The 57,671-nt window shown below is 46.5% G+C and carries 46 protein-coding genes (2 of these 46 only partly in view); 25 read left to right on the forward strand and 21 right to left on the reverse strand.

What is annotated here, in order from left to right:
• From AB6805_RS24570 to AB6805_RS24590, 5 genes are all read right to left on the reverse strand, one after another.
• Nucleotides 1-717, reverse strand: the 5' portion of a protein-coding gene (locus tag AB6805_RS24570; RefSeq protein ID WP_370912103.1) for a hypothetical protein. Its footprint begins 459 nt before the window's first position; the window shows 717 of its 1,176 coding nt (coding positions 1-717); its start codon is at nucleotides 715-717; its stop codon lies off the left edge, out of view.
• Nucleotides 718-848: 131 nt separating this feature from the next.
• Complete coding sequence (locus AB6805_RS24575) at nucleotides 849-2,558, reverse strand: GMC oxidoreductase (RefSeq protein ID WP_370912104.1); 1,710 nt, start codon at nucleotides 2,556-2,558, stop codon at nucleotides 849-851.
• An 11-nt stretch (nucleotides 2,559-2,569) separates the two neighbouring features.
• Complete coding sequence (locus AB6805_RS24580) at nucleotides 2,570-3,121, reverse strand: gluconate 2-dehydrogenase subunit 3 family protein (protein WP_370912105.1); 552 nt, start codon at nucleotides 3,119-3,121, stop codon at nucleotides 2,570-2,572.
• Nucleotides 3,122-3,277: 156 nt separating this feature from the next.
• The gene (locus tag AB6805_RS24585; protein ID WP_370912106.1) at nucleotides 3,278-3,745 is read right to left on the reverse strand and encodes a hypothetical protein; all 468 of its coding nucleotides are present in this window, start codon (nucleotides 3,743-3,745) and stop codon (nucleotides 3,278-3,280) included.
• A 19-nt stretch (nucleotides 3,746-3,764) separates the two neighbouring features.
• On the reverse strand, nucleotides 3,765-4,292 hold the full coding sequence (locus AB6805_RS24590) for a DinB family protein (protein WP_370912107.1): 528 nt from the start codon (nucleotides 4,290-4,292) through the stop codon (nucleotides 3,765-3,767).
• 88 nt (nucleotides 4,293-4,380) lie between these two features.
• Here AB6805_RS24590 and AB6805_RS24595 point away from each other — a divergent pair, with 88 nt between their 5' ends.
• From AB6805_RS24595 to AB6805_RS24605, 3 genes are all read left to right on the forward strand, one after another.
• Nucleotides 4,381-5,718: a putative oxidoreductase C-terminal domain-containing protein gene (locus AB6805_RS24595; protein ID WP_370912108.1), complete on the forward strand. Its 1,338-nt coding sequence runs from the start codon at nucleotides 4,381-4,383 to the stop codon at nucleotides 5,716-5,718.
• Nucleotides 5,719-5,830: 112 nt separating this feature from the next.
• The gene (locus AB6805_RS24600; protein ID WP_370912109.1) at nucleotides 5,831-7,018 is read left to right on the forward strand and encodes a M20 family metallopeptidase; all 1,188 of its coding nucleotides are present in this window, start codon (nucleotides 5,831-5,833) and stop codon (nucleotides 7,016-7,018) included.
• Nucleotides 7,019-7,441: 423 nt separating this feature from the next.
• Nucleotides 7,442-8,545: a glycosyltransferase family 2 protein gene (locus AB6805_RS24605; RefSeq protein WP_370912110.1), complete on the forward strand. Its 1,104-nt coding sequence runs from the start codon at nucleotides 7,442-7,444 to the stop codon at nucleotides 8,543-8,545.
• Nucleotides 8,546-8,562: 17 nt separating this feature from the next.
• On the opposite strand, the gene AB6805_RS24610 is transcribed toward AB6805_RS24605, so the two are convergent.
• Nucleotides 8,563-8,922: a DUF1801 domain-containing protein gene (locus tag AB6805_RS24610; RefSeq protein WP_370912111.1), complete on the reverse strand. Its 360-nt coding sequence runs from the start codon at nucleotides 8,920-8,922 to the stop codon at nucleotides 8,563-8,565.
• A 91-nt stretch (nucleotides 8,923-9,013) separates the two neighbouring features.
• On the opposite strand from AB6805_RS24610, the gene AB6805_RS24615 reads away from it, so the two are divergent.
• From AB6805_RS24615 to AB6805_RS24625, 3 genes are all read left to right on the forward strand, one after another.
• Entirely contained in the window at nucleotides 9,014-9,769 is a 756-nt protein-coding gene (locus tag AB6805_RS24615; protein ID WP_370912112.1) for a type 1 glutamine amidotransferase domain-containing protein, read from the forward strand.
• Nucleotides 9,770-9,838: 69 nt separating this feature from the next.
• Nucleotides 9,839-10,846: an LLM class flavin-dependent oxidoreductase gene (locus tag AB6805_RS24620; RefSeq protein WP_370912113.1), complete on the forward strand. Its 1,008-nt coding sequence runs from the start codon at nucleotides 9,839-9,841 to the stop codon at nucleotides 10,844-10,846.
• Between the two features lie 164 nt (nucleotides 10,847-11,010).
• Nucleotides 11,011-12,081, forward strand: a complete 1,071-nt coding sequence (locus AB6805_RS24625) for a 3-oxoacyl-ACP synthase III family protein (protein ID WP_370912114.1) — start codon at nucleotides 11,011-11,013, stop codon at nucleotides 12,079-12,081.
• Here AB6805_RS24625 and AB6805_RS24630 read toward each other — a convergent pair whose 3' ends face one another.
• The gene (locus tag AB6805_RS24630) at nucleotides 12,082-14,028 is read right to left on the reverse strand and encodes a PKD domain-containing protein (RefSeq protein WP_370912115.1); all 1,947 of its coding nucleotides are present in this window, start codon (nucleotides 14,026-14,028) and stop codon (nucleotides 12,082-12,084) included. It abuts the gene before it with no gap.
• A 159-nt stretch (nucleotides 14,029-14,187) separates the two neighbouring features.
• Between AB6805_RS24630 and rluF the strand changes: the two genes are divergently transcribed.
• Nucleotides 14,188-14,928 (forward strand): 23S rRNA pseudouridine(2604) synthase RluF, encoded by a 741-nt coding sequence (rluF, locus tag AB6805_RS24635; RefSeq protein ID WP_370912116.1) that lies wholly within the window; start codon nucleotides 14,188-14,190, stop codon nucleotides 14,926-14,928.
• Between the two features lie 43 nt (nucleotides 14,929-14,971).
• Here rluF and AB6805_RS24640 read toward each other — a convergent pair whose 3' ends face one another.
• Complete coding sequence (locus tag AB6805_RS24640; protein WP_370912117.1) at nucleotides 14,972-17,293, reverse strand: gliding motility-associated C-terminal domain-containing protein; 2,322 nt, start codon at nucleotides 17,291-17,293, stop codon at nucleotides 14,972-14,974.
• A 315-nt stretch (nucleotides 17,294-17,608) separates the two neighbouring features.
• Here AB6805_RS24640 and AB6805_RS24645 point away from each other — a divergent pair, with 315 nt between their 5' ends.
• From AB6805_RS24645 to AB6805_RS24670, 6 genes are all read left to right on the forward strand, one after another.
• Nucleotides 17,609-18,712: a DUF6688 family protein gene (locus tag AB6805_RS24645; protein WP_370912118.1), complete on the forward strand. Its 1,104-nt coding sequence runs from the start codon at nucleotides 17,609-17,611 to the stop codon at nucleotides 18,710-18,712.
• 17 nt (nucleotides 18,713-18,729) lie between these two features.
• Entirely contained in the window at nucleotides 18,730-19,779 is a 1,050-nt protein-coding gene (locus tag AB6805_RS24650) for a hypothetical protein (protein WP_370912119.1), read from the forward strand.
• 110 nt (nucleotides 19,780-19,889) lie between these two features.
• Entirely contained in the window at nucleotides 19,890-20,897 is a 1,008-nt protein-coding gene (locus AB6805_RS24655) for an NAD(P)-dependent alcohol dehydrogenase (RefSeq protein WP_370912120.1), read from the forward strand.
• A 1-nt stretch (nucleotide 20,898) separates the two neighbouring features.
• The gene (locus tag AB6805_RS24660; RefSeq protein WP_370912121.1) at nucleotides 20,899-21,537 is read left to right on the forward strand and encodes a class I SAM-dependent methyltransferase; all 639 of its coding nucleotides are present in this window, start codon (nucleotides 20,899-20,901) and stop codon (nucleotides 21,535-21,537) included.
• A 22-nt stretch (nucleotides 21,538-21,559) separates the two neighbouring features.
• On the forward strand, nucleotides 21,560-21,997 hold the full coding sequence (locus AB6805_RS24665) for a hypothetical protein (protein WP_370912122.1): 438 nt from the start codon (nucleotides 21,560-21,562) through the stop codon (nucleotides 21,995-21,997).
• Between the two features lie 62 nt (nucleotides 21,998-22,059).
• The gene (locus tag AB6805_RS24670) at nucleotides 22,060-22,587 is read left to right on the forward strand and encodes a hypothetical protein (RefSeq protein ID WP_370912123.1); all 528 of its coding nucleotides are present in this window, start codon (nucleotides 22,060-22,062) and stop codon (nucleotides 22,585-22,587) included.
• A 56-nt stretch (nucleotides 22,588-22,643) separates the two neighbouring features.
• Here the strand turns inward: AB6805_RS24670 and AB6805_RS24675 are convergent, their stop codons facing one another.
• Complete coding sequence (locus tag AB6805_RS24675; protein WP_370912124.1) at nucleotides 22,644-23,042, reverse strand: winged helix-turn-helix transcriptional regulator; 399 nt, start codon at nucleotides 23,040-23,042, stop codon at nucleotides 22,644-22,646.
• Nucleotides 23,043-23,129: 87 nt separating this feature from the next.
• Between AB6805_RS24675 and AB6805_RS24680 the strand changes: the two genes are divergently transcribed.
• The 8 genes from AB6805_RS24680 to AB6805_RS24715 all read left to right on the forward strand — a co-directional run bounded on the left by AB6805_RS24680 (nucleotide 23,130) and on the right by AB6805_RS24715 (nucleotide 35,475).
• The gene (locus AB6805_RS24680) at nucleotides 23,130-24,017 is read left to right on the forward strand and encodes an NAD(P)H-binding protein (RefSeq protein ID WP_370912125.1); all 888 of its coding nucleotides are present in this window, start codon (nucleotides 23,130-23,132) and stop codon (nucleotides 24,015-24,017) included.
• 227 nt (nucleotides 24,018-24,244) lie between these two features.
• The gene (locus tag AB6805_RS24685; protein ID WP_370912126.1) at nucleotides 24,245-27,373 is read left to right on the forward strand and encodes a SusC/RagA family TonB-linked outer membrane protein; all 3,129 of its coding nucleotides are present in this window, start codon (nucleotides 24,245-24,247) and stop codon (nucleotides 27,371-27,373) included.
• Nucleotides 27,374-27,403: 30 nt separating this feature from the next.
• Nucleotides 27,404-29,146 (forward strand): RagB/SusD family nutrient uptake outer membrane protein, encoded by a 1,743-nt coding sequence (locus AB6805_RS24690; RefSeq protein ID WP_370912127.1) that lies wholly within the window; start codon nucleotides 27,404-27,406, stop codon nucleotides 29,144-29,146.
• Between the two features lie 7 nt (nucleotides 29,147-29,153).
• Nucleotides 29,154-31,364, forward strand: a complete 2,211-nt coding sequence (locus AB6805_RS24695; protein WP_370912128.1) for a hypothetical protein — start codon at nucleotides 29,154-29,156, stop codon at nucleotides 31,362-31,364.
• A 26-nt stretch (nucleotides 31,365-31,390) separates the two neighbouring features.
• A complete protein-coding gene (locus tag AB6805_RS24700; protein WP_370912129.1) occupies nucleotides 31,391-32,281 on the forward strand; it encodes an aldo/keto reductase in 891 nt (296 codons plus the stop codon).
• 1 nt (nucleotide 32,282) lies between these two features.
• A complete protein-coding gene (locus AB6805_RS24705; RefSeq protein ID WP_370912130.1) occupies nucleotides 32,283-33,455 on the forward strand; it encodes an enolase C-terminal domain-like protein in 1,173 nt (390 codons plus the stop codon).
• A gap of 16 nt (nucleotides 33,456-33,471) precedes the next feature.
• Nucleotides 33,472-35,031 carry a sodium/solute symporter gene (locus AB6805_RS24710; RefSeq protein ID WP_370912131.1) on the forward strand — a complete coding sequence of 520 codons (1,560 nt, stop codon included), beginning with the start codon at nucleotides 33,472-33,474 and terminating at the stop codon, nucleotides 35,029-35,031.
• A gap of 6 nt (nucleotides 35,032-35,037) precedes the next feature.
• A complete protein-coding gene (locus AB6805_RS24715; RefSeq protein ID WP_370912132.1) occupies nucleotides 35,038-35,475 on the forward strand; it encodes an L-rhamnose mutarotase in 438 nt (145 codons plus the stop codon).
• Here AB6805_RS24715 and AB6805_RS24720 read toward each other — a convergent pair whose 3' ends face one another.
• Nucleotides 35,476-36,369 carry an AraC family transcriptional regulator gene (locus tag AB6805_RS24720; RefSeq protein ID WP_370912133.1) on the reverse strand — a complete coding sequence of 298 codons (894 nt, stop codon included), beginning with the start codon at nucleotides 36,367-36,369 and terminating at the stop codon, nucleotides 35,476-35,478.
• Between the two features lie 153 nt (nucleotides 36,370-36,522).
• Between AB6805_RS24720 and AB6805_RS24725 the strand changes: the two genes are divergently transcribed.
• The 3 genes from AB6805_RS24725 to AB6805_RS24735 all read left to right on the forward strand — a co-directional run bounded on the left by AB6805_RS24725 (nucleotide 36,523) and on the right by AB6805_RS24735 (nucleotide 40,649).
• Entirely contained in the window at nucleotides 36,523-38,835 is a 2,313-nt protein-coding gene (locus AB6805_RS24725; RefSeq protein WP_370912134.1) for a hypothetical protein, read from the forward strand.
• 76 nt (nucleotides 38,836-38,911) lie between these two features.
• The gene (locus AB6805_RS24730) at nucleotides 38,912-39,763 is read left to right on the forward strand and encodes a hypothetical protein (RefSeq protein WP_370912135.1); all 852 of its coding nucleotides are present in this window, start codon (nucleotides 38,912-38,914) and stop codon (nucleotides 39,761-39,763) included.
• 61 nt (nucleotides 39,764-39,824) lie between these two features.
• Complete coding sequence (locus AB6805_RS24735) at nucleotides 39,825-40,649, forward strand: DUF899 domain-containing protein (protein WP_370912136.1); 825 nt, start codon at nucleotides 39,825-39,827, stop codon at nucleotides 40,647-40,649.
• Nucleotides 40,650-40,658: 9 nt separating this feature from the next.
• On the opposite strand, the gene AB6805_RS24740 is transcribed toward AB6805_RS24735, so the two are convergent.
• From AB6805_RS24740 to AB6805_RS24770, 7 genes are all read right to left on the reverse strand, one after another.
• A complete protein-coding gene (locus tag AB6805_RS24740) occupies nucleotides 40,659-41,660 on the reverse strand; it encodes a carboxymuconolactone decarboxylase family protein (RefSeq protein WP_370912137.1) in 1,002 nt (333 codons plus the stop codon).
• A gap of 490 nt (nucleotides 41,661-42,150) precedes the next feature.
• Complete coding sequence (locus tag AB6805_RS24745; protein WP_370912138.1) at nucleotides 42,151-43,506, reverse strand: glycoside hydrolase family 27 protein; 1,356 nt, start codon at nucleotides 43,504-43,506, stop codon at nucleotides 42,151-42,153.
• A gap of 170 nt (nucleotides 43,507-43,676) precedes the next feature.
• Entirely contained in the window at nucleotides 43,677-44,636 is a 960-nt protein-coding gene (locus tag AB6805_RS24750) for a Dyp-type peroxidase (protein ID WP_370912139.1), read from the reverse strand.
• Nucleotides 44,637-44,812: 176 nt separating this feature from the next.
• Nucleotides 44,813-46,366 (reverse strand): RagB/SusD family nutrient uptake outer membrane protein, encoded by a 1,554-nt coding sequence (locus AB6805_RS24755; protein WP_370912140.1) that lies wholly within the window; start codon nucleotides 46,364-46,366, stop codon nucleotides 44,813-44,815.
• Nucleotides 46,367-46,389: 23 nt separating this feature from the next.
• Complete coding sequence (locus tag AB6805_RS24760) at nucleotides 46,390-49,644, reverse strand: SusC/RagA family TonB-linked outer membrane protein (RefSeq protein WP_370912141.1); 3,255 nt, start codon at nucleotides 49,642-49,644, stop codon at nucleotides 46,390-46,392.
• A 192-nt stretch (nucleotides 49,645-49,836) separates the two neighbouring features.
• Complete coding sequence (locus AB6805_RS24765; RefSeq protein WP_370912142.1) at nucleotides 49,837-50,901, reverse strand: FecR family protein; 1,065 nt, start codon at nucleotides 50,899-50,901, stop codon at nucleotides 49,837-49,839.
• Nucleotides 50,902-50,980: 79 nt separating this feature from the next.
• Entirely contained in the window at nucleotides 50,981-51,541 is a 561-nt protein-coding gene (locus AB6805_RS24770; RefSeq protein WP_370912143.1) for an RNA polymerase sigma-70 factor, read from the reverse strand.
• Between the two features lie 270 nt (nucleotides 51,542-51,811).
• Between AB6805_RS24770 and AB6805_RS24775 the strand changes: the two genes are divergently transcribed.
• Nucleotides 51,812-54,190, forward strand: coding sequence for an ABC transporter permease (locus AB6805_RS24775; protein ID WP_370912144.1), 2,379 nt, complete (start codon nucleotides 51,812-51,814; stop codon nucleotides 54,188-54,190).
• A gap of 15 nt (nucleotides 54,191-54,205) precedes the next feature.
• Here AB6805_RS24775 and AB6805_RS24780 read toward each other — a convergent pair whose 3' ends face one another.
• From AB6805_RS24780 to AB6805_RS24795, 4 genes are all read right to left on the reverse strand, one after another.
• Entirely contained in the window at nucleotides 54,206-54,598 is a 393-nt protein-coding gene (locus tag AB6805_RS24780) for a nuclear transport factor 2 family protein (protein ID WP_370912145.1), read from the reverse strand.
• A 67-nt stretch (nucleotides 54,599-54,665) separates the two neighbouring features.
• Nucleotides 54,666-55,556, reverse strand: coding sequence for an MBL fold metallo-hydrolase (locus tag AB6805_RS24785; RefSeq protein ID WP_370912146.1), 891 nt, complete (start codon nucleotides 55,554-55,556; stop codon nucleotides 54,666-54,668).
• Nucleotides 55,557-55,641: 85 nt separating this feature from the next.
• Nucleotides 55,642-56,223, reverse strand: a complete 582-nt coding sequence (locus AB6805_RS24790) for a Crp/Fnr family transcriptional regulator (protein WP_370912147.1) — start codon at nucleotides 56,221-56,223, stop codon at nucleotides 55,642-55,644.
• Between the two features lie 193 nt (nucleotides 56,224-56,416).
• Nucleotides 56,417-57,671: the final stretch of an Ig-like domain-containing protein gene (locus AB6805_RS24795; RefSeq protein WP_370912148.1), read on the reverse strand. 3,356 nt of this gene lie beyond the right edge of the window; 1,255 of the gene's 4,611 nt are visible here — the last part of the coding sequence; its start codon lies off the right edge, out of view; the stop codon is at nucleotides 56,417-56,419.

Genomic DNA, 57,671 nt, shown 5'->3' on the forward strand with positions numbered 1-57,671 from the left:
AATAGATTGTGCGGTTCTTAATTTTATTGCTTTTCCCCAGCTGCTGGCAGTCCACGGGGCAGCGCCGGCAATTTCAAGCTTTGCGGTGGGGATGGGGGTGCCAATACCAACATTCCCGGAATAGTAATTAGTGCCGCCGAGCGAGTAGGTATTACCGGTGTAGGTGCTTCCATTGGTATTTACATAGCTGTCGATGGCAGTTTTGAACGTATGAGATACACTGCTGAGAGGCTCTGTATATGGGAGTGGACCGGAGGCAGTACCGTCATACACAGATACTTTATCATTATAACGGGAGCTATAGTTATAACTGGTGCTGCCCCGTAACCAAATGATAATAATCCTTGAAATATTTACCGAGGTTGCATCTTTCCAACCTGCTACAAATTTATTGTAGGGTACCGCAGGATTCGTATATTGACGGATATCTGCTTCAATAAAAGTGGAACCATTCCCCCAGTTATTGGTATGATACCTGAATGTGGCAATAATACTGCCTTTCCAGCTGTTTGTACCATCCTGGTGTACACTGGAGCGACCTATCTGAAGTTCTGAAGCTTCGTTATAGCCCCATGCGGAGTCTGTAAACACAACCGGGTAATATTTGTCTATATCGCCATTCACTACAAAGGTGCCGCGTACCTGGGCCCGGGAATGGAAGCTGCATAAGGTTAATAAACAGGCCAATAACAGGCCGGGTAACTGGATGAGTTTCATATGTATAGGTTTTAAAGAGAAAGCAAAAGTACAGGGTTTATATTATTATCAAAATAGCATTTTAATTTGATCCGATCATAAAAAAACCGGGTGCAATGTCGCACCCGGTTTTCAAAAAATATCAAACCAGTTTATATCTCTCCCTTCTTCAATTGCTGCACGGCATAATCCACTGCTCTCGCGGTCAGCGCCATATAGGTGAGCGACGGGTTTTGCGTGGAAGTGGAAGTCATGCATGCGCCATCGGTTACAAACACGTTGTTGCATGCGTGCATCTGGTTCCATTTGTTCAGCATGGATGTTTTAGGATCGTTGCCCATACGTACGCCGCCCATTTCGTGAATATCCAGTCCGGGCGCCTGTTTGGAGTCGCCGGTATGTATATTGGTAAAACCTGCTTTGGTAAACATTTCGGTCATCTGTTCAAAGAAATCCTTCAGCATTTTTTCATCATTATCGTCGTAGCCTACGTTGATATTGATTTGCGGGATGCCCCATTCATCTTTCTTTTGGGTGTCCAGCGTAACGGTGCTGATTTCTTTGGGGATGGTTTCGCCCATCATGTGGGAACCAACGTACCAGGGACCTGTTTCGCTGTTAAAGAGCTGGTCTTTCAGTGTTTTGCCAAAGCCGTTGGTATTGGTATGCGAGCCTCTGCCGGTGGAGAAGCCTGCTGCGTAGCCACGCAGGAAATCTGTTTCCTGTTTGTGTACATTACGGAAGCGGGGGAGGTACGCGCTGGTAGGGCTGCGGCCATCGGTGGTAGAGTCTTTGAATCCGTCGTATTGTCCGCTGATATGACCGCGGTAATTATGAAAGGCGAAGTATTTTCCCAGTACGCCGCTATCGTTGCCGAGGCCATTCGGGAAGCGGTGGGAGGTGGAGTTCAGCAGCACCGCGTTGGTATTTACGGCAGCGGCGTTTACGAAAATTACTTTTGCGTAATACTCCATCATTTCTTTGGTGTTGGTATCCACTACCCGTACGCCGGTGGCTTTTCCTTTTTGTTCGTCATAGATGATGGAATGCACTACAGAAAAGGGGCGGAGGGTAAGGTTGCCGGTTTTTTCTGCCCAGGGAATGGTGGAGGAGTTACTGCTGAAGTAGCCGCCAAACGGGCATCCGCGCTGGCAAAGGTCCCTTTTCTGGCATTGTCCCCTGCCCTGGTCCAGGTGAATCTGCTGTGGTTGCGTTAAATGGGCGCAACGGGCGTAGATCACGTGCCTGTCTTTATAATTATCTTTTACAAAGTCCTTAAAATAGTTCTCTACACAGGAAAGCTCCAGTGGTGGAAGGAATTCTCCATCGGGGAGGTTGGGCAGGCCATCTTTGTTTCCGGAGATGCCCACAAATTTTTCCACGTAGCTATACCAGGGGGCAATGTCTTTATAGCGGATAGGCCAATCGGTGGCGAAGCCGTCGCGGGCGGGGCCTTCAAAGTCGAAGTCGCTCCAGCGTTGTGTTTGCCGGGCCCACATCAGTGATTTACCGCCTACCTGGTATCCCCTGATCCAGTCGAACGGTTTGGGTTGACCATAAGGATGGTCGGTATCCTTCACAAAGAAGTGCATGGCATCTTCTTTATAGGCGTAGCAGCGGCTGATTACGGGGTTGGCAGTCTGAATGGCTTCCGGTACCTGGCCGCGGTGGGGAAATTCCCAGGGGAACTGGCTGGTAGTGGGATAGTCTTTTAAGTGTTTCACATCACGGCCTCTTTCCAGCACCAGTGTTTTTAGACCTTTTTCTGTGAATTCTTTTGCTGCCCATCCGCCGCTGATGCCGGAACCAATAACAATGGCATCGAACGTACGGTTTTGCAGGCTGGTATTATCTTTACTCATACAATTAATAGTTAGGCAAGCTTCCGGGTAATGGGTTTCAGCGGTACGCAACCGTGGTATCGTGCGGGTACCAGTTCGTAGATATCTACTTTGGTAAGAAAATATTTAGAGCTGGTATATGCCTCGATGGTAAGGCGTTTGGTAGCGCGGTAAAAAAAAGCGGCATCGTCCTTATCATCTTTAGCGGCCTCAAAGGCACTAAGGAGGGACTCGCGTTGTGCCGGCGTGCTTTCCAGGAACGTATGCCCATTTAATTTCCTGGAGGCCTGTTCAAATGCTTTCATGCCGCTGAGCCATTTTTGCTGGTCTTCTTTTTTATAGCAATCGTCCATCATAATGAGGGTAAAGAGATGGGCGGACAGTTCCTTGGCGCCTGGTGTGGTGGTGGCGGGAATGATTGTTTCCACGAGTTCGGCCAGCATTTTTTCCTGGTCGCCATCTACCGAAATGTTCTTTAATGTTAATGATGTTCTGCTGGTATGTTGTAAACAGGCAGGCAATATGGCCATACCGGCTGAAACATACAGCAGCTGCTTGAGCGCAGCTCTTCTTGTCACTGCCATTGATTGGAATTTATTGTAATAAAACGGGAATTGGTCTGCATTATTTTAAATCTTACACGCTGCAAAATCCTTATTTCCGGCAGTCCGGGCTGGAAATAAGGACTCAATATAAAGGAATCCGGGAGTTTTTACAAGGTTTTGTGGCAACCGGTACGGCTAGTTTCTTTTTTTTATGGCGTCGATGACGGCGCCCACGATCACAAAGGCAAAGCTGCTGAACGGAACGGTTACCAAAGCGGCCATCAGGTATTGCGCGTCTTTGGAGTTCCATGCTTTCGTATAGGAAAAGATATAGAAGACCAGTGGATGTACAATCATGTACAGGAGTACCATCAGGAGGATGATTTTTCCGCTGACGATGGCCTCGTTGGGAGGGGTGGACGACCGGATGAGTATCAAAGCGGGTATTAATATTAAAAGAAAGATGACCGCCAGTACCAGGATGGTGAGCAATTGAACGTGATGATCTGATACGCCGCCCGCGATACGGGCCACCATTTTTTCCACCGGGTAGCCGGGAAGCACTGCCAGCGCCGGCGCTATTACGGTGGCGACCAGCATCAGTGAGATGGCGGTAAACAGGGCCCCGATCACGAGGCCCTTTCTATTCGGATTTATCTTCATAAATACAGGTTACTGACTTTTATTTCACCCCTTTTTCAGGATTCCAGTTGCCACGCAATTTACGGATATAAATAATCTGGCCAATATGATAGGCGTTGTGTGTGTTGATATTGGCGATGGTAGCGTATTGTGATGCGAGTTTTTTTTCATCGGCCTGTTCAATAGCCGTTTCCCAGGCGGTGAGCACACTGTCGATCCGCTTCACGGAAGCTTCCCATTGCGCCGGTGTTGCAGGAGAAAAGGTTTCGTCGTTGTTACCGTTGAAAGCTGACTTTTCTTTCCCTTTGAATTTCTCCAGCAGTTCCAGGTCCCAGAAAATGAGATGGTTTACCAGTTGTGCAATGGAGTGGTTGCCGGAGCTGTCTTTCCAATTGGCCTGTTCGGAAGTAAGTCCTTCTACAGCCGTGTTGGCTGTTACAAACCATTGAGCGTGGGCCTTGTCGTGTGTAGTACGCAGCTGGTCCAGCAGGATGGATTTAATGGTAGCCGTTTGACTGTAGCTGAAAAATGAAATTAACAGGAACGGGAGTACGAAAATAATTCTCATAGCGGGTATATTTGGGTGTTAGATATTTGGTGATGTATCAAATATAATGACTTTGTAATGGAAATGCGGAAACGGAAAAAATAACCGGATGAAGCAAAATATTATCTTTATTTATCCATCTAAAATGCAAACGCCTATGCAGCTGATTGCACTTGATCCTGGTCATTTCCACGCTTCGCTGGTACATCAGCAGATGTACCCGGAAATAGATGACGTGATCCGGGTATATGCACCGGACGGGCCGGAAGTAAAACAATACCTGCAGCGGATAGCTGCCTTTAATGAGCAGGACAGCCCGGCAGTACGCTGGAGAACGGAGGTGTACACTGGTAACGACTATCTGCAGAAGATGCTCCTGTGTGATCGGGGGCATATTGTGGTGCTGGCAGGTAATAACCGTTTGAAGCCTGCTTATATCAGCCATGCCGTGTGTGCCGGTATGCATGTGCTGGCCGACAAACCTATGGCGATTGATGCGGAGGGTTTCGATTCCCTGCAATCATCATTTGTGATGGCTGCTGCGAACAAGGTGCAGTTGTATGATATCATGACAGAACGCCACGACATCCATAACCTGTTACAAAGGGAGCTGTTGCAGTTACCGGAACTGTTTGGAACACTGCAGAAAGGCAGCATCGGGGATCCTGCCGTGATCAGGAAGAGCGTACATCACTTTAAGAAGACGGTAGCAGGGAAAACACTGGTCCGGCCATCCTGGTATATGGATGTAAAGCAGCAGGGTGAAGGGATTACAGATGTGACCACGCACCTGGTAGACCTGGTGCAGTGGACCTGTTTTCCCGGACAGATACTGGATTATAAAAAAGATATTTATATAGATACCGCCATTACCTGGTCCACCGGGATGAGCCTGCCGCAGTACAGCGCCATTACAGGAGAGCAGCAGTTTACGCCTGCCCTGGAAAAGATTGCCGGCGCTGGTGGCCTGCTGGAGGTGTATGCCAATGGGGCCTTCGATTATACCATCTGTGGGGTGCATGCGCGTATTTCCGTTCAGTGGGACTATGAAGCACCTGCAGGTACCGGCGATACCCATTATTCGCTGCTGCGTGGCAGCAAGGCCGAGCTGATGATACTGCAGGACAAGGAACAACAGTACAAACCGGTGTTATATATCCATCCGTTATCAGCAGATACTGCGCAAATGAAAACGGCCTTCCGTACGCTGGAACGAAAGTATCCCGGCATCGGGTTAAAGGAAAGTGCGTATGGCTGGGAAGTGGTGATACCGGAGGAGCTGGTAAAAGGACATGAACGGTTATTTGCAAAAGTGATGCAGCAATTCCTGGTATACGTGAAATCCGGGCAGATGCCGGCCTGGGAAGTGCAGGGGATGCTGGCGAAATATTATACCACCACACAGGCGCTGTTGGTAGCCAGGCGTTTGCGCGCTTCGACCGGATAAAAAATTGTATACTTGAGGGTTATAAGGGGCGAGACGACGGGCGTATCCGAACCTGACTGATGATTTTGTAAAAACGTTCCTGGCGCAGGAGCGTAATAAAAACTACTGCTACATGCTTAAAGAAAGAATCCGGCAATTAGCCAGCGGACTGCTGGAGGAGGCAACGGCCAACCGTCGCCACCTGCATACGAATCCAGAACTTTCCTACCGGGAGTACCAGACGGCGCTTTTTATTGAGGAGAAGCTCCGGGCCCTGGATATTCCATTTGAAAGGATGGCTGATACCGGGATTGTTGCTTTACTGCAGGGAGGGGCAGGGCCATCAGACAAGGTGGTGGCCTTGCGGGCGGATATAGACGCCCTGCCTATCATTGAGCTGAATAATGTGCCTTACCGTTCGCAGAACGAGGGGGTGATGCACGCCTGCGGGCATGATGTGCATACTTCTTCCCTGTTGGGCGTGGCGGGTATCCTGAGCCGGATGAAGGACGAGTTTTCCGGTACGGTGAAGTTTATATTCCAGCCGGCGGAAGAGGTAATCCCCGGCGGGGCCAGTTTGATGATCAAGGCAGGGGTACTGGAAAATCCCCGGCCGCATCATATCCTGGGGCAGCATGTGATGCCGGAGCTGCCGGTGGGCAAGGTGGGCTTCCGTTCCGGGCGCTATATGGCCAGCAATGATGAAATTTCCATTACGGTGAAAGGGAAGGGCGGTCATGGTGCGATGCCGCACCTGGGTATTGACCCGGTGGTGATTGCGTGTCATATGGTGATAGCGCTGCAGCAGATTGTGAGCCGCCGTGCCAACCCGTTGCTGCCATCGGTATTATCTTTTGGTAAAATGCACGCCAACGGGGCCAGTAATGTGATCCCGGATGAAGTGAAGCTGGAGGGTACTTTCCGGTCGCTGGACGAAACCTGGCGTAGTGCGGCCCATGATAAGATTAAAAAGATGGCCATCTCCATAGCAGAAAGTATGGAAGGCTCCTGTGATATTAAAATAGAAAGAGGATATCCTGTGCTGATCAACGAAGATAAACTGACGGCTGCCAGCAAGGCATACGCCGTTGACTACCTGGGTGAAGCGCAGGTGGAGGACCTGGACATCTGGATGGCGGCAGAGGATTTTGCTTCCTATTCACAGGTGGCGGATGCCTGTTTTTACAGGTTGGGGGTACGCAATGAAAACAGGGGTATTGTATCCGGTTTGCATACTGCCACCTTTGATGCCGATGAAAAAGCGCTGGAAACCGGTGCTGGCCTGATGTCTTACCTCGCGCTGAAAACTTTGGGCAACTAATGGAAGCGTTGGGAACACCTTTATTATTTTGTTAACTGCCGGTTAACAACGGCTGATTTGTTGCATTCACGGGCAATAATTATGCGTTCACGAAATAAGGTAGGCAACTAACGGCCATGAATATATCTTTGCATTAGGTTTTTCATAGGATATGGTTAAAATATTAAAGGGGAGGTAGTCTTGCCACCCCTTTTTTTTATGCATACAGCGGAAGTTGTCTTTCTCAGGAGTAAAGTGACTAAGCTGATTGCGGGGATTTTATTTTTTTTGTTTGGGAGATAAATTTACTTCGTTTAGCCCTATACGTTATCAGCATAGTAACCTGCGTATTTATAATAATCCTTCAGCGTAAAATAATGGCTGCAAATATATATTTCATTTGCATTATGAAAGCAAATAAAATGTTATTTATCTTCGCGCCCTATGTTGGCATTTTCAAATTCGATTGATATTATCATTCCTTCTTTCCGGTTGGATGAACAGTATCTGCTACCCCTGATCCATTTGCCGAAACCTGGTGGCTGGAAATTCACCTATTATGTGGTGGTAGACAATCCGCAGGTGCAGCCGGGTAAGGAAATACTCCGTTTATCGGGGGAGGGGGCGATTCACCTGTTTATTAACCCGGAGAACCTGGGTGCTGCGGAAAGCCGGAATAAGGGTATCAATGCAGGCAGTGGCGAGTGGATGTTGTTCCTGGATGATGATATTGTAGCGGAGCAGGATTTACTTTTTCAATACGTGAAGGCGATTGAAGGCCATCGGGAGGCGATTGGATTTATTGGGTTAACAGATTTCCCGGCTCCCATGAATACTTTTACCAGGGCGTTGATGGCGGCAGGGTTAACGACTATTTTTACGATTGCCAACAGGAAGGAAGAATTTATGTGGGGCGTAACGGCAAATATGATGTATAACCGTGCCGCCATGCAGGAGTTACGGTTTTCGTCCGTTTTTCCGAAAAGCGGCGGTGGAGAAGATGTGGATCTGCCGGCGCAGATCTGTTTGCGGAATAATGCACGTTTTATTTGTATAAAAGAAGCAAGGGTAACACATCCCTGGTGGAACGACGGGCAGCCGCACTATAAACGCTTTGAGCGTTACGGCGTAGGCACGGCGTTGTTGTTGCCGCGGTTTAAAAAGTTTACCTGGTATGCGTTTCCTAATCCTGTAGAAGGAATGGTGCTGGCATTGCTTTGCGCGCCTTTATTTTTCCTGTTTCTCAGCTGGCAGAAATGGCTGATCTTTTTAGCGGCTATTCCGTTAATTGACATGGGTATTAATTATATAAGGGCTGCCGGTATGGGTTACCGGGAATTGAAAGTAGCCTATTACATGACCTTGCTGCGGTGCAGTACAGAGTGGGGCATGTTTAAAACCGTGATAGGGCAGGGGAAGCCCGATTATTTTATGAAGCGTATCAATGTTGATTTTACGCGCCCCCGTCATTTCCGTACCAACCGGTGGCGGATCACCAAGCTGGTCATCTATCTTATATTACTGTCGTTATTGATCTTTATAAAATAATTTGTTCCCATCAGCATTTACTTACGGGATTGTTCGTACCAACGAACCATTTTGCCGAGGATATCATTGATCACTTCCATCGGAAGATCTTCTGAGGGGTTGAGCGGGAGGATCTTCATGCGGGCGCGTTTATCCTGTTGCAGCTGGGGATGCGGGATATTTTTACCTTCCACAATGCCGAGATAGGGATGTTTATTTTCTTTCTGGATCCAGAGATAACAGCACATTTTACCATTGTAACAAAAGAAGGGCATGCGGTACTTCCAGGCTTCTGTAATATGGGGATTGTATTGCCGGATATAAGCGCGTAGCGCCAGCAGACAGCCTTTGGCCGGTTCCGGCTGTGATTCATACCAAATGTCGATATCGCGGATCATAATACCCTGAAAGTAGGCAATTGCTAACAGCAGAATGCTTTTTTTGTTATCTTTCTTTTCAAGTTACTGCCTGCACATTAAACATTTTTGAATGAAGAAGGTACTGGTGCCACTACCTGATTATGGTTTCGATCCTACGGAAGCGGCGATACCCTGGTTGCTGCTGACAGCAAAGGGATACGACGTGCAATTTGCCACGCCGGGTGGTTACAGCGGGATGGCGGATCTCCGGGTACTGAGGGGAGAACAGTTGGGTATATGGAAATGGTTGCTGCAGGCGCGTGAGGATGCGGTGATGGCCTATCACCGGATGTCGAACAGTGAATCTTTTTGTACGCCCTTAAAGTATACGCAAATCCGTGCGGAACATTATGACGCCCTTTTACTGCCTGGTGGGCATGACAAGAAAATGAAGGCGTATCTTGAATCTTCCCTGTTACAGGAGGTGGTAGCCCATTTTTTTACGACGCAGAAGCCGGTAGGGGCTATTTGTCATGGTGTAGTGCTGGCTGCACGAAGTAAAGATCCGCGAACAGGGTTATCCGTTTTACATTCCTATAAAACCACGGCCTTACTGGCCAGCCAGGAGCGCATGGCGTATCATCTTACCCGGTGGTGGTTAAAAGACTATTATCTCACCTATCCCGTTACCGTACAGGCGGAAGTGACAGCGGCGCTGGGTGATCCGGCGCAGTTCCTTTCCGGTCCCCTGCCTTTGACCCGGGATGATGCGCGACATCCGGAGCGGGGTTTTACAGTGCGGGACCGGAATTACCTGTCGGCCCGCTGGCCGGGCGATGCGTACCGTTTTTCGGCCGAATTTATCCATATGCTGGAGCATGCTTAACGGGGGGAAGTGCTTACCTAAAGTATATCGCCCCGTTTCCGTGGGCCGCAATGCTGTAAATTTGTACCCATGAATAAGCATGGATTAAGACGGCCGTTGTCGGTTTTGGACCTGGCACCGGTAACAGAAGGAAGTACGCCTGCAGATGCATTCCGGAATAGCCTGCGGCTGGCACAACACGTAGAAAAGTTGGGATATAAGCGTTTCTGGATGGCTGAGCACCACAATATGGTGAGTGTGGCCAGTTCGGCTACGGCTGTATTGCTGGGATATATAGCCGGCGGCACTCATACGATCCGGGTAGGTTCAGGTGGTATTATGCTGCCTAATCATGCGCCGCTGGTAGTGGCCGAGCAGTTTGGCACTCTGGCCTCCCTGTATCCCGACCGGATAGACCTGGGGCTTGGAAGGGCGCCGGGTACCGACCAGGTTACAGCGCGGGCATTGCGCCGCGACCGGCTTGGGGCTGGTCATGATTTCCCTGAGCAGGTACAGGAATTACAACAGTATTTATCGTTCGACAACCATACCAGTGCCGTGAGGGCGATACCTGGCGAGGGACTTGATATCCCGATCTGGATACTGGGTTCCAGCACCGACAGCGCTTACCTGGCTGCCGCAATGGGTTTGCCCTATGCGTTTGCCAGTCATTTTGCACCCGCACAGCTGCATGCAGCGTTAAAAATATACCGGCAGCAATTCAAGCCTTCTGAATTTTTATCGGCTCCTTATACAATGGCGTGTGTGAATGTGATAGCCGCGGATACCGATGCAGAAGCCAACCGGCTGGCTACTTCGTTTTACCAGTTGTTCCTGGGTATTATCCGTGGTAAGCTGCGGAGGCTTGGACCGCCAATAGACAGTATGGAAGGGGTGTGGACGGAATATGAGGCGGCGCATGCACAGCAAATGCTGAGTTGTTCTTTTATTGGCAGTGCTGCTACTGTGCAAACAGGCCTGCAGCGTTTTCTTGAAGAGACGCAGGTAGATGAGCTGATGGCTACCGCTCACATTTACGACCAGGACACACGGCTTCGGTCGTACGAATTGTTGAAGGGAATAGCTGATAATTTATAAGATAAGTAATGAACAAAAATAATAATGGCGCTGTTTTTGACAGCGCCATTTGTGTTTACAGGCTGGTGAGGGGCCGGAAGGGTGTATGCAGGGCAGCTTTTTATTGTATCTTTATGTAATGGGTTGTCAGGTGGCAACTTAAAAAACGATCTATGGTTCAAACAATGCGAACAGTTATAACCGGTACTGGTAGCTTTATTCCTGCCAACAAAAAACTAAATAACGATTTTTTGCAACAGGAATTTTACAGTGACCGGCAGGAGAGAATCCCTTCTGAGGCGGCAGACATTATCCGCAAATTTGAGGAGGTTACGGGGATTTCTGAACGCAGGTATGCAGATGTAGATATGAACGCCACGGAGATGGCGGTAGCAGCGGCAACAGCGGCTATTAAAGATGCGGGAGTGGACCCGGAAACGCTGGATCAGATTATCCTGGCGCATAATTTCGGAAACGTTTTAACAGGCACTATTCAGTCGGATGCGGTGCCATCACTGGCTTCCAGGGTGAAGCAGGCATTGGGCATCCGTAATCCTTCCTGTATACCTTACGATATTTTGTTTGGTTGTCCGGGCTGGATCCAGGGTTTAATCCAGGCGGATGCATTCTTTAAAGCGGGGCTGGCGAAGAGGTGCCTGGTGATAGGTACTGAAACCCTGAGCAGGGTGATTGACCGCTACGACCGTGACAGCATGATTTTCAGCGATGGTGCGGGAGCGGTGATTGTAGAGGCTTTCAAAGACACGGAAGATACCGCGGGGATTATCAGTGCGAGTGCACAGTCGTATGCGATGGACGAGCTCAATTATATTTACATGGGCAAGTCGTATGCACCGGAAGCGGATAACCGTGTCCGTTATATCAAGATGCTGGGTCGCAAAGTGTATGAGTTTGCGCTGAAGCATGTACCGGAAGCGATGAAGGCCTGTTTGGATGCGGGCGGTGTAAACATTACAGATGTAAAAAAGATCTTTATACACCAGGCTAATGAGAAGATGGATATTGCCATCATCAAAGCTTTCTACTTATTATACGGCATTAAAGACATACCGGTGGACATTATGCCTATGAATATCCACGAGTTGGGCAACAGTTCTGTGGCCACGGTTCCAACTTTATTTGATATGGTACGCAAGGGGCATATTGCCAACCAGGCGGTACATGCCGGCGAGGTGATCCTGTTTGCTTCTGTGGGAGCGGGCATGAACATCAATGCGATTTGTTACCGGGTGTAGTTATCGTATAAGCGTTACCGTGCCTTTTCTGCTGAAACGGCGGCCGGTGTAATCCACGCCCTGCACCATCCATATATAGGTGGCTGCGGGCGCGGGGCGCCCCTGCCAGTTGCCGTTCCATCCGCCCGGCAGATCGGCGCTGCGGAATATCTCCTGGCCCCAGCGGTTCCATATACAGAAGAAATCCAGTTTGGGTACGCCCGCGGCGATGACGCGGAAAATATCGTTGCGCCCGTCGTTGTTGGGCGTAAATGCGTTGGGTACATAAAATTCTGGTCCTTCATAAACTTTTACATTCACTTCATCCTGATCCGTGCATCCTTCCGGGGAGGTGAGGGTGAGGCGGTAGGTCTGATCTTTTTGCAGTATGGCAACGGGATTGGGTATATAGGGATCATTGAGGCCGGTGGTGGGCGACCAGGCGTAGCGGATACGCGGATTGAGCCATTCTGCCTGTAGTTGCAGGGGTTGGCCGCTGGCTACGATGGTATCTTTCCCCGCCTGTGCGAATACGGAAGTAACCCTGACAGGCACCTCCACTTCAGGAGAGACGCAACCATCGCTGCTGATGGCGTATAGCCGTAAGGGGTAGTAGCCGGTATCTGCAAAGCGGAAGTTGCCTTGTTGTTGTTGCAGGGTGTTACCATTGCCGAGATCCCAGTGCCACTGGCTGATAGGTGTAGCCGGCGTGAGGTTAACACCTTCAAGGCCGGTGGGAACACCGAGGCATACATCTTCGCCTCTGCCGCTTACCTGCGGGGTGTTGCTGACGAGAATAGATTTGGTAGCGCTGCTGCCGCAGCCCTGCGCCGAGTTAACCGAGAGCTGTATCTGACGGGTACCGGGCGTGGTGTAAGGAGCCGTTGGCTGCTGACCGGCGGAGGTAGTGCCATCGCCCCAGTTCCATTCCCATTTTTGGAGTGTTCCTACGGTAATGGTCGTACGATCTTCCATCTGCATTTTGGCATTGAGGCAAAGAGGATCGGGGCCGAAGTCCACTACCGGGTACGCACCTACGGTGAAGGGGGCTTTTAAGGTATCAGACTGGCAGCCGCTGTTATCTTCAATTACCAGTTTTACTTCATAGTGGCCGGCCGCAGGATAAACGTGAGCAGGTGGCAGGGGAGCGGTGGAAAGGGTTCCATCTCCCAAATCCCACCACCAACGGGTGACGGACCCGAAAGAGCTGGAATTATCCCTGAACTGGATGGGAGTGCCATCGCAGAAGATCTGTTGGGGATTGAAATTAAATTCCGGACGAAGGGCGGCGCAAAATTCCTGTTTATTGCTGCTGCCGCCGGTAGATCCGGCAAAGCCCCAGAACACGCTGGGATCTCCGCTGAAAATATCCTTTACAATGTCTTTGTCGAGTGTAAGGCGCAGCTCATTATCCACGCTTATTTCCATGTGTTGTGCCGTCGCGTCCCACCGGATGCGGAAAAGGTGCCAGTTACAATCTTCAATATTATCGCTGTTGGCGAGTACGGTTACCGGTGCGGTAAGGTTGCCGGCGGGATCGTTGTGGTCCGTAATACCGTTCATTTGTATGGCAATATGATCGTAAGGAGGGTCATTTTCATCCGTGTTCTGCCAGGTATCAATGATGATCCCAAGTGAGGGCGAAATGCCTTTAAAGCCAATGCCCTGGCCGGTAGCGCCGAGATTGGTGCCTTTGGTTTGCAGGATGAAGCCAATGCCATCTGCACCGGTTGCATCTTTACAACCCAGGTTTACATCAAATACATAATTAAACGACTGATTCAGGTTGATCTTATTTTTATTCCATACGGTGCCGCTGGTGGCTGGCTGGTCCGGTGTGAGCACATAGCAATTGCAGGTGCGCTGGGTAGCTGCGCCATTAAGTATATATGGCAGTGGCGTTTGGCCCGTGACCAGGAGACTTTTAAGAAGCAGGAAACCGTTGATCAGGCATAGTATTCTTTTCATGTCAGGAAGCCGGGCAGCGGGACAGATTGCCGGTAACAAGTTACATTCTTAGCGATTAACATCAAAGCAGAATTATTGGGCCGTATTGGATTTACCGCGGTCAAAAGTCAGTCGCCAGGGGTGTATAGTTTGCCCGGTTTTAAGTAATTTGCGCCTGATATGGATATAAGCGTTAACAAATACATCAGTGAAACGGGCTTTTGCAGTCGCCGCGAAGCTGATAAATATATTGAACAGGGGCGTGTGACGATCAACGACAACATCGCCTCCAAAGGCAATCGCGTTAAAGACGGTGACGTGGTAGAAGTAGACGGTGAACCGCTCAAAAAGAAGAAGGCCACTGTGTACATTGCCCTCAACAAGCCCAAAGGGATTACCTGTACCACTGACCTCAAGGATAAAACCAATATCATCGACTACGTGAACTTCCCCTCCCGCATATTCCCGATCGGGCGGCTGGATAAACGTTCTGAAGGACTGATATTCCTCACGAACGACGGCGATATCGTAAATAAAATCCTGAGAGCCGGCAACCAGCATGAGAAAGAATATATCGTTACCGTTGACAAACCCATAGACATTGAGTTCCTCAAAAATATGCGTAACGGCGTGCGCATCCTTGGTGTGATGACGCAGAAATGCTTTGTGCAACAGGAAGGCGCCAACCGGTTCCGGATTATTTTAACACAAGGGCTTAACCGGCAGATACGCCGCATGTGCGAAGCATTGGGATATGATGTAGTGGCGCTGAAGCGGACGCGAATTATGAATATGACGCTGAAAGACCTGGCACAGGGCAGCTGGCGGTATTTTACGAAGGAGGAAGTGAATAACCTGAATGCACTGGTAGCGAATAGTAAGAAGACCGCAGGGAATGACGCAGATGGGATGGATGAGTGATGCTATGGGCATGTTGCATAACACCGCACATCGTTACATGCATTTATCTTAATAACATTACGGTACCCTTCAGGATTTTCTCTTCCCTGTCTATATTCCTGTACCGTATAAAATAAACATATCCGCCAATTGGCTGTGGCGCACCTTTAAAGGTTCCGTCCCACCCCTGCTGGATGCCTGCCGCACAAAATAATTCTTTTCCCCAGCGGTTAAATATCCTGAATTCCAGCAACTCCTGACCGTTTGGTGTTACAAGGCGGAATACATCATTATTCCCGTCATTATTAGGTGAAAATGCATTAGGAACATACAAATCCGGGGAACAGATTTTAGCAATCACGACATCAGAAGTGGTACCGCACTCGTTGCTAATCTGTACTGTATACCGGCCGGGATATCGTATAGTATAGGATGCGTTTGTAGAGCCGTCCTGCCATAAATAGCGTTTGTATCCCAGCGCTGCGGTAATGGTAACCGGGCGGTAATTAAACAGGCAGACATTAGCTCCTAATGAGGTTACCGGCTTATCATTTATTTGCAGATGGGTGGTAACAATGCTGTCGCAACCACTTGCAGAAATAAGCCGGCTTGTATAATCACCCGTCTGCTCTGTTGTTTTTCCGTCGGGAAGTATAAATGACATGCCCTTACAGATGGTATCGTAACGCTCGACGTTAAACACGGGGTTCAGCAATAGCTTAGTAGTAATAACACTATCACATCCTTTATAGGTTTGCAGTGACGACGTGTAACTGCCGGGTGCAGTTACATGCCGGCCATCAGGTAGGAGATAGGATTTCCCTTCGCAAATACGGACATCTTTTGTGATATGATATACCGGGAAAAAAGTCACCCTGGAGTGAATAATACTGTCACAGCCCGTTACTGTTTTCAGGTTGCTCTGGTAAGTACCGTTTGTTTTCACAATGGTGCCATTGGGAAGGGTATAAGTGCTTCCTTCGCATAGCCGGATATCTTCCTCCTCTTCATAGGAATGACCGATGGTGACGGTCTGCTTTTTTTCATCCGTACTGCATCTGCGTGTAACCTTTACTGTTACTGTATAGTCCTTTGAGGTAGCATACGTATGTTTGGGCGCCAGTTCTGTAGAGGAAGTACCGTCTCCGAAATCCCACAAGATCCCCTTTACGTCCGATTCATTCACCAGCCGTAAAGTGGCAGGAGCGTCCATACAACTACCTGTTACAGTGAAATCTGCAGGGTAATAAAAGAAACTGTTTACAAAAGACGGAAATGACATGGCTGTTCTTCTTTGCCCGGAAGGATCCATGTCCATACCGTCTTGCTCATAATTACAACCTACCCCCCGTATTTCCGGTTGATGAATAAGCCCTACATAACGGTAGCCCTGGTCATAACCATTTTCATAAGCCATATAAATTTGTTTGTCCGGTCCCATTTGTAACCCACCCATAGAAAGATTGGGCGGCGCCTGTGCAATGTTAATACGACTGGCATTAACATCAGCCGCCGTCAAATCATATTGCGCCAAAATAGGCTGATTGGAAGCTGTAACATATAACAGCCGGCCACTAGCAGAGTATTCGACTCCAAATGGTGTTAGCCCATCCAGGATGCTGAACGGCCCGGTAAGGACTCCGGTGCTGTTGTTAAATCTGAACAGTTCACCTCTTCCGGGAATTCCCTGCACTTGTGGTCCGATAGTATGTGCAAGTATATCGCCCTGGGGAGAAAACTTGAGATAACCCACACCCTCCCAGCCGCCTTCCCGCACATAGTAGCCCAATGTATACCTCACAGGGGCGGATATTCCAGTCGCCGTCAGCAGGTATATCACGAAGTCAGAACTGTTTTTTTCATGGGTAATAATCCAATAATCTTTTCCATTGCAGTGCCGCGTAGCGGTCATTTTCTCTGTGCTGGCTTCTGTTGGAAGCAGCAGTGTATTTTTACTGGCGGGGATAATATCACCGTTGCCGTTATCCAGTGTCATGTCTACAATAGAATAACGGAATCCCTTAAACTCAGCTGTTGTAAAAAGATAATATTGTTTGGGATGTCCTGGAAAAGGTACCGCCACACCCGATTCAACGCTCGATGGATCGCCCTGCAACCCGGTACCATTTGGCATAATGGCATGATGCGCATTCCACACCACTGAGCCTTCTGTATAGAATAATAAATTTCCCGTAGCACCATCGCAAATAGTAGCGACGCCTTCCCTCGTATAAGTTTGTCCATCTGTTAAAACGCTGGCTGGAGAGGTGTTAAAGTTGATCCCGGCATTGTAGCCAAAATACCACCTGTTAATTTCTTTTTGGGCTTTTAACCCCAACGGCATGCAAAGGCAAACAAACAAACAGGCTGCTACTACTTTCTTCATAAAAGAGACCAACGATTAGAGACAGGGATATTGCTAATATGTTATTATACCGCACCAAGATAATGAGAAAATCCTGAATCTGGTTGTCTGGGTTGACAACTGCGCAGTTGTATGGCCAATTACAGGGGGTAAGCAGGGGGAAATCTCAACCCGGTAGCCGCTAAATATCCCGTTTGTACTTATCGTGTGGTACTAATACCCCTTCAAATGGCTACATCACAGTACTTTATTGTGATATAATTTTTATTTTTAGTGCTTGCCTATATATTTGTGTAGTATCACAAAAGATTGGACTAAAATAAAATGAAATAATACATGATCATTGTTTGTGCACTCCTCTTTTTTTTAGGACTAACCGGTATCACCATATTTACTTTGAAAAGGATTAAACCGGCCATTACTGTTCCGGAGGTTATCCTGGCGAACGTTTATGTCTTTTCCCTGATATCCCTGTTCATCGGCTTCCTGATTCACAGTAACGAATATTACACCGCCATAGACCCGGTTGATGATCAATGTTATATTCCGCTGGGCGGGAAGCACATCATCACTTTGACTTTTTACTTTATTGCCTTCAATATTTCTTTGTTGCTGTTATGGTTGAAGGGGCATAAATTGCCACCACTGGCCAAAGTGCTGTCGCTGGGTTTCCTGGTAACGGGTATCGTGATCAATTTGCTGATTTTATGGCAGGTATCGGAACATAATACGGCCAGCATCGATATTTATGACAAATCCGGACACATTTATCTTTTTGTATTTGCACCTGTAGTGGCGATATTGATTGCCGTCCTGCTTATACTCCAGGTAGTGAGAACGCACATGGTTACGGCCAATGAACGTATTTATTCCAATAAGTTCCTGAACAAATTGAATGTTTTCCTTGGGAAAAGAAGCAATTTAACGTTGTGGTCTATTATCCTGATACTTCCGTTACTGCTGGTTATTACAGCGGTGCTTACTTTGTTTGGCCAGGATCCCGATTCATTGATCAAAGCTTTCACAGAAACCACCACCTGGCGGTTTTCCCAGCAGATGCATCCGCCGGTGTTGGACCATAAGGGACATTATCTGTGTACAGTTGCCGTATCGGGAGATCCAAAAATCGTGAAGCCCCTCCGGTTGGGTAACAGGAATGGAAGAACGATTATCGTGAACCGGCAGTTGCTGATCGCAAATGCCTTCGAGGAAATGGTGCAGGATTTTTCTCCGGGGTTACACCGGGTGATACGGCATAACTATGATAAGTACGGATATAATTTATCCAGGAAAATCAATAACGAGCAAATGGCCAATTTAACTTACCGGCTAATGAAACCTTTGGAATGGATCTTTCTGATTTGTTTATATCTTTTATGTCAGCAACCAGAACAACGGATTAACAGGCAGTACAATGGTTCAGTATCGCCAGGAAATTAAAAACAAAAAACGGGAAGATGAAACCAACGGAGAAATACCTGAAGAATAAGAATATCATTATAGCGATCATCCTCTTTTTGATGAACTTAAGTTGTCAATCTCAGGACAGCGTAACGTACTGGAAAATAACTAAGATCTACCGGGAAGACAAAACTCCTTTTACAGGGATGACAGTTGAAGGTATGCAGGAAGTGCTTGATTATAATTTCCACTTCATCAGGAAAGGTGATAGCCTGTATTTTGAGCTGCCTTCTACATTTAAGATAGACATCCGGAGTTTTAAACATCTTTCGCAACTCCGCATCGCTGACAGGGAGTATTATGAAATGTATGATCATGCTTTCAGCAGCGATGTTTTCCAGATTAAATTCACGGATAATGCGACTACTTCCAACTCCAGAAACACCATTATGGAATTTACCTGGATATCGAAAGAAGAATTTGAAGAGGATATCAATAAGGAGATTACCCGGCAGAAAGAAGTGAGGGCGAAAATCAATGCACTAAAAAATCAGTTAAGCACAGACCCGCAAATTATATTGCATCCCGTTGAGAAATTGCCCGCGACAAGTCAGGTTATACAGGACGACAAAGGAAATCCTATCACTTTAGAGATCCCGCGCGGGATTGAACTCAAAGTATCCGGACATGTCAAAACCCAGCAGTTCGGGCTCATCAAAATCGGCACATTTACGACGAACGCTAAAATATATGACCTGGTCCATCCGCAAAAGAATTACGGATTAAAGCAACTCACTATCTGGCTCTCTACAGACCAGGCAGATTTTGACCTGGCGGGCTATAAGCTGGAAAGCCCCGACAGGGTTATCTTCAAAGAAGATGCAAACAGTGTAACCGGGTATGAGTTTGACTATGATCCTAAGGACGGGAAAGCTATCATCCGCTCTGTTTTTTGTCTTAAATATAAAAAAGTGGGCCAGACCCATGTTTTTATTTATGCGGATGTATACCGGTCGCAATTCAGCGGTAATTTTGACCATATGGCAGAGATGAATGAGATATTGAATTTTAATTACCAGCTTTCTGAGAATATCATCATTAAATAGCTTTATTCCCCCGAAAATCTTCCAAAAAATAGTCGTAACTTCTTTTCACGGACCCGGACCGCGAAGAGATACAGAGGGTCCAAAACCTATAAAAACTCATCGGGCTATTTATGAAAATCAAAGCATATGGAATTAAAGAGAAAGGTGGAAAACCGGAACCATTTTTTTATGAAAGAAAGGTTGGTGACAGTGAGGTAAGCGTCAAAATTATTTATTGTGCTATTGCAAGAGGGGATATCCAATTCATAAGTGATGATTGGGGCGATACTAAATTTCCACTTGTTCCCGGGCATGAAATTGTGGGAATTGTAGAAGCAATCGGGGCAAATGTAACTACATTGAAAGTTGGAGATCGCGTTGGAATTGGTTATCAGCAGGAAGCTTGTTTTGACTGTGAATATTGCAAATCTGGGAACGAACAATTTTGTGAGCGGCAAAAAGTAATTGGTGTGCATTGCTATGGTGGTTTGGCGGAGCATATTGTTGTTGATAACAGGTTCGCATTTAAGCTTCCGCCGGCACTTCATTCGGTGAATTCAGTTCCATTGCTGTCATCTGGTCTTGCTGTATATACAGGAATTACAAGAGCGCAGTTGCCTGCCAATTCCACTGTTGGTGTATTGGGTGCTGGTGGTCTTGGGTACCTGGCCATCCAGTTTTTAAATAAAATGGGACACCAGGTGTATGTATTTTCTCATTCTCCTGAGAAAAAAGAGATGATTAATCAGTTGGGAGCGGAGTTTATACTAAGCTCAAACGCCAATAATCTTACAACGACCGGGAAGAAATTTGATTTTATTATCTCGACACTAAATGTGCAATATGATCTGAATAATTTTTTGAAGATCCTTAAACCACAGGGGAAGTTTTGCGTGGTAGCCACGCCTTTGGAAAAGCAATCCGTTAACCTTGGCTTGCTATACGATTATGCTCAGCGAACTATTTTTGGAAATTATGTAGGTAGTTGCAAGGACATGACAGAGATGTTTGATTTCGCAATAAAGCATAACATTGAGAGCGCGGTGGACGTTATGCCGTTCTCTGAAATGAATGAAGCGATAGAAAAGGTAAGAGCAGGGAAAGGCAACATCCAGTTAGTATTGAAAAACGACGAATAAGATGAATTCACAGGAAAAAGTATTACACTGTTATGACCAGGTAGCCAGCGACTATGCGGCGCAGCGCTGGGATGAACTTTCCCACAAGCATTTTGACCGGTTGTTATTGAAGGAATTTGCAGCTGTTAACAAAGATAAAGGACCCGGCGCCGACTTTGGCTGTGGACCCGGGCAAACAACAAAATTTCTGTACGACAATGGCATGCAGGACATCACCGGCATTGACTTGTCGCCGGCGATGATTAGTACTGCCCGGGAGCTTTCTCCCCATATTAAATATGAAACAGGAGACTTATTGGATATCGCTTATCCGTCAGGATTTCTGGCAAGTGCCGTTGCATTTTATGCGATAGTACATTTTAATACTGACCAGGTCAGGAAGTGTTTCGAAGAAATAAACCGGGTATTAAGAACAGCAGGAGATTTTTTATTTTCCTTTCACGCGGGAGAGGAGATCGTTCATTTTGACAAAGCGCATGATAAAGAAATTGATGTTGATTTGTTCTTCTTTAAATCAGATGATATCATTGCATTACTTCATGAAACGGGTTTTAATATCATTGATGCCATAGAGAGGCGCCCGTATGATGAGGTGGAATATGCAAGCAGGCGGGCTTATATCTGGGCGCAGAAAAAATAATGTTTTAAATTAAAGTATCAAAATGTCCCTTATCTCCAGGTTATTGTATGTAGCTATCATTGTATTGCTTGGTTCCTATACCGGTCAGGCTCAAACGAAACAGTCATATCCCCGTTTTTTATATAACGGAAAGAATTATAACGAATTAATTACTAACCGCGTTCCTGAATATGGTATTGCTGCCAGAGATGGCTGCGTTGTAATGGGAGAAATCCAGTTAGAATTGCGTGATATAGATGCGGAGAAAATTGAAGGTTGGGTTAAGGATGCGGCAACAGGCGACACCCTGGTAGGCGCCAGCATTAAGATACAAAGGCGAAATAAGCACATGGAAACGCTCGCAACGGATTCACTGGGCCGGTTCCTGATGAGCAAGTCCCCTTCTGTCACGGAACTCCATGTTCTATATCTGGGTTTTCGTGAGCTCAACATCAGAGGATTGTCGGGGAAATTATTTTAATGTTTTGGCACAAATATCGGGGATTGCTATTTATGATTATGACAATAGAAATCTAACAAGGCATGAAAATCCGTTTTTTTATTATTTTCCTGACCGCAGCTAATTACCTTTCCGCAACAGCACAGCCTTCTTTAAAACAACAGCTGGATAAAGAGCTTGTTTTTGGAAAAGGATATACCATGAAGTTATATAAACTAAATACCGGTAATCTATGTGAGCAGGAGAAAGCTGTTGCGATTATGTATAATGGAATGTTAAGTAGTTGCTTCGACTATGTCCGAAATATATCGCCAGATACTGCACGAAAAATAATTAAGCTGATCAGAACACCCACCACTTATGGTGGTAGATATCCCTTTTGTTTTTATACTGACTATGCTCTTCTGATAACAAATGCTAAAAATGAGGTGTGCAGTTATGTGAGTGTGAGTTTTAATTGTAATCAGCTGATTCCTTATCCGGGGGTGAAGGAACAGGAAGTGCTGTCAAAAGGCGAATTACACCTGTTTGGATTTTCAAAGAAAGGATATACCAGCCTGGCCAGATTGCTGTTGCTGGAGAAGGAGGTCGGGTTGGTGTGGGAGCATTAAACTGAACTCCACAAGTCTGTTTTAAATGAATATCAAATCATTCCTCATCCATCTCCTCATTCTGGCGGAAAGTCCGCCATTTGTTTTGAAAATTGCCCCGACAGCTCCCCTCCCTGGCTAACAGCCCATTCCGCCATTGCATAGAGCACAGGCCTTAATGCCCTGCCCGACGCCGACAGTTCGTAGGTAACATAAGGCGGCACAACGGGTCTTGGCTCCCGCAAGATTAACCCGTCATTTTCCAGTTGTTTAAGGTGCTGTATCAGCACCTTTTCTGTAACCGCCGGTATTGATCTTTTTAGCTCGCTGTAGCGCTTTTTTCCCGACAGAAGACTGAACAGGATGATGGGCTTCCAATATCCGCCAATCTTTTCCATTACAAAGGTTACCGGGCAGGCGACAAACGCATTGCTCTTGTTTTCCTGGATGACCGATGTTTCTTTTATTGCTGTCATATTATTTGATACTTACCATTGGGTAAGTACTTGTATAAAGGTAAGTACAAGTTTAGTTTTGTACAAGAATTTTAAAACAAATAAAAAATGAAAGCAACAGTAACAGGTTCCCTTGGAAATATCAGTCGTGTTCTCATAGAAAGATTGGTGGCAAGTGGTCACGAAATAAAAGTAATAAGCTCCGATTCCGGGAAGGCAAAGGAAATAGAAAAGCTGGGCGCCGTACCATTGACCGGCTCTTTAACAGATGCGGAATTTGTTTCCCGGTCGTTCGAAGACGCCGATGCGGTATATACCATGGTGCCCCCTGATTTTTCCGTCCCGGACTATTATGATTTTGCAGATCAAATACACCAGAACTATGTCCGGGCTATTGAACAGCACAATATCCGGTATGCGGTCAACCTGAGCAGCATTGGTGTTGCGGTGGCGGGCATTGCTCCGCTATCGAGATACTACAACCTGGAACAACGGCTTAATGGCGTTACCGGATTAAATGTTGTTCATTTACGCCCCGCCATGTTCTATACCAATTTTTATGGTGGTTTAGGGCCTGCAAAACACCAGGGCATTATCGGGCACAATGTGGGCGGAACGGTTGATCTGCTCATGACACATCCGGCAGATATTGCAGATGCAGCCTTCAGTTTCTTAAACTCGCTTTCTTTTTCCGGTCAGCAGATCGAATATGTTATCAGCGATATAAGAAATGGCAACGGCATAGCTGAAATGTTAGGCAGCGCGATTGACAAGCCGTTAAATTGGGTGGAGTTTCCCGATGATGCCTTGTTGGCGGGGCTGCTTCAGAACGGGTTTTCACAGGATGCTGCTGAAAATCTTATCGTGAACGCGGGAAAAGCCATCAGGGAAGGATTGTTCGACGAATTTAAGAAAGATCAGTACGGAGTATCAGGAAGCCGGAAATTTCCCGGTTTTGCTAAAGAGTTTGCAATGGCGTATCAGTTTCCCGGTTAAAGTTTACAAGTGGAAAGGTCTATCAAGACCTTTCCGCTTTACCGGCCAGTTGAGTTTTGTTTATTGACATAACAAGTAATTGCCCTCCTGCAAAAATAACATTTGTAATGGTCAAATTAAGCGTTGTACATGGTAAGGGATAGTAAGATCTTTAGGTAGACTAGAGATGTCATCAACCGAACAATGAATTGCTATTCCACAAATTTGTCACCTGTACAATTTTTTTTATGAACCAAACCAAGTCGTTACTATGGGCGATTGCGTTGCTGTGCCTGATACTGCAATCCACGCATATTTATTCCCAAAGCAAGATTAGCGTTAAAGGCGTTGTCACTGACTCTACGGGCACGCCGCTCCCCGGCGCAACTATCAGCCAGGAAGGGAACCTGAGGAACGGAACGGTGTCCGGTCCGGAGGGCCGCTTTGAAATAAACACAGCTCCCGGTAGCCGTCTGAAAGTTACGATGACGGGATTTCGTACTGCCTTTGCAGTTGCCGGCACTTCCCAGTTGAACATCACACTACAGCCCGTTGCCACGGAACTGACAGATGTAGTGGTGGTAGGGTATGGTACACAGAAACGTGCTAAAATGACTTCTGCTGTTTCCTCCATAAGCGCGAAGGATATACAGCTCATTCCTGCAACCAATCTATCAAATGTATTGGCAGGACGTATGTCGGGTACCTTTATCAGTTCACCCACGGGTACGCCTGGTATTGGCTCTAATGTTAAAGTGAGGGCCCGCTCTTCCTTTAGCAACAGTGCCGTTGAACCCTTATATGTAATTGATGGTATAGTGCGGGATAAAACCAGTTTCGACGCGCTGGATCCCAATGAAGTGGCGGATATCACCATTTTGAAAGATGCTTCCTCGGCAGCTATTTACGGTTCCCGCTCTTCTAACGGCGCTATCCTGGTAACAACAAAAACAGGAAAGAGTGGTACGGCAGTTATAAATTTCAACGCCACCTATAACACGCAACGTGTAGGTAAACTGCCGGAATATATGCCGGTTAAAGACGGATTGAATTTAAGCAAAGCGGTTAACGGCGGTTTAAGTGATGAAGAAATTAACTGGGTGCTTCAAAATAACCCTAACGGCGATAACTATTACAAAGCCGCTTATACCAATCCTTCCAGCCAACGTTATGCATTAAGTGTTTCAGGCGGTAACGAAAAGCTGAGAGCCTACATAGGAGGTTCTTATATTAACGAAGATGGATTCCTGCCACAGGTATCCTACAAGAAATACAATCTCCGTGGAAACGTGCAGGCCAACCTCGTAAAAAATCTTACACTCGGTTTAAATCTGGGAACAAGTTATGGTACCCGCAACCGTTTCAACTTTACCTATGATTATGGTTCCGATGACCTGAATAATCTTTGGGGCAAGCTGCTGTACTGGGACGTATTTGCAACGCCTTATATAGATGGTAAACCAAATAACCCCGGTTGGCTGGGAAATCCCATAGAGATGATGAGAAACGGGGGCTACTGGCGTAACAACAACCAGCAAATAGATGCGTTGGTAACTGCCGAGTATAAAATACCCACGGTAGAAGGACTGAGCATAAAAGGTACCTACAGCAAAAACTTCGACAACAGCTATATAAAAACCTTTGCCAAAAAACAAACACTGTACAATTTTAAGAAAACAGGTCCCAATGGTTTGATTTATACAAATGAATTGGTGGGTACTACTTTAAGTGGCGATCCCGGCACTCAGTATTTAGGCAATGAATATAATAAATCCAATACTTACCAGCTAAATGCACAGGTTAATTACGACCGGACATTTGGAAAACATACGATTGGCGCACTGGCTGTTTACGAACAATACGAGGGCTACTCGAATTACTTCAGCATGTACCGGTATAATTTTCCGCTCGTTGCTACGGATCAATTTTTATACACCAGTGCAAACAACGCCGACTGGTCAACAAGTGGTAACGAAGGTCAGATTGGAAGGCTGTCCTATATCGGAAGGATTAACTACGACTATGATGCCAAATACCTTTTCAGTGCATCTGTACGGAGAGACGGCTCTACCAACTTTGCACCGGATAAGCGCTGGGGATGGTTTCCATCGGTGTCCGGAGGTTGGGTGATTTCAAAGGAAGGATTTTTTCAGTCATCAACACTTGGCCATGCAGTTGATTTCTTAAAGTTAAGAGCATCCTACGCTACCACCGGTAATGATATCCTGGATAAAGATGATCCTAACAGCAGATGGAGATGGATGGAGCAATATATTATACAAGGGGGTACCTATTTCCTTGGCGCTTCCGGTACACCGGCATCACGGCTGGCGTATGGCGGATTGCCTAACAGTAATTTAACCTGGGAAAAATCAAATTCCGCAGGCTTCGGTGTGGATGCAACGGTATTCAGAAATGTACGCTTCAGCTTCGATTACTGGAAACGTCAGTCCTATGATATATTAGGCAGCCGGATCCTGGCTATTCCTTACGAGTTTGGCGCATCATTGCCTCCTGAAAATTATGGAAAAGTTAGTTCCCACGGTATTGAAGTAGAGCTTGGCTATAGTAATAACATCGGCAAAAACTTCAGCTACAATGTAAAAGGGGTGTTCACCTATGCTACCAACAAGGCTATAAAAAGAGATGTGGCAGCTAATACACAGGACTATGCCAACCCCATCGGGAAAACGCTGGCGTATAGCTATGGTTACAAGGCATTGGGTGTAATACGCACACAGGAGGATTTGAATAAGCTGCCAAGCGGTTATACCATTAATGGAGTAGCCCCTGCTTTGGGAGATATGCTGCTGGCTGATTTAAGTGGCCCGGACGGAAAACCGGATAATAAAGTGGATAGCTACGACCAAATGGTGCTGGGTAATTATTTTGGAGCAGACAATGCACCTATGGCCTACGGATTGAACCTGTCGCTGTCGTATAAAGGATTTACGGTAGAAGCATTATTTTCCGGCCTCACAGGATATAAAATAAGTTACAATGACGCCTGGGGCAGGAATTTCGGCGGCGGTGGAAAAGTTCCACAATACCATGCTGATTCCTGGAGTACCGAAAATCCTAACGGTTCCACTCCAAAAATGTACCCCTGGGGAGATCCCCACTCTGCCGGTTACACATGGACCTCCACATTCAACGTATATAACGGCGGCTTTTTACGGATGAAATACCTGAACATCAACTATAAATTGCCTGATATCGTATTGAATAAATTAGCGATTAAAGATACCAGGATTTTCCTGGCAGGATCAAACCTGTTTAACATCAGCAAATTTAAGTTGTATGATCCTGAAGTGTCTCAATTCATGAGTTATCCAACTATGAAAACTTTTACCGCAGGAATTGATATAAGGTTGTAGAAAAGCATGTTCAAATTAAAAAACAAGAAAATGAAGCATAAGTTAAATATAGCAGTACTCCTTTTTTTCGTTCCTTTTTTATTTGTGAGCTGCAATAAAGTACTTGATAAAACGAATCTCTCTGCAGTTGGTCCGGACCAGGTATGGTCGGATGTAAATATTGCCACCGCCTATTTAAATCAGATCTATTCAGCGCTGATGCCAGGCAATCCTTACGGCGGCGGCAACAACACCGACGAAGGCGTACCTTATCAGAAACAAACAAATGAATGGTTCAGGGGCACCGCTACCTTCGACTCACAAAACAGTTTTGGTACTTATAATAATATTCGTACTATCAATATTTTGTTGGGTAATATTGATAAAGCTACCTTCAGCCAGGCGGATAAGGATAAAATTAAAGGACAGGCGTTATTCTGGAGGGCCTGGGCTTATCAAAACCTCGTGAGCACCTACGGCGGCGTACCACTGATACTGGAAGCACAGCTGCCTACCTCCGATTTAACTACACTGCAGAAACCCCGTAATAAAACATCAGAATGTGTAACACAGATTTTAAAAGATATAGATGATGCCCTCGCCTTACTGCCCGACGCTTTTACAGATGACGACATGGGCCGGATAGACAAAGGAGTGGCCCTTGCCTTTAAAGGAAGAGTATTATTGTTTTATGCCAGCCCGTTGTTTAACGGTTTGGGAGGCGTTGCCACCTGGCAAAAAGCATTCGATGCTAATAAAGCCGCCAAAGAATTCCTGGATGCACGCGGCAAAGGGTTATATAGTCCCTACAGTAAAATATGGGATGATGAGCTAAACAAAGAAGTGGTAATGGTCCACCGGTTCAACTATCCGCAGGCCACTTATTTCCAGGGCGGTTTAATTCCCCTGGATTGGTCTAAAGATGATGTAGGTTACGACCGGCCCTCCCTGGAACTGGTGAATGCCTTTCCTATGAAGGATGGCTCGGCCTGGGAATCACAATCAAGAAGCTACGATACACTGTTCTTTAACAGGGATGACCGGTTTTATGCCAATATTTATTACAACGGAGCTCCTAATCAATATTTAAAGGGGATGCGTGACAGTAAAACATACCTGTGGACCTATTTTACGTCGATAACAAATTATAACGGTGGCACCGGACTGGAAGGCGTGCATAATGCAATAACACTGGATCCTTTATGGTCTAACTCCAGTTTTTACCGTATAAAAGCGGTTGATAAAACCCTTGACAAAGGCACTGTTTACAATGCAGGCGTCGACTGGGTTGAAATCCGTTATGCTGAAGTATTAATGAATTACGGAGAATGCGCTAATGAAACAGGTAATACTGCAGCGGCACTGGATGTGTTAAAGCAGATCAGGACCCGTGCAGGTGTGCTGCCAGGTATTGCCGGTAATTATGGAATTACAGCCGTGTTGCAACCCGACATACGCAAAGCATATCAAAAAGAACGTTTTGTTGAGTTTTGTTTTGAAGGTAAACGTTTGAATGACCTGCGCCGCTGGAAAATGTTTGGTTACCTGAGAAGCCTTACTCAACGTCATGGAATCGCCGTATTGCTGAAAACAGGACAATCGGATGTAAGCCCGATGTCGGATATAAATACAGTGTGGAGTAAATTTACTTCTACTGTTATTCCAACAGATGCCGTTGATATAGCTATTAAAGATCAGTACTATATTTATGGCATTCCTAAAGCAGTGTTGGATAGAAACCCATTGTTAAAACAAAACAATAACTGGGGTGGCGACTTTGATCCCCTGCAATAGCAATTGAATGAAAGAAAATAAGCGTAACAGGAAGTATTTAACGGCCGGGATAATCATTTGTACATTATTGGGTTTTAACAGGCACGCAGGCGCACAGCAAATGGCGTTTACAACCAGGTATTCGTCTGTTAGCATCAATAAAAGCGGATTTATTACCAGTATCAGGGATAAACAAACAAACAGGGAATACAATCCCCGGGGACTAAGCTCACCATTACTGGCGCTGGAAAAAGAAGGAAAGAATATTTATCCGGTCAGTGCAAAACTACAGGGGAAACAGTTAAAGCTGACCTATCCCAACGGTACAATTGCCACGTTAAAGATCGACGAGAAAAACGACTACCTGCGTTTTGAACTGTTGTCATTGTTACCACGAAATGGTGTTGACAATGTGATATGGGGGCCTTATAAAACCAATATCTCCAAAACCATCGGCGAAATACTGTCGGTAGTAAGAAGTGAAAATTTTGCCATTGGCATACTGGCGCTGAACGACAATACCACCAGCGGTCCGCCCTGTAATGGAGATATGTACCAGTCCTGCTATATCATTCATTCGCCTGATCCGGCGAAGTACCCACTGCCGGCAAATCTAAAGGAAGGTCAGCGGTTCCGTATCGGTGGAGATGGCATTAATGATGTGGCATTTTATTCGCACCCGGAAGAATATTACCGGTATATGAATGGTAATGGCGCCAGCCTGGAGCCGGACTTCGGATCGTCTATCGTATTACATTCGCGCGACCGGAAGAAGCCGTACACCATTTTTTATCCGCATTTTAATGATTTCCCCGGGGTAAAATCGCCCCGGCATATGGAGCTGACGCCGGTTGACGTAGACTATATCGGTTCTGCCATCGCCTTTTATGCCTGCCCTGATTCACTGGGACTGCAAACAATTGAACAGATTGTAAAAAATGAAGGCTTACCCTATATAACCAGGAATGGGAAGTGGGTAAAAGATCCGTCCAATTATCAAACGGATATCGCCTGGTGGGGGCCGCACGACAGCCTGGTTTCCTATGCCGGGCAGCTGGGACTGAAAGCTGTTCAGGATGAGGGTTTGGGAGAATATTATACGAATCCGGCCAACCGGTGGGGTGATAAAAAAGTGACGCTCAACCAGCAAAAACGGCCCATCAGTGACTTAACCGCCTTAACCAATAAAGAAGGCGTTGCCTATGGTTTGCATACGCTTACAGAATTTATTCAGCCATTTAGCAGCGATGTGCATCCGGTGCCCAACGATGGCTTATGCACTGTGTTAAAAACCCATATCGCCAAAACGATTAGTGCAAATGATACGTTGATACAGGTGGTGGACACCAGCTATCTGAACGAATTTGGCGGTTGGGACGACAACAAGGTGAATGTGCTGAAAATCGGGAAAGAGCTGATCCGGTATAAAGGCGTTACCACCACCAAACCATATACACTTACCGGTGTAGAACGCGGCGCCCTCAAAACCAATGCTGCCGTACATCATGCAGGGGAGCAACTGGCCAAACTCCAGGTAAACTGTTATGGTGGATTTATCCCCGATATTGCACTGCAGGATGATTATGCAGCCTATTATGCCCGCCTGCTGCACGACGGAGGGATGAACTATATTGACTTTGATGGTTTCGAAAGCTTTACCTACCAGGGACATGGACAATACTCTTTCAAACGTTTTATGAGAGGCATGTTTGACCACCTTAAAGAAATGAACGTGCCGTACGTGAGAGTGATGGGATCCTGCGTTTTTGAAGGAAACTGGCACTACATGAGCGTATGTAATGTAGGGGGTGGTAATCATATGTTTGATCCGGTAAATAATAAATGGGGAATTGAAGGGAAAGACATGCGGTATTCTTTCAACGGAAGTTATTTTCCCGCTACTTTTGGGATACAGAATCTGCAGCGCGACTGGACCGTACAGGTAGTAGAGAATCTCCAGTGTAAATCCATTGCCTGGGAAGCTACCTATATGCTGGGGTTAAGCCAGGATGCTGTAGAGAAAAGAACCGACAAGCAGGCGATATTCAAAGCTTTCCGGACCTGGGAAAACGCAAAGAATGCCGGTGCATTTGGAGACGCATTGAAAAAAGAAATGCAGGAAGAAAAAAATGTTTATCACCTGGAACAATTGGATGATAATACCTGGAAACTTTACAAGGCAGCGTCAGATGGAGTTTGGGGCAGCCCGGAAATATTGAAGCGCAGCAAAGCAAGTTGATAACAGTTTATTTTACTTATTTTTTTATGGTCAGCGAACGTTTGGTGCTTGGTACTGCCGGATTAGGCGGCGTTTGGGGAAAGGTTGATCCACATCAATCTGTATTAACAATTTTATCCGCACTCGAATCGGGTATAATCGCTATTGATACCGCTCCGGCTTATGGAGATGCGGAGCGCTATCTTGGTCAGGCATTACAGCAATGGGATGGGAAAATACCCGTGATCAGTTCCAAAGTGGGGCGACTCAAATCTTACGCCGCCGACGAAGCCTGTTACGATTATTCAGACAGGACAATGGCGGAAAGCCTGGAGAACAGTCTCCATACTATTGGTATCTCTTCTCTCGATATCCTGTTTTTACATGATCCTCATGCCATTCCCGAAATGGACGCGGAGCGGATCATTAACAGGCTGATAAAGTTCAGGGAACAGGGATTGGCAAAACGGTTAGGCGTAGGAGGTAATTGGCCTTCCTGGCTGAAAGCATACCTGGATGCCGGCGTTTTTGATGTGGTGATGGAGTTTAACCGTCTTAATGCCTCAAATGTAACGTCACTCGGGGATTCACTGCCTTACTGCCTATCCCGTAACATACAGTATTATGCTGCCAGTCCGCTAAACATGGGACTGCTGGGGCGATGTATAGGGTCGTTTAAACAGATGCGCCCGGAATGGCTGCCCGAAGAGGCACTGAAGATGGCCATAGAACTGGAACAAATAGCGGAAAAACACCGTCTTTCCCTATCCGCTATGGCGCATAGGTTCCTCCTGTCTTTACCCTATGATTTTAATATTGTATTGGGACCATCCAATACAGCGGAACTGGTGGCCAGTATTGAAAATTTTAACCAGGGTAAACTACCGGACGCCATCCAGACAGAAATTTTGAATTGCAGTAACGGTAAAAGAAGTTAAGATGTGTAATATCGATCACGAGATCTTTAATATCCGGAGTATACAAATAAGGGAATTAGCCCCGGTGCAGGTGGTTACGCCATTGCAGGACGCCACTATGGGACCGTTTCATGCCTTTGGAATGTCCATGATCACCATTGAAGATGAAAATCACAATATTGGTGAAGCACCGGTGTACAGCAGTTATACCAATATCCTGGAAGCATGCCTCGTGCCTCATTTGCTATATTCCGATAACCTTTCCTACAGCCAGTTATATTCCAGGTTATACTGGTCTATCCGCAACGAGGGCTTCAGAGGCCCTGCATCTGCGCTGTTGGGACAGGTGGATATGGCATTGCACGACCTGGCTACCCGCCGGCTCGGCGTACCGTTGCATAAATATATGGGCGCCGGCCGGAATGAGGTAAAGGTATATGGCAGCGGAGGAGGCACCAACTACAGTTATGAGCAACTGGAAAAAGAGGTTACCTATTTTATTACAGCAGGGGTAGATTGTTATAAGATGAAGGTGGGTAAGGATTTTGGCATGAACATGAAGGAAGATGTAAAGCGCGTGAAGTTTGTACGTAACCTCCTGGGAAAAAATATCAGGCTCGCCGCGGATGCCAACCAGATCTGGAGTTGTGATCAGGCGCTCCGGTTTATAGATCAGACAGCCGGGGAAAACCTGGCCTGGTTTGAAGAACCTACGCATTCAGCATCTTTTGACCAGATTGAAGCGCTGTGCAAACAAACGCCTTTGAAAATAGCTTTTGGAGAATCGGAACGGACGGCAAGAGTATTTCCTACGTTGGTAAATATCGGCGTAAGCCATTTGCAGCCGGTGCCCGGTCATTTAGCCGGCGTGAAAGAATGGATGGCGGTGAGAGACCTGGCGGCCAAACATAAGGTTGACTTTTCCTCCGGTGGCTATTCATTGTTTACAGCTTCCCTGATGGCTACTGCGTCTGAACCATGTGAAGTGGAGTACCTGTATTCAATTATGTCGGGACTGGAAACATATTTCGATGTAAAACCGGCATGGAGCAACGGGAAGTTTTTCCTGCCGGAAATGCCTGGTTTGCCTGTCAGGATAAATTGGGGCCACTGTGAAAGCACCGGTCAACTGACCAGGACAAGGATATGGGATAAAAAGAACGTCGGTGAATACAAGCCGATCGTATCTTTGTGATCCTTAAGCATCTTCTGTGAACATAATATTAACTGGAATTGATTATCTGGTCCTTGTCGTATATGTAATCGCTTTATTCGCCTTTGGTTTTTACCTTAAATCCTCCCGGTCACAATCGGGCGGAGATATTTTTTTAGGCAGGCGTTCTTTGAAATGGTGGCAGATCGGCTTTTCCATGTTCAGTGCCAACGTAGGCCCGATGATGTTGATAGGCTTATCCAGCCTGGGCTTTTCGCAGGGAGTGGTGGGAGGCAATTTTGAGTGGCTGGCATGGATATTTCTGATGTTGTTGTCTGTATTTTTTATTCCACGTTATATTTCATCAGGGATCAGCACTATTCCGCAATTCCTGCTTTTACGTTATGGCCGCAGGTCTTATAATTTCCTGGTCGTATACAGCCTGGTGTCGATATTGTTTGTATGGCTTGGCAGTGCACTGTATGCGGGTGGCCTGGTTATCTCTGAAATTTTCCAATGCTCCCTGCTGGAAGCAGTAGTGTTGACAACCCTCATTTCCACCAGCTATACTGCTATCGGGGGTTTAAAGGCAGTGGTAAGGACCGGCGTTTTCCAGTCGGTGATCATTATTGTTTCTTCCCTGATACTAACGGTATTGGCTATAGGAAAAATTGGTCATGTGGAAGGTGCGGCCAAAGCAATCCCTCCCGACTATTGGAAGCTGTTTCATGCCAGGTCCGATCCCGAATATTCCTGGCTCGCTATTGTGGCAGGTTATCCTGTAGTAGCCGTTTACTACTGGTGTGCAGATCAAACGATCGTGCAAAAGGTGTTGGCGGCAAAAACTGTCAAAGAAGGACAACGCGGCATTCTTTTCCTGGCGGCACTCAAAGTGATCACGCCATTTATTTTTGTATTGCCTGGTATTATTTGTTTTTTATTATACAGAGATAGTACCACGCCGGATAAGTCTTACATTACGCTCGTCAAAAACCTGATGCCCGCGGGGCTTCGTGGACTCTGTATAGCGGCGCTTATTGCTTCCCTGATCGATACCGTTTCTTCAGGTCTGAATTCTTTCAGTACTGTTTTTACATTGGATGTGGTCACGCAGTTTGTAACGTTGAAAGAAAAGGATAAAACAAGGGTTGGGAGATGGATGACCGCCGCAGGCGCTTTTCTGGGAGGAGGTATCGCTGTATTATTTTCTTATTCTGATAAAAGCCTGTTTGAATTAACACAGGGACTCGTGTCTATACTGGCGCCACCATTATCGGTTGTTTTTTTAGCCGGTATATTCTGGAAACGTACCCACCGGGTGGGAGCAGAAACAGTATTGTTTGGCGGCGGATTTCTTTGCCTGATAATGGGCGTTTGTTACGTATTGAACTATCCGTATAAAGGATTCTGGCCGCATTTCCTGTTACTGTCTGTCTATATCTTCATTTTCCTGGTGATTTTAATGGGGGGGATAACGATGGTTTTTAAGTCGCCCGAAAAGAATCACGTATCGTTTACCTTCCCGGATAACGCCGGCTCGGGCATGGATAAATGGCTATGGGCAGGCTGGGGGGCACTGGCTTTAATAATGATCACGATCTATATAGTATTAAACTAACGAATCATGAATAAAATATTACCCGCTGTTTTGTGCAGGATATTACTGCTGGCTGCCGTAGTTATATTTACAGCCTGTAATGCATCCCAAAAAGAAGCGGAGCTGCAGGAGCATGTATTTGTGGTGAATATTGTACATGATCCGCAGAAGCTGAAAACCTACCTCGACTATCATCAGCATATATGGCCCGAAGTGGAAGCAGGCTTTAAGAAAGCAGGCTACCGGAAAATAACGCTTTACCGGTATGACTACCTGTTGGTAATGACCATCAGTGTGCCTGCCGGAGCAGATCTCGGGCAAATGGGGAAAACGGCCGAATCTTATGATAAGCATTGCGCGGAATGGAACCGGTTAATGGACGGTTATCAGACCGGCGTTGCCGGCGCCGGGCAGCATGAAAAATGGGTGGAGGCATTACCTTTTTACCGGTTCACAAAAGAGTGATTACAGGCTTTGGGCGCCAATGCCATTTTTCTCTTTGTCTTCATATTGCCTGATGAAGTCCCTTGGCGATAGTCCTTTTATTTCCTTAAAGTGCTTATTAAAATTTGAGATGTTATTATAGCCACTATTATAACAAGCTTCTGCTACGTTGTGATGTCCTTCCAGTAAAAGTTTGGCGGAATGCCCGATGCGTACTTCTTTCACAAAGTCGATCAGCGTACGGTTGGTACTGCGTTTGAAAAAGCGGCAGAAAGCTGCCGACGACATGGGAATAAGATCTGCTACGTCCTGTAGAACAATGTCGTCTTTGAAATTTTGAAAGATGTAATCGAATACTTTGTTGATTTTTTTTGCTTCTCCGGAGCTTTCAACGGTATTGTAATAAGGAGATGATAATACTACCGATGATTCGGATTGTGCGAGCACGTCCAGCAGGCGTATCATCAGTGCCACCCTGCTTAAGCCCGATACATAGAGCATCTGGTGCATGATCATTTTGGCATCGCGGAGTGTGTTGCCTGTAAATAGTACGCCTTTTGCCGCCTTGGCGAAAAGCAGGTTCAATTGTTTCGCTTCCGGTTTTTCAAGCAGCTCCTTTCCGAGGAAATCAGGAAAGAAATGAATAACCACCGCCTGGGTGGGGATAAGCGGATCTGCCGCCTTGTAATATTGCCAGCAATGTGGCAGGTAACTGCCCAGCAATACGAGCTCCGGCCCGTCGAAATCCTGAATATGATCGCCGATAAACCGTTTACCACTACAGTTTTCCAGTAGCGCAATCTCAAAATTAACATGCGATTTTAAGGCAGTATACTTTTTTATTTCAAGAATCTCTGACCTTACCGTAAATGACTGGTCCGGCGGAAACGTAAAATTCTCGTATATGTATTGCATCGGATTGTAGGTCTGGTTGTGTGTTACAGGCACTCCAAAGATAATAAAATACGCGGGAAGTTAAAGGCGGCAAAAATAGTAGTCATAATTGTCAAATTAAGGGTTGCGTTCATATAAAGGGAATCAGACCTTTAGCTGCATTAAACAGCAAGTATGTATCGCATTAAAATAAAGTATTTCCTATTGTTCCTGGTGGCTGTTGGCATATCAAACAGCACTTTTTCGCAGTTCCGGGATCCGCAGGTCAACAGGATGCTGCAACAGGTATACGGATCGGTTGCTTTTTTGCAAAGACAATATAATGGCACCAACCTGGTGGCGGAAAATGTTTTTCGTTTGAAAGAGGTGCCGGATAACTGGCAACTGGCGCTGAAAGTGATTCCGGTGAAGGAATGCAGCGATGCAATTGATGTGGTGGCAACTTTCAGGCTGGCTGCAGGACAGGTAAACGCTGCAACAGTAGCCGTAAAATTTGACTTCAGCAACTGGAGCGCCGCCAATTATGTACTGGTACCGGCTTCGCTTTATAACGGCAACCGCTATCGCGCTATAGGAAATGGTTATAATCCCGACTATCCGCGTGATATGTATTATAACCCGCAGGTGCCGCTAACGATTTCAAATAATCCCCGTTTGTCGATAGAAAATGATCAGGCTTCCCTGGTGGAATTGCAAACGGGTAGTATGGCCACTCCCGCCGTTTGTTTTTTTTCTCCGGCTGAACAAACGGGCTTTATCCTGTTAACAACGCAACAAACAAAATGGGGAAACAGCGGGGTTACCATCACAGAAAATGCTCGTAAAGACCATTTTTCTTTTGACATATCAGCACCCGCCATGCGTAAGCTGGCCGCCGGCTTCGGCGATTTTCACCTGAGCGGTGATAAGGCGCCGGATTGGAAGGCCGGCGACGAAGTATCGCTGCGTTTCCGGCTGTATGTGTTTAAGGCAGCGGGTATCCCTGCTTTGCTCACTAAATTTTTCAAAGTAAGGAAAGATATTTCCGGCCATGCTGCTCCCCGGAACCTGGTACCTATGAGCAAATTACTGGAACTGGGAACAGGCATATGCAGCAGTAATTTTACACAACAGCAAACCGGCAATTATTATAAACCGGAGAACAACAACGACTTTCAGCTAGGATGGGTGAGCGGCATGATCAACACCTATCCGATGCTATCGCTGAACGACGAAAAGGAACGCAAAAGAGTAGCTGAGGAACTTGATTTTGTGGTTCACAGATTGCAGGGCAAAAGCGGTTATTTTTATGGCGGCATCAAAGCAAACGGGGAAATCACAGGAGAGAAGATGTCGCGGGATTTCCCGGAAGTACAGGCAATGGTGCGGAAGAACGGGGATGCCTTGTTTTGGTTGATGAAGCATCTGTTGTTGTTCAGGGAAAGGGGGCATGCTGCTGTGATAAACAAAGATTGGGAAGAGGCGGCAAAAAGACTGGCTGCTGCATTTGTAAAAACCTGGGAGAAGCATGGTCAGTTTGGTCAGTATATAGTGCCTGAAACAGGCGAGGTGGCAGTATTTAATTCTACTGCGGGCGCCATCGTCCCGGCTGGCCTGGCCCTGGCAGCGAACTATTTTAACAGGGCCGACTGGCTGCAAACAGCAGCAGCATCTGCGGATTATTATTACCGCCGCGATGTGGCAGGGCAGGGGCTTACCGGTGGCGATTGCGGGGATATTTCGCAGGATGCCAATTCAGAATCGGCTTTTGGATTCCTGGAGTCTTTAATGGCATTGTATAACTATACCGGAGATCACAAGTGGCTGTCGATGGCTGAAGTGCAGGCAGGCCTCTGCTCCAGCTGGACCTTGTCTTATGCACCGGTTTTCCCTCCGTCGAGTACCATCGGGAAATTGCAAGCCAATATGATGGGGGCTGTTTGGGCCAGTATACAAAATAAACATGCAGCGCCGGGCATCTGCACTTCTTCCGGGGACTATCTTTTTAAATTGTTCAGGGCCACCGGAAAATCATTGTATGCAGATCTGATCAGGGATATCCAGCACGCACACACGGAGGCGGTTAATATGCCAGGGCACATTACCAGCAATTACCTGGTGGGATCTTCCATGGAGCGCATTCAGCCAGGCGATGCAGAAGGGAAGGAGAGCACCGGGAATTTTATATATACCCGTAATTCCTGGACAGAAACCAACGGAATGCTGATGGCACTTGAACTGCCAGGTATTTATGTGATCAGCGACAAATCAAAATGCTACGTTTTTGACCACGTTGAGGCAGCAATCATTAAAAAAGATAATAAAGGACTGGTGATGTTGTTACACAATCCAACGGCTTATGATGCCAGTGTGACCGTTATGTCGGAAACCAGCCTGGAAGCAAAGCAGCCCATGGGTTATACGGCCTTTCTGCGTTGGCCAAAAGTAATGGTGAAGGCCGGTGGTAAAACCAGGGTGTCTGTTTCAGGGAAAGAGGTCAGATGGTGAATCTGTAAAAAAATTCTTGCCGGGCCGTAGTTTAAGCTAAAAATACTAAATTGAATATCAAATAATTACTGTAGTTATGAGATATTCTATTTCCTTCAAAACTATCCTGGTATTCTTACTTACTGTTACCTGTTACTCTACCTCATTTAGTCAAACGGAAAAAAAACAAGACATTGTATTGAAGCTAAACGGAGATGAATTAAAAGGCGATGTTGTGGAAATTACCGATAGTGCTATCCGGTTTACTTATACCGGGGAGAAACTGGTATACACGATAAAAAAAGCGGAGGTCCTGAAAATTACTTTCTCCAGTGGTCGCGTTGAAAACTTCAATGCACCGGCTGCCGCTGCAGCAAGTAATGCAGCGCCGGACGTACAAGCCAGTGCGGAAGAACGTCGCAATAAGGTAGCCATTCTCCCATTTAGCTTTGTAAAGGATGGTCAGGCTGCTGCACCGGAAGTGAGCGACGAAATACAAAATGAGCTATTCAACTTAATGAGCAAGCATGCCGGGGTGTATACGATCGTAAGTCCACGTGCCACCAATGTTAAACTAACTAAGGCAGGTATAACCAGGGCTAATATGCTAAACTATACGATGGCAGAGATTTCTCAGATACTCGGAGTGGAATTTATTGTAGATGGTATGATTACGCAGAATCGCACTACACAAACCAGTTACGGTAATACTACTTACAATGACAACACTAAGAAAAAAGAAGATTCGGATAATAAGAAAAGTAGCGGGAACTCCAGCAGTACCTCTACCAGCGTACAGAATTATGAAACGAGAATGGACATGAAAATATATAACGACAAAAGCGATATCATTTATAATCAGAACAGGAAGGCCTTCTGGACTACTGCTGATGCCTATAAAAATACGATGGAATACCTGGTGAAGCGTTGTCCGCTTTATACCAAATAGCTACTAACCTGAACAAAAGCCACGTGATAAGAGTTAGTATATTTTAAATAAATGAAACGTTATGGAACCCAATATTAAAAACCATCCGGTGGTTTTGGAAGAAGAGTGGCTGAAAGCCCGGATCGAACTGCTGAAGGCCGAAAAGGAGCTTACCAGGCATAGCGATGAGGTAGCGCGGCGCCGTCAGGAGTTGCCGTGGGTGAAGGTAGACAAAGCGTATAGTTTTGATACAGATAATGGGAAAGCCTCGCTCGCTGATCTCTTTTGCGGGCGGTCACAACTGCTTATTTATCATTTCATGTTTGGGCCGGAGTATGAGGCGGGGTGCCCGTCGTGCTCGTCGATTGCAGATGATTTCAATGGTTTTGCAGTTCACCTGGCTAACCACGACGTGATGCTCACTGCTGTGTCGCGGGCTCCGCTGGTGAAGTTGCAGGCGTACAAGCAGCGGATGGGCTGGCATTTTCCCTGGGCCTCGTCCCTGGAAAGTGATTTCAACTACGATTTCAAGGTGTCATTCACCGCAGAGCAGCAACGTTCGGGCGCGGTAGCGTACAACTATCGCACAGGGAACGTGACCTCCCGCGCCAATGACATTGAAGCATTTCAGGAAGCGCCGGAGGCCGGAAAGCGGATTGCTGCGACCGTGGGCACCGATTGGGCTACGTATACCCGTGAGGCGCCCGGTATGAGCGCCTTTGTGTTGAGGGATGGGGTGGTTTACCACACGTACTCAACATATGAACGCGGACTGGACGGCCTTTGGGGCATGTACCAATGGCTGGACCGGGCGCCGCTGGGCCGCAATGAAACCGGGAATACCATGTGGTTCCGCCGTCATGATGAGTACGGGGATAAAGAGAAAGGAGGCAACTGCTGTGCTTAAATTAATTGCTCATTTTAGTTTTCTAAAGATCTCCGGTATTGTTTCTTTATCAATGCTCCCCATATCCACCAGTTTTAGTGATTTTACCATCTTAAGCGTGCTGGTTTTGTAATGCTGGAAGTGGGGTGTTTGTAAATGAGACCGGTAGGCCGCTTTGTCGGCATATATCTCTATAATCCTGAGTTGTGTTGGATTTAGCTGCTGGAACATGGGGAAGATAGCAATTACACCCGGTTCTATTTTTACCGATGCCGCTGCTTCTGCCTTTAGAATGGAGGTGTATTCTTCCAGGTATTCCGGCACAATTTCAATCTCTGAAATCCGCACCATCATATCCGGTTCAATAACCGGAACAGCTGGCTCCGACAGGAGCTTTCGCATTGAATTGGCCTGGTTCCTGCCCACGCGTTTTTCTATCAGGCCGGCTACTTGCACCAATTGCCCGGCTGTGATCCCCGTGTTCATTCCCATCTTTATATGCGACTGCAACTGCGATTCTACTCCCTGCATTGCCGACAGGGCAGCAATAGTGACCAGTTCCCTTTGCTGGAAGGTCAGCACATCACTGTCGAAAACATCCGCAAAAAGATGCTCTTTCAAAAATGCGTCGATGCGTGGCGCAAACTCCCCGAACCCTGGCGCCGGCCTTGCTTGCGGCGTTTTTGTCAGCGTTTCCAGCACTTCCCGGCCCTGTTCATATTTGTTGCTGCTATCGCTGGTTAAAACAATTTCCTTTCCTTGTTTGTCACTAATGCCCTTCGTTTTTCGCTCTTCCAGCACGGTCATGAACGTGGATATCCCGTTCAAACTCCGTGGAAATCCGCAATAGGCGTAAAGCTGTACCAATGCCTCCTTGATTTCGTTAATCGTTAGCCCGGCATCTAATCCGGCGTTCAGCTGCTCTTTTAATCCTTTTAAATCACCGGTGGCAGTTAAAGCGGAAACAGCTACCAGGCTTTGCTGCTGAATCGTTAATTCCTGACCGGTTAAATTACGTTGTTGCGCATTCATGTTCGTTGTACTTAGTATGAAAACAAAAAGAATTATTATTTGTAGAAAGATGCCGGTTTCACAGCGTCTTTCTGAAATATCTATATAATTCATAATCAGTATATTAATTTCAGCTTGTTTTGTTAACTGCTAAAGTCATTCACATTACAAATGTCGTTACCAGCCATTGAATTGCTTTATATAAAATACCGTTTTATTTACCAGTTTTACTGATTTACTTTTAGCGGCATGGTGGAGGAAAGGGGTTTTGTTAAATTTCAGGGGATATAGGGGGTATACGTGGTTTTTCTGAAAAATATCAAATGCGGTGATATGAGATATGGCTGGTAATTGAAGAAGCCAATGGCCGGCTGTTTGATGCGAACCACTCAATTAACGATATATCCGTTCAGTTAGGATTGAAATATCAGCAGTATTTACGCGGTTATTTAAACAAAAAACCGGTATAACACAAAACGAGTTCAGGAACAGCCGGCCGGAATCTGCAACATTATTTTTTCTCCTCAATACGATACAACCCCGCGCCGTGACTGGCAATAACCGGTGAAAAAGTACCGGAAAAAGTGCCTGCTTTTTTACCGGACCAAAGGTCGGTAATCTTGCAGGAGCCGGTAATTCCCAGTGTACTCAGATCAACAGTAACAGGCATGGCCTGCGTTGAAGGATGGTCCGCGGTATTAAATACGGCGAGGTATTTGGCGCCGGTCGCCGGATCTTCGGCCATCCAGGCAGCTTTATCTTCTTCCGTAAAAAGCGGACGGTTGTTGGTACTGGTGTTTAATACTTTCAGTACGTTTTTATTGGTGAGCAGGGATAAGGTAAAAGGATCATTGTCCGGGAGATTACCACCAAACATTAGCGGCGATTTAAAAATCGTCCATAACGTCATCAGGGTGTATTGCTCATCTTTTGTAAACCCGCTCATACGCGGATGTCCACGTTCCGCACGTATCCCGATGCGGCCGAGTGGGAGCATGTCGCCATCGGGGTAAGCGCCGGGCGCTCTCCATTTATTCCAACGCTCAAACACTTTGAAGTGTTCCTTTAACTGTTTCCAGTTGTCCCAGAAGTCGCCTACTGTTCGCCACATGTTGGCGTATTGCTGAACATGCGCTGCATGTTCAATTGGCGTTTCGCCGGGGGATGTGCTCAACACTATTTTTCGCCCGGTGCGGTCTATTGCTTTCCGGATCATTTCTATTTCACCTGCAAAATAAATAGGGGAAGAAAGGTCATCCACTTTTACAAAGTCCAGTCCCCAATCAGCATACATTTCAAAAAGGGAATTGTAATACGCCTGTGCGCCTTCTTTTTCGGGGACAACAGTATACATATCGTGCAGCCAGAGGCACTGACCTTCCTTTGAATGGATATCAGCCGCTTTTACTGTGGTGCCTTTCACCGGCGTATTTTCCATTACTGCTTTCACTGGTATTCCCCTCATAATATGAATACCAAACTTTAATCCTTTGCTGTGAATATAATCGGCCAGCGGTTTAAATCCCTGGCCGTTTTTGGCAGATGGAAAGCGGTTTACTGCCGGAACAAATCTTCCGTATTGATCCATATTATATTCAGGATCTGTTTCATTATAGCCATGCGATTTATCGTTGCTGACATACCACCTGATATCCACTATAATATATTCCCAGCCGGATGGTTTTAAGTATTTGGCCATGTAGTCGGTGTTGGCTTTTACCTCCGCTTCCGTTACCGTGGGGCCATAGCAATCCCAGCTGTTCCAGCCCATTGGCGGGCCGGGCGCCCATTTATGAAAGTCCTGGCTTTGTGCATGCTGCCCGAATAATATCGTGGCAAGAATGATAACCGCTGTTAATCGCATCATGTTAAATCTCTACGTGGTGATGACTACTGTGGAATATGACTACCGAAGGGTGAAAATAAGAAAATTATAATTATAATTGTCAATTTAACACTTTATTTTTCAGTGCCAGGAACAACGGTCTCCGGAGGTAGATTATAACACTTCAGCTGCAAGCCGGTTAACAGATAAAATCACGCTGTGTCATCCGCAGTATATTGCTTTAAAATATTCATTGACGGAGCAAAGAAGAGGCTTCCGGTATGGGCAGTACTGAAATCAAGGATCCTGTCGTAGTTGCCGGCCGGTACCCCGATAAACATCCGTTCCAGCATTTTAAAGGTAGTGCTGAACGTATTTGCATAGGCGATGAAATAAGTACCCACCTCATTTTTGCCGGGATTTCCAAAGGCCATATTATCCCTTACTATTTTCAGTTCATTACCATTGTCATCATCCAGGTTCGCTAATGCGCTATGGGAATTATCGGGTTTTATGTCGTCAGGCATCTCGATGTCACTGATCTTATAACGGCCAATTACTTTTTCCTGTTCTTCGGTAGTGAGCTTTGTCCAGCCGCCCATATTGTGCAGGTACTTCTGAACAAAAAGATAGCTTCCACCTTTGTAAACAGGGTCTTCATCACCCACCAGCGCGAAATACTGCCGGTCGTTACCCACGGGGTTTTCCGTACCATCCACGAAGCCAAGAATAGAACGGCCATCCCAATACCTGAAACCATGTACTTCTTCCAAACAATCTGCCACGGGTGATAATACGGCTGTTATGGCAATGAGCATATCAAAGCAGATGGACATGTCGGTTGACCGTAAGTGAAAATGCAGATCTCCGGGGGTGGCAACAGCGGTATGTTTTGCGCCCACCAGCGGTTCAAAATTTCTTAGTTCCTTCGGAACGGGTTGGGGTAAAGATAGCTTCAGCCATGCCTCGTAACCAACGCCCATTACGCAGGTGGCGCGGCCACCGGGCGCCCGTATGATAAAGGTGTGATTCAGATTGGCTACCAGGGCGCAGAGCTTTTCGAAAGCAGGTTTAATTTCCATTCCCTCCCTAAACTTCCAGACCGCGAATATGGTGTTATTGTTGGGATAATCGGTGACGTTCTGTGATTCATGCGGTTTTGCGCTGCTCATATTAAAAATGGCTTTTCGTTAATTTGAACGGAGGCCCGTTTTACAGGACCGTTAATAATTTACCAATGACTTCAAAAATAAACATTGGCAACGAGATGCCCGTGTCAAATTCAGGAGATGCTAAAAAGAAAAAGCCCCGGAAATTATTCCGGAGCTTTTCTTTTATGTGATAGTTTTTAATACCCATCGTTTTGAATCAGTTCCGGCGCATTCCGGTCTATCTCCGTTTGCGGAATAGGCCAGAACTCATAATTGGCCTTGTATTTAGTTTTGATAGCAGGTTGTAAAGGATTAGGTACAAAACCATCCAGTTTTTGCACCGCAATGCCCCAGCGTCTAAGGTCGAAATACCGGATGCCTTCCAGCGCAAATTCCACCCGTCTTTCATGGCGGATCCGGTCACGCATGGCTGCCTGGGATAACCCGGCTGGCAGGTCGGGCATATTGCTCCGGTTTCTGACAAGCTTGATGGCGGCATATACGGAGGCGTCCGGCCCGGTGGCTTCATTCTGCGCTTCAGCGTACATGAGCAGGATATCGGCATAGCGGAGCAGTACAAAGTCGTTGTCGTCTATAGTGCCGTAGTCGGGGTCAATGAGACTGGGATCCAGCCATTTTTTTACAGCATAGTAACCGGCCGTCCAGCTGTCTTTTCCGGGCGTAGCTATTGCCAGGGCGCCGGTGAAAGGCCATCCCTGTGCTTTGGTGTCGCCGGGGAAGAAAAGCGTCAGGCGCATGCGGGGATCGCGGTTTTCAAACGGTTTCCCTTTTACGTATACGGCCGAGGAGGCGGTATCTTTACCATCTGCTGCTTCGTATTCATTGACCAGGTCCTGCGTGCCCTGTTCCCCTTTCCAGCGCTGGAGGTTTACAGAAATAGCCACATCCTGGTGCAGGATGTTAGGGCGCTGGTATTTTACGGAGAACATAATTTCTTTGCTGTTGTTCTGATCGGGCTTATAAAAGTTGCCGGCATAGCTGGCAAGGAGACTGAACTTGTTGCCCGTCATAATTTCCTTGGCCAATGCGGCCGCTTCTGCGTAGCGCTTCTGAAAAAGAAGTACTCTTACTTTGTATCCCTGGGCGGTAGCTTTTACGGCGTGTCCATTGGTATAACCGGCATCAGGCAGCGACGCGATAGCCAGATCCAGGTCGGCCAGCACCAATTTTAATACTTCTGCCCGGTCGGATTTAGCCCTGGTGGATTTATAGTCTTCCTTGAAAGGATCATCTGTAAAGATGATGGTGTTGCCATAGAGCTGCGCCAGCCAGAAGTAGTTAAATGCCCGCAGGAAATAGGCTTCTGCTTTATATTTTGTTAGCTGATCGCCGCTGAGCACTTTATCTACGTTAGCCAGGAAAGAATTGGCTGCCGCTATCGCCTGGTAGCAGTTACTGTAATAGGAGTACACAAAATCGGCGGATTGAGGGGTAATACCGGAAGTAAGGGCATTTAAACCGCCTCCATAATTATATTGGCCGTAGGAATCGTCGGTGAAATTATCCCAGGCGAAAACGGTAAACTGTGAGGTGGCATAGCCTCCGCTGCTGGCGTAGAGGTAGTTGTACAGGCCGGTGAGCGCCTTATCTGCATCCTCGGGTGTTTTCCAGAAAAAAGCTGATGCCAGTTTATCCGGAGGCGTTACATCCAGCAGATCCTTGTTACATCCGCTGCACAGTATAAGGGCCGTAGTGGTGATTGTTACTATTAATTGCTGAAACTTTTTCATAACTGAATCTTTTAACAGAGAAATTAAAACTGAACCATTGCGCCAAACGTGTATGTTTTGGTTTGCGGATAAGTAACATAGTTACCGTCTCCTACACGTTCGGGATCAAGCCCCGGGAATTTGCTGATCGTAAATACATTTTCAGCGGTGAAAAACACCCGCAGCGATTTCATGCCGATCCTGGCGATGGTGGCAGCCGGCAGGTTGTAACCCAACTGTACATTCCTGAGCCTGAGGAAAGAAGCATCCTTCAGGAAATAAGTGGAGGCATAGTTCTGAACAGGAGCGTATCCGTCGGCAACATATATTTTAGGCATGGTGGTGCTGGGGTTGTCCGGCGTCCAGCGGTTCCGCCAGTCTGTTGTAGGTACAGAACCCTGCCGGAATGGTTCTATTCCCCATCCGTTTACATAAATCTTTTGTCCCTGTGAGGCATAGAATTGTGCGCTCAGATCAAAGTTTTTCCACGAAGCGCCAAGATTGAATGCATACTGGAAACTGGGATATTTCCCGTTTGTATAAGTGCGGTCTTTATCATCAATCACACCGTCGCCATTCACATCTTTAATTTTCAGATCTCCGGGAGTGGCGTCTACAGGCTGTTTAGGCGATTTGGCAATTTCATCTGTGCTCTGGAAAATACCATCCCACTGGTAAAGATAGTATTCATCCAAAGGATGTCCTTCTTCCCGGATGGTGGTACCGCTGATCTCGCGTTTGCCAAATTCTTCCAATACATTTTTATAACGTTGGAAATTGGCGCCGATATACCAGGTAAAGTTTTTGCCGATCTTATCGTTGTATTGTACGTTGAATTCAAATCCTTTGTTTCTCACTGCTCCGTTATTGATAATAGGGGCGGCTAATCCCAGCCACAGGGGCACCTGGGAGCTGCGGAGGATATCAAAGGTGTATTTATTGAACCAGTCGCCGGTAAAGGTAAGCCGGTTATCGAATGCGGTGAGATTAAGTCCAATATCCAGTACCCGGGTAGTTTCCCAGGTAAGGGTGGGATCTATAATCTGGCTGCCGGTAAACCCGGTAGAAACGTTGGAACCGAAAGCATAGGGTCTGTTATCGAGTGTGGATTGATAAGGATAGGTACCGATGTTCTGGTTGCCCAGTTGTCCCCAGGAAGCGCGTATCTTCAAATCGTTTATCCAGGAAATATTTTTCATGAAAGATTCTTCCGAAGCGCGCCATGCACCGGAAAATGAATAGAACAATCCCCAGCGGGTATCTGAAGGCAGCCGGGAAGTACCATCGTATCTTACGCTGGCGCCGAAGAGGTATTTATCTTTATAATCATAATTCGCATTGCCATAAAAAGAGCGGATCGCCCAGGTGCCGGAGGTGCCGTTATTGGCCTGGCCTTCTGTGGGGCCTGCATTCAGTTCTCTCAGCAAATTGGTGGGAAACTGCGTGCGGCTGGCATTGAGGGTATCGGCTTTATTTTGCTCTTGCTGATAACCTGCCAGTGCGGAAAGGTTATGGTCGCCGAATTTATTTTTGTAGGTCAGCTGGCTGTAATAAACGGTGTAGATATTGCCGGTATTGCCCACTGTCAGCCCCGGAGTGCCATCATCAAGTAATCCGGCAGGGCTCATGTCGCTGAAATAATAGGTAGGTATAACGGGCCTGAAATCACTGTATTTGTAGTTGCCGTAATTCATGCCTGCCCTGTTTTCCCATTTTAATCCATCTACGATGTCCACATCGAGGGAAAGATTTCCCTGTGCGTAGTAGTCGTTTGTTTTCACCCGGATATCTTCATCTACAATGGCTACAGGGTTCTTATTACCCAGTTCATTGGAGTAGGCTTTTTTAATCCATTTTCCATTGCTGGAGGCAGGGTAGAGGGGCGACTGTGCCAGTGCAGACAGAAACATGTCGCCTGCACCGTTTTCAGGATATTTCCTGTCGGCGTACCGCATCTGCACATTGGTACCGATGGTCACTCTTTTATTGATGCGGGAGCTGAGGCCCAGGTCCAACGTATATTTTTTGTAGTCGAAGCCGATCAGTACACCTGGCTGGGTGCTGATACCCAAACCAAGACTGTAAGTAGTACTTTCTTTCCCGCCGCTCATGTTCAGGTAATGGTTCTGGGTATATGCGGTGCGAAAGATATCATCCAGCCAGTTGTGATTAGGATATTTCACACGATCGGTGGCCTGTTGGTATAAATCGATCTGTTGCTGGGTATAGAGCGGCGCCAGACCGGAATTAGTGCGGGCTTCGTTGGACAATTGCATGTATTCTGCCGAGTTGGAAACCGTCTCCGGCAGTTTGGTTGCCTTCGAAACACCGAGGTTATACCCGTAGGTCAGCGAAAATCCGCTGCGTCCTTTTTTTGTTTTCACCACAATTACGCCGTTGGCGCCGCGGGAGCCATAAATGGCGGCGGAGGCGGCATCTTTCAACACAGAAATAGATTCGATGTCGTTAGGATTTAAAGCGCTCAGGCTTCCCGGTAAACCATCTATCACAACGAGCGGGTCGTTACCTGCGCCGCTGAAGGTGCTGATGCCGCGAATGCGTAATTGGATATTTTCATTTCCCGGTTCCCCTGAGCCCTGGGTTACCTGTAATCCGGGTAATTGTCCCTGTAGCAGCGATGCGGGGTTGGTGGCTACCCGTTTGTTTAGCTCTGCGCCGGAAATGGTGGCCACCGCACTGGTGAGTTTATGTTTTTCCTGTGTGCCGTAACCTACTACCACCACTTCATTTAATCCCGATACATCTTCTTTCAGGATAATATTGAAGGAAGACTGACCGGCAACAGGCACTTCCTGCCTGAGAAAACCGATGGCAGATACCACCAGGATCGCGTTTTCCGGTACCTGGAGCGTAAATAACCCTTCCGGCGTTGTTAATGTACCGATAGTGGTTCCTTTTACCTGCACGGTCATGTTGGGCAGCGGACGGCCTTTTTCATCCACTACCTTTCCGCTGATCTTTTTGGTTTGTATCCGCTCGCCGGCGTTTTTGAATACCACCATGCTGTTATCCAGGATGGTATAATGAAGACCGGTTTTAAGCGCTACCGCATCGAGTACTTCGCGGATATCCACTTTTTCCATGGTGAGACTGAGCCTGGGTGTTTTCTCTGTTTCGTTGTTGCTGTAATAAAACGTGTAGGTCGTTTTTTTCTCGAGATAGCGGAATACTTTCTCAATATCTGCGTTAACGAAGGAAACGGATATCGTATTCTGCGAAAACCCTGCTGCAGTGGCCTGGAAAAACAGCAGGAACAATACACCGGTAAATTTGATCATTAGAAATAGTTTTCGTCCATTGCAATGTAAGGCGAACGTGGTTTGTTTTATTGCTATTTTCATAACCTGGAAGTGAGCTTATAAATCAATAAATCTGGATTTTGTGGAGGTCCGTAACGGAAGTTCCGGGCATAGCGAGTCCGCTAGGGAGGTCGCTCCCCAATTATGATACTATTTTTCATAACTTCTGGTTTACTTGATTGTCACTATATCATCCTGAATGGAATAATTGAATGGTTGAATATTCTGGAGTACCTCCAGTAGTTTTTCAATAGAAATATTATCTGCCCGTCCGGAAAATCTTAATGTGGCCAGCTGTTCATTCTCGATGATAATTTTCACGCCATACCAGCGTTCCAGTCGTTGTGAAAGCGCCTGTAGCGACTCGTTACGGAATATGAGTTGATTATTCATCCAGGCAGTTTCCATCACATGAATCGTATCTGTTGATGAAAGAACAGATAATGGCTGACGTTCAATTTTTGTTAGTTTATTATTACCTGATCTGGCGGCGCTGCTGTTTTTTTCTGCAGGATCGTTGATTGTTTTCCGGAGAATTACTTTCTGGTTGGGTGTAACCTTCAGCACTTTATTTTCATCCGTCACGGTTACTTCTACGGCCCCTGAAATCACCGATGTTTCTTCAAAATCCTCTTCTTTATAGGACCTGACGTTAAATGCAGTACCCAGTACCCTGATATCCATTTTCTGCGCATGGATGATAAACGGGCGGTTGGGCGCCTGCTTTATATCAAAATATGCTTCCCCGCTGAGGTATACTTCCCTTTTGGCTTTATCCAGTTTTTCCGGGTACCTTAAAGTGCTGCCGGCATTGAGCCAGATAATGCTGCCATCAGATAACCGGATCTTTGTTTTCATACCGGCATCGGTAGACACGATCTTATACCCGGGATGCTGCTGATACAGGTAAATAAAGGTGAGCATGGCGGTTATGCCCAGCATGGCTACGGCTACTGATAACTGGTATTTATAGGCCTGCAGGAACTTTTTGCGGGAGCTTTTCCCGGTTAAAGCTGGTTCGGCAGTTATAGTGCCCATCACCTTATCTATCAGCGCGTCCGTATGCGCATCCTCGTCGGTGGCCGGTATTGTTTTAAAAGACAGCTGGTCCAGCTGTCCCGCCCGGAGCCAATCTCCCGGATGCTCCAGCAGGAGCTTGTCCAGTTCCGTTTTTTCTTCCGTGGAAATCTCACCGCTCCAATGCAGTGCCAGTAATTCCCATAATCGTTTGGTCATTTACAGAAAGTATGATTTCAGTTGATTCCCTATTAAGACAACGCAAAAAAGGAAAACAATTAAGCCGGGCAAAAAAAAATCAGGAATAAGAATATTGGATGGAGGAACCCAGTGCTGCCCATATTTTTTTCAGGGCGATGGTCATTTGTACATTTACGGTAGCCTTGGAGAGATCCAGCAGGGTGGCCACCTGTTCATAGGAGAGTCCTTCTTCTTTTACGAGAATGAATATCTGGCGGCAGCGGTGTGGCAAGGAACTGATGGCGGCATTGATATGCGACAGCTGTTCTTTACTGATCATAATGTCTTCGGGATTTTTGGAGGTTACCCGGTTCACCTGGATTTCCCAGGCAGTATGGTGCGTCGTGCGGCGGCCATTGCTTTTCAGATAGTTGAGTGCTGTATTTTTGACGGCCTTAAAAAGATAATACCGGATGTCGTCAGGAGCAGTTGCCTGCAGTCTTTGTTGCCATATTTTGATAAATACATCTGCCACAATTTCTTCTGCTTCTGCCTCATTACCTACTATATTACCTGCAAAATGCTTCAGGGAAGGGGTGAATGCCTTCATCATTTGTTTAAACGATGAAAGATCCCCTGTTACCCAAAAAGAAGTATAATCGTGGTTTTGACTGCTCATAATAATGACCAAACCAAGGTACCTTTTCTTTAGATAAGTACACTATGCAGGATTACCTAATTTTGATATTATATTATCATAAGTGATGATTCCGGCCTTTTAGTATTATCCTGGTGTTCAAAAGCGGACATTTTTTGTCCCAAAAATGAACAAACCGCAATTTATGCCGCAGCTACCACGTTGTAAATCAAGCAAATAGGTATCCGGCATTGTCTTGGGTAACATTCCCGCAAATCCTGTACGTTGCAGTCCGGGAATCATCAATGCATTATGATCAGAAATTTCTTCAAAGTCGTTTGCCGGAACCTGTTGCGTAACAAAGGTTTTTCAGCCATCAATATTACGGGCCTTGCTGTGGGCATGGCTGCTGCAATCCTTATTCTCCTGTGGATACAGGATGAAAGAAGTTACGATGGGTTTCACGCCAACAAAGACAGGATATACGAAGTATGGAATCGCGTGCCCATTGATGGGAAGCTCTCTTACTGGAATACGGTATCTGCATTAACAGCCCGTGCGGTGGAAAAAGATTTGCCTGAAGTAGAACGTGCGGTAAGGGTAGGTTCCAATAATGCGTATCTTCTTTCCGTAGGGGATAAAAAAATAATAAAGTCCGGCATCCTGGTGGATACCGGTTTTTTTCAGATGTTCAGCTTTCCCATGCTGAAAGGTGATCCTGCTACGGCACTGAATGATGTGCATTCGGTGGTGCTTACGGAGAAAACGGCTAAAAGTTTATTTGGCAGTGAAGATGCCATGGGTAAGATCATTAAAATTGAGAATAAAGACAACTTCACGGTTACCGGTATTTTAAAAGACCTGCCGGGCAATACCAGGTTCGATTTTGAATATCTCTTACCATGGTCATATTTAAAATACAGGGAAGGAACGGATTTGGGCTGGAGCGATAACAGTACACCTACTTATGTACTACTGAAGCCCAATGTAAGTTATGCTGCCGCAGCAGCTAAAATAAAAGATCTAAAGCAGCATTACAGTGATGAGGCAAAAACAATGAAATGGGAGCTGTTTATTTACCCGCTTGAAAGGTGGCGGTTATATTCAAGCTTCAGCGATGGCGGGGAAGATAACGGGGGCCGCAGCACCTTCGTAAAAATATTCAGTATTATCGCGGGGTTGATATTATTAATTGCCTGTATCAATTTTATGAACCTGAGCACCGCCAGAAGTGAAAAGCGGGCGAAGGAGGTAGGCATACGAAAAGTAGTGGGAGCACAGAAGAGTTCCCTCATCAGCCAGTTTATCGGGGAATCTGTTTTTATCGCATTTCTGGCGGGAATAGTGGCGATCCTTATTGTTCAGATAAGCCTGCCCTTTTATAACCAGCTTACGGATAAAAAACTGTTTATAGACTTCGGCAACATCTATACCTGGATAGGGTTTATTGGGTTTATTCTCTTCACAGGTTTGCTGGCCGGCAGTTATCCCGCATTCTTCCTTTCCTCTTTCCAGCCTGTTAAAGTATTAAAGGGCACGTTTAAAAAAGCGAATGCGCTGGTAACGCCACGGAAAATACTGGTAGTATTACAGTTCACATTCGCCACCGTTCTTATCATCTGTACTATTATTGTAAAGCAACAAATCGACTATGCCCGTGACCGGGAAACAGGTTATAATAAAGATAACCTGGTGTACCATTTCATGACGGGCGATATATCTAAAAACTATGCACTGATAAAAAATGAATTGCTGGAATCAGGTATTGCGAAGTCAGTTACCAGGACAAATTCCCCGCTTACGGAAAGGTGGAGCAATGGCTGGGGCCAGGACTGGCAAGGGAAGGATCCGAATGATAAAACGTCTTTCGACCGGTATTTAGCGGATGAGGGATTGGGCGCCACCGCGGGATTACAGTTTATTGAAGGCCGTGACTTCGACCTCAAAAAATTCCCCACCGATTCAACCGGGCTGATTGTAAATGAGTCGTCGCTGAAAGTATTGAAGTTCAAAGATCCGATTGGTAAAGTAGTAAGTGATCTTGGCATCGACTGGCACATTGTAGGGGTTATTAAAGATTTTATTCTTACCAGCCCTTATGAGCCAACAAGACCGATATTGATCTGTGGCGCCAAGAGTACTTTTATGAATTTCCAGGTGGTGCAGATGAAGCTAAACGGGGATCATTCTACTGCTCAAAATCTTAAAAAGATGGAAGCTATTTTCAGCAAATATAATCCCGATTATCCGTTTGAATATAAGTTTGTAGACGAAGCCTATGCGAAGAAATTTGATAATGAGCAACGCCAGGGGACTTTAGCCGCCTTATTTGCGGGGCTGACCATTTTTATATCCTGCCTTGGTTTATTTGGTCTTGCTACCTATATGGCGGAAAGCAGGATCAAGGAAGTGGGGGTGCGGAAAGTACTGGGCGCTTCTGTCACCGGCATCACTACTTCACTGGCGAAAGATTTTGTAAAGCTGGTTATTATTTCATTTGTGATAGCAGCGCCATTATCCTATTGGAGCATGTATAAATGGCTGCAATACTACGAATACCGCGTGCCCATTCACTGGTGGGTATTTGCGCTTGCGTGTATTTTATCAGTAGCCATCGCTATAGTAACGGTTAGCTACCAGGCAATCAAAGCGGCTTTGATGAACCCGGTGATAAGCCTGAGAAAGGAATAAAGGAAAGAGTGCTTCTCAGGCAGGCATGGCTGCATTTACCATCTGGCTGTCAACAAATTGTTCGAAGCGCACAATTTTTCCTTCTTCCAGTTTCCATACATGGGCCACCCTTGCTTCAAAGTACTTACCGGTGGCGTTGTTTGTGCCGGAGTAGGTACCAAAGGCCACTACCTTGTTCCCGCCGGCAACGTAATCTTCCGGCGTAAATTTATAGTTGCTCCATTCACCGGCTAGCCGGTCAAACACATTCGCTGTAATGTTGTCTATGCCGGTATACGTGCCGCCATAGGGGAAGCCTTTGGCTTCTGTCCAGGTGATATCTTCTGCGGCATATGCTGCCAGGTTTTTACCGTTTTCTTCCGAAGTCTTTCCTTCGTAAGTGCTCTTTACGATTTCTACGTTTGTCATTTTATTTTTATTGAGATACAGCCTGACTATGCCATCGGCATTGTCAGGCTGTGGAGGAAGATTGTTCTTACCATTTCATTTCCCCGGTGTTTACTTTCGCACCTATCTGCAGGGCGGTTTCAAAAGTAAGTTCAGGATATTTGGCTTTTAACGCCGCTATCAGCGCTTCTGAAGTTTTATTGCTTTTCACCGCTTCTCCGTAAAACTGTATATAGTTTTTCGTGTGCGTTACAGCAGCCATGCTGAAGGGAGTTCCTGCCTTGGCATGGGCAGGCACCACGATGGCCGGATGAAGTGCCGCTATTTTGTCTAACACTGCCAGCCATTCTTTGCGGGCATCTTCACTGGCTGAATCTGCCATCCAGAGATGAAAACTTGTGCCAAATACATTTATTCCGCCTACGACGGCCTTAATAGATGGTATCCATACAAAAGTCCGCGATGGAAAGTCCTCCAGTCCGGTGACTACCAATTTTTGTCCTTCCAGCTCAATGCTGTTACCTTCGAGCACCTGTGGAATGATAACGCTGGAGGTAATGCTGTTCCCCAATCTTTCACCCCATACTGCCAGTTTTTTTTGTGCCGTGGCTTTGATATGTGCTACCGTTGCGGGGGAAGCATAAGCATTTACGGATGGAAAGTATTTTTTGAATACTTCCAGGCCAAAGTAAAAATCAGGATCGCCATGCGAAACATAGATAGTGGTTAAATTTTTACCGGATGCTTTTATTTCCTGTGCTACTTTTTCAGCATCCGCCAATGTAAACTGTGCATCTATCAAAACAGCATCTGTTTTTCCTGATACGATAACGGATGCCACACCAAAGCTGTTTTCAGAAGCGTTGTATACCTGCAGCTTTAAACCGTTAGCTTCAGTAGTAGTGAAGCTTTGCGCCTGTATGTCCATTTTGAAAAAATTTAAAGTGGTCAATAATGCTATAGAAATGATTCGTTTCATTTTTTTGTTTTTGGGATGATATGCAAATATCCGTTCCTCCTGAAACAAAAAAATTGAACAAGTTCAATAATAATGGGAACCCCTATTATTTCTGGCCAGCTATCTTCCTCCTGATTTTACTCAAAAACTCATGACTTACGCCCAAATAAGCTGCAATCTGCAGGTTGGACAGACGTTGGTAAAGCTGGGGGTATTTTTCTATGAAGTCGATGTAACGCTGATCAGCTGTTTTACTCAGGCTGTCGATCATCCTGCGTTGTAAGGCCACATGCGTTTTTTGGGTCATTACCCGGAACAGCTTTTCTATTTTAGGCAGGTTGATATAAGCGGACTCTTTGTCGCTTTTTGAAATTAACAATACTTCACTGTCTTCCAGTGCTTCAATAAAGAGCTGCGACGGCAGGTTGTTGGTAAAGCTGTCGATGTTGGTAACCCACCAGTTTTCATGGGCAAAATAAAGTATCTGCTTGTCTCCGTTTTTATCAAGATGATACACGCTGAATATGCCTTTGGTAACAAAGCCCTCAAACCTGCAAATTTCACCTTCTCTCAAAAGGAACTGTTTTTTCTCAATCTCTTTCGTTTCGAATGAGGTGGCAAAGTGCGAAAATTCGGCATCGCTGAGATGGACATGCTGTTCGATATTGTCACGGAGCAACTGATACATAAACAACGACGGGTAACTTTATTGTTAGAGAGATAATGGCGCAGACGCAGGTTTCTCCTGCTGCGCTGCTTACGCAAGGTAATTAATTCCGGCAGATAATGGAGTAGGGGGCTTTTGAAGATATTGCAACAGGTATATAATAACGCAAAGAGCCCGGGGCATGGCCCCAGGCTCTTTATCAAACAATCAATACCTACTGCACCAATAGCTTGAAGCTGCTCACTAGTCCTTCTCCTTTCAGGGTCAGAATATACAATCCCTTTGCAGGCTTCTTTGCATTGTGCAACCGGTAAAGCGTTGTGCCTTTCTGCGTTATAATCACCTCGTGGTGTATAACCCTGCCGGCCATATCGGTCAGCGTAGCCGCGATCCGGCTGCCATTGTAATTGGTCAGGCGGATGTTGATATCACTTTGTACAGGATTGGGATAAGCGCTTACGGTAATGCCGTTTTTAGTGGCGGATGCATCATGGCCGGTTTGCATGAGATTGGCAGTGCGTAACATGCCTCCGCCGGCCGGTTTCACGGTTAGGCAGAAATCATCCAGGTAGAGGATGCCCGCTGCGCCGGATTTTGATGACCAGATATTGAAGTTGGCAGTACCCGCCGGCACCACTACGCTTTGCGTATACTCCGTATAGGCGGTAGCGGTAACGGTTGATTGTGCGGTGGCCAGTTTCACATAGGAAGCATTCTGGAAATCGAGGCTGAAGCCTGCCCATGCGGGTCCGCCGGATACTTTGGCCCATGCGGTAAACACGATGGTATCCCCGGCGGCGAAACTGAATACAGGTACGCGCCCTACGCCACCCTGACCGGTAACGGCTACTGCTTTTAAACCACTGTGGGCATCTGTAGTGATGGTAGCAGCGTTGTTGATATTACTCCATCCTACGAGGCTGCTTTCAAAGCCGTTGTTGGTAATTTGTCCGCATTGTCCCTGGCTGATCACCGTTACGATGCTGCTGTCTTTGTAACTTCCTTCCTGCGTTACACCCCTGATCACGGCGGTACCAATGGCTACTGCTTTCACCGCGCCGGTGGTGGCGTTTACGGTGGCGATGGCCGTGTTGGAGCTGCTCCAGGCCATGTTCTGATTGCTGGCGTTGGCCGGAGTGGTGGTAGCTGTCAGCGTATACGAATCGGCTACGCCAATAGTAACGCTATCCGGCGTAACATTCACGCCGGTAACTGCTACCGGCGGCGTTACGGTAACGGTGGTGGTAGCCGTTTTACCGCCCTCTGTGCTGGTAGCGGTAATGGTGGCGGTGCCCAATGCCACGCCGGTAACTACACCGGATGCGTTAACCGTCGCAATAGCTGTGTTGGAAGAGGTCCAGGTAACTGTTTTAATGGTAGCATTCGCAGGCAGTATGGTAGCGGTTAATGCCTTGGTGTAACCCATGGCCACAGATGCCGGATCAGGCGCAATAGACAGGCTGGTAACA

It is taken from the genome of Chitinophaga sp. RCC_12, from assembly GCF_041360695.1.
Classification (GTDB): domain Bacteria; phylum Bacteroidota; class Bacteroidia; order Chitinophagales; family Chitinophagaceae; genus Chitinophaga.

Excerpts from the sequence above, each read along its gene's own strand:
- AB6805_RS24575 (WP_370912104.1), bottom strand. The coding sequence starts at position 2,558 with ATGAGTAAAGATAATACCAGCCTGCAAAACCGTACGTTCGATGCCATT.
- AB6805_RS24580 (WP_370912105.1), bottom strand. The coding sequence starts at position 3,121 with ATGGCAGTGACAAGAAGAGCTGCGCTCAAGCAGCTGCTGTATGTTTCA.
- AB6805_RS24585 (WP_370912106.1), bottom strand. The coding sequence starts at position 3,745 with ATGAAGATAAATCCGAATAGAAAGGGCCTCGTGATCGGGGCCCTGTTT.
- AB6805_RS24590 (WP_370912107.1), bottom strand. The coding sequence starts at position 4,292 with ATGAGAATTATTTTCGTACTCCCGTTCCTGTTAATTTCATTTTTCAGC.
- AB6805_RS24595 (WP_370912108.1), top strand. The coding sequence starts at position 4,381 with ATGAAGCAAAATATTATCTTTATTTATCCATCTAAAATGCAAACGCCT.
- AB6805_RS24600 (WP_370912109.1), top strand. The coding sequence starts at position 5,831 with ATGCTTAAAGAAAGAATCCGGCAATTAGCCAGCGGACTGCTGGAGGAG.
- AB6805_RS24605 (WP_370912110.1), top strand. The coding sequence starts at position 7,442 with ATGTTGGCATTTTCAAATTCGATTGATATTATCATTCCTTCTTTCCGG.
- AB6805_RS24610 (WP_370912111.1), bottom strand. The coding sequence starts at position 8,922 with ATGATCCGCGATATCGACATTTGGTATGAATCACAGCCGGAACCGGCC.
- AB6805_RS24615 (WP_370912112.1), top strand. The coding sequence starts at position 9,014 with ATGAAGAAGGTACTGGTGCCACTACCTGATTATGGTTTCGATCCTACG.
- AB6805_RS24620 (WP_370912113.1), top strand. The coding sequence starts at position 9,839 with ATGAATAAGCATGGATTAAGACGGCCGTTGTCGGTTTTGGACCTGGCA.
- AB6805_RS24625 (WP_370912114.1), top strand. The coding sequence starts at position 11,011 with ATGCGAACAGTTATAACCGGTACTGGTAGCTTTATTCCTGCCAACAAA.
- AB6805_RS24630 (WP_370912115.1), bottom strand. The coding sequence starts at position 14,028 with ATGAAAAGAATACTATGCCTGATCAACGGTTTCCTGCTTCTTAAAAGT.
- rluF (WP_370912116.1), top strand. The coding sequence starts at position 14,188 with ATGGATATAAGCGTTAACAAATACATCAGTGAAACGGGCTTTTGCAGT.
- AB6805_RS24640 (WP_370912117.1), bottom strand. The coding sequence starts at position 17,293 with ATGAAGAAAGTAGTAGCAGCCTGTTTGTTTGTTTGCCTTTGCATGCCG.
- AB6805_RS24645 (WP_370912118.1), top strand. The coding sequence starts at position 17,609 with ATGATCATTGTTTGTGCACTCCTCTTTTTTTTAGGACTAACCGGTATC.
- AB6805_RS24650 (WP_370912119.1), top strand. The coding sequence starts at position 18,730 with ATGAAACCAACGGAGAAATACCTGAAGAATAAGAATATCATTATAGCG.
- AB6805_RS24655 (WP_370912120.1), top strand. The coding sequence starts at position 19,890 with ATGAAAATCAAAGCATATGGAATTAAAGAGAAAGGTGGAAAACCGGAA.
- AB6805_RS24660 (WP_370912121.1), top strand. The coding sequence starts at position 20,899 with ATGAATTCACAGGAAAAAGTATTACACTGTTATGACCAGGTAGCCAGC.
- AB6805_RS24665 (WP_370912122.1), top strand. The coding sequence starts at position 21,560 with ATGTCCCTTATCTCCAGGTTATTGTATGTAGCTATCATTGTATTGCTT.
- AB6805_RS24670 (WP_370912123.1), top strand. The coding sequence starts at position 22,060 with ATGAAAATCCGTTTTTTTATTATTTTCCTGACCGCAGCTAATTACCTT.
- AB6805_RS24675 (WP_370912124.1), bottom strand. The coding sequence starts at position 23,042 with ATGACAGCAATAAAAGAAACATCGGTCATCCAGGAAAACAAGAGCAAT.
- AB6805_RS24680 (WP_370912125.1), top strand. The coding sequence starts at position 23,130 with ATGAAAGCAACAGTAACAGGTTCCCTTGGAAATATCAGTCGTGTTCTC.
- AB6805_RS24685 (WP_370912126.1), top strand. The coding sequence starts at position 24,245 with ATGAACCAAACCAAGTCGTTACTATGGGCGATTGCGTTGCTGTGCCTG.
- AB6805_RS24690 (WP_370912127.1), top strand. The coding sequence starts at position 27,404 with ATGAAGCATAAGTTAAATATAGCAGTACTCCTTTTTTTCGTTCCTTTT.
- AB6805_RS24695 (WP_370912128.1), top strand. The coding sequence starts at position 29,154 with ATGAAAGAAAATAAGCGTAACAGGAAGTATTTAACGGCCGGGATAATC.
- AB6805_RS24700 (WP_370912129.1), top strand. The coding sequence starts at position 31,391 with ATGGTCAGCGAACGTTTGGTGCTTGGTACTGCCGGATTAGGCGGCGTT.
- AB6805_RS24705 (WP_370912130.1), top strand. The coding sequence starts at position 32,283 with ATGTGTAATATCGATCACGAGATCTTTAATATCCGGAGTATACAAATA.
- AB6805_RS24715 (WP_370912132.1), top strand. The coding sequence starts at position 35,038 with ATGAATAAAATATTACCCGCTGTTTTGTGCAGGATATTACTGCTGGCT.
- AB6805_RS24720 (WP_370912133.1), bottom strand. The coding sequence starts at position 36,369 with ATGCAATACATATACGAGAATTTTACGTTTCCGCCGGACCAGTCATTT.
- AB6805_RS24725 (WP_370912134.1), top strand. The coding sequence starts at position 36,523 with ATGTATCGCATTAAAATAAAGTATTTCCTATTGTTCCTGGTGGCTGTT.
- AB6805_RS24730 (WP_370912135.1), top strand. The coding sequence starts at position 38,912 with ATGAGATATTCTATTTCCTTCAAAACTATCCTGGTATTCTTACTTACT.
- AB6805_RS24735 (WP_370912136.1), top strand. The coding sequence starts at position 39,825 with ATGGAACCCAATATTAAAAACCATCCGGTGGTTTTGGAAGAAGAGTGG.
- AB6805_RS24740 (WP_370912137.1), bottom strand. The coding sequence starts at position 41,660 with ATGAATGCGCAACAACGTAATTTAACCGGTCAGGAATTAACGATTCAG.
- AB6805_RS24745 (WP_370912138.1), bottom strand. The coding sequence starts at position 43,506 with ATGATGCGATTAACAGCGGTTATCATTCTTGCCACGATATTATTCGGG.
- AB6805_RS24750 (WP_370912139.1), bottom strand. The coding sequence starts at position 44,636 with ATGAGCAGCGCAAAACCGCATGAATCACAGAACGTCACCGATTATCCC.
- AB6805_RS24755 (WP_370912140.1), bottom strand. The coding sequence starts at position 46,366 with ATGAAAAAGTTTCAGCAATTAATAGTAACAATCACCACTACGGCCCTT.
- AB6805_RS24760 (WP_370912141.1), bottom strand. The coding sequence starts at position 49,644 with ATGATCAAATTTACCGGTGTATTGTTCCTGCTGTTTTTCCAGGCCACT.
- AB6805_RS24765 (WP_370912142.1), bottom strand. The coding sequence starts at position 50,901 with ATGACCAAACGATTATGGGAATTACTGGCACTGCATTGGAGCGGTGAG.
- AB6805_RS24770 (WP_370912143.1), bottom strand. The coding sequence starts at position 51,541 with ATGAGCAGTCAAAACCACGATTATACTTCTTTTTGGGTAACAGGGGAT.
- AB6805_RS24775 (WP_370912144.1), top strand. The coding sequence starts at position 51,812 with ATGATCAGAAATTTCTTCAAAGTCGTTTGCCGGAACCTGTTGCGTAAC.
- AB6805_RS24780 (WP_370912145.1), bottom strand. The coding sequence starts at position 54,598 with ATGACAAACGTAGAAATCGTAAAGAGCACTTACGAAGGAAAGACTTCG.
- AB6805_RS24785 (WP_370912146.1), bottom strand. The coding sequence starts at position 55,556 with ATGAAACGAATCATTTCTATAGCATTATTGACCACTTTAAATTTTTTC.
- AB6805_RS24790 (WP_370912147.1), bottom strand. The coding sequence starts at position 56,223 with ATGTATCAGTTGCTCCGTGACAATATCGAACAGCATGTCCATCTCAGC.